54 protein-coding genes, 1 tRNA gene, 2 rRNA genes and 1 pseudogene are annotated in these 57,671 nt (G+C 47.6%); 16 read left to right on the top strand and 42 right to left on the bottom strand.

Annotated features, from left to right (window positions below; genetic code table 11):
* Positions 1–66 precede the first annotated feature (66 nt).
* The 14 genes from Q0323_RS10050 to gap form a co-directional block, all read right to left on the bottom strand.
* Entirely contained in the window at positions 67–1,110 is a 1,044-nt protein-coding gene (locus Q0323_RS10050; RefSeq protein WP_298054093.1) for a glycosyltransferase, read from the bottom strand.
* Positions 1,107–2,372 (bottom strand): glycosyltransferase, encoded by a 1,266-nt coding sequence (locus Q0323_RS10045; protein WP_298054091.1) that lies wholly within the window; start codon positions 2,370–2,372, stop codon positions 1,107–1,109. The genes Q0323_RS10050 and Q0323_RS10045 overlap by 4 nt, the downstream gene beginning before the upstream one ends.
* Positions 2,372–3,451, bottom strand: coding sequence for a glycosyltransferase family 4 protein (locus tag Q0323_RS10040; RefSeq protein WP_298054090.1), 1,080 nt, complete (start codon positions 3,449–3,451; stop codon positions 2,372–2,374). Before Q0323_RS10040 ends, Q0323_RS10045 begins: the two co-directional genes overlap by 1 nt.
* A 1-nt stretch (position 3,452) precedes the next feature.
* The gene (locus tag Q0323_RS10035; protein ID WP_298054089.1) at positions 3,453–4,514 is read right to left on the bottom strand and encodes a polysaccharide pyruvyl transferase family protein; all 1,062 of its coding nucleotides are present in this window, start codon (positions 4,512–4,514) and stop codon (positions 3,453–3,455) included.
* Positions 4,511–6,133, bottom strand: coding sequence for a Coenzyme F420 hydrogenase/dehydrogenase, beta subunit C-terminal domain (locus Q0323_RS10030; protein ID WP_298054088.1), 1,623 nt, complete (start codon positions 6,131–6,133; stop codon positions 4,511–4,513). The genes Q0323_RS10035 and Q0323_RS10030 overlap by 4 nt, the downstream gene beginning before the upstream one ends.
* Positions 6,130–7,668 carry an oligosaccharide flippase family protein gene (locus tag Q0323_RS10025; protein WP_298054086.1) on the bottom strand — a complete coding sequence of 513 codons (1,539 nt, stop codon included), beginning with the start codon at positions 7,666–7,668 and terminating at the stop codon, positions 6,130–6,132. The genes Q0323_RS10030 and Q0323_RS10025 overlap by 4 nt, the downstream gene beginning before the upstream one ends.
* 81 nt (positions 7,669–7,749) lie before the next feature.
* On the bottom strand, positions 7,750–8,739 hold the full coding sequence (gene galE / locus Q0323_RS10020) for a UDP-glucose 4-epimerase GalE (RefSeq protein ID WP_298054085.1): 990 nt from the start codon (positions 8,737–8,739) through the stop codon (positions 7,750–7,752).
* A gap of 52 nt (positions 8,740–8,791) precedes the next feature.
* A complete protein-coding gene (locus tag Q0323_RS10015) occupies positions 8,792–9,646 on the bottom strand; it encodes a DNA ligase (RefSeq protein WP_298054084.1) in 855 nt (284 codons plus the stop codon).
* Positions 9,636–10,985, bottom strand: coding sequence for a 3'-5' exonuclease (locus Q0323_RS10010; RefSeq protein WP_298054083.1), 1,350 nt, complete (start codon positions 10,983–10,985; stop codon positions 9,636–9,638). Before Q0323_RS10010 ends, Q0323_RS10015 begins: the two co-directional genes overlap by 11 nt.
* A gap of 254 nt (positions 10,986–11,239) precedes the next feature.
* Positions 11,240–11,584, bottom strand: coding sequence for a hypothetical protein (locus tag Q0323_RS10005; protein WP_298054081.1), 345 nt, complete (start codon positions 11,582–11,584; stop codon positions 11,240–11,242).
* Positions 11,585–11,607: 23 nt separating this feature from the next.
* Positions 11,608–12,435 carry an enoyl-ACP reductase FabI gene (gene fabI / locus Q0323_RS10000; RefSeq protein WP_298054079.1) on the bottom strand — a complete coding sequence of 276 codons (828 nt, stop codon included), beginning with the start codon at positions 12,433–12,435 and terminating at the stop codon, positions 11,608–11,610.
* Between the two features lie 291 nt (positions 12,436–12,726).
* Positions 12,727–13,419 (bottom strand): triose-phosphate isomerase, encoded by a 693-nt coding sequence (locus tag Q0323_RS09995; RefSeq protein ID WP_298054077.1) that lies wholly within the window; start codon positions 13,417–13,419, stop codon positions 12,727–12,729.
* Positions 13,416–14,627 carry a phosphoglycerate kinase gene (locus Q0323_RS09990; RefSeq protein WP_177386771.1) on the bottom strand — a complete coding sequence of 404 codons (1,212 nt, stop codon included), beginning with the start codon at positions 14,625–14,627 and terminating at the stop codon, positions 13,416–13,418. Before Q0323_RS09990 ends, Q0323_RS09995 begins: the two co-directional genes overlap by 4 nt.
* Position 14,628: 1 nt before the next feature.
* Positions 14,629–15,633, bottom strand: coding sequence for a type I glyceraldehyde-3-phosphate dehydrogenase (gap, locus tag Q0323_RS09985; protein ID WP_298054073.1), 1,005 nt, complete (start codon positions 15,631–15,633; stop codon positions 14,629–14,631).
* A gap of 137 nt (positions 15,634–15,770) precedes the next feature.
* On the opposite strand from gap, the gene Q0323_RS09980 reads away from it, so the two are divergent.
* Together Q0323_RS09980 and Q0323_RS09975 are read left to right on the top strand one after the other, a co-directional pair.
* Positions 15,771–16,148 carry a hypothetical protein gene (locus Q0323_RS09980; protein WP_297905289.1) on the top strand — a complete coding sequence of 126 codons (378 nt, stop codon included), beginning with the start codon at positions 15,771–15,773 and terminating at the stop codon, positions 16,146–16,148.
* A 372-nt stretch (positions 16,149–16,520) separates the two neighbouring features.
* Positions 16,521–16,970: a hypothetical protein gene (locus Q0323_RS09975; protein ID WP_298054071.1), complete on the top strand. Its 450-nt coding sequence runs from the start codon at positions 16,521–16,523 to the stop codon at positions 16,968–16,970.
* A gap of 103 nt (positions 16,971–17,073) precedes the next feature.
* Here the strand turns inward: Q0323_RS09975 and Q0323_RS09970 are convergent, their stop codons facing one another.
* The 6 genes from Q0323_RS09970 to Q0323_RS09945 all read right to left on the bottom strand — a co-directional run bounded on the left by Q0323_RS09970 (position 17,074) and on the right by Q0323_RS09945 (position 21,806).
* The gene (locus tag Q0323_RS09970; protein ID WP_298054067.1) at positions 17,074–17,355 is read right to left on the bottom strand and encodes a barstar family protein; all 282 of its coding nucleotides are present in this window, start codon (positions 17,353–17,355) and stop codon (positions 17,074–17,076) included.
* On the bottom strand, positions 17,352–18,095 hold the full coding sequence (locus Q0323_RS09965) for a ribonuclease domain-containing protein (RefSeq protein WP_298054065.1): 744 nt from the start codon (positions 18,093–18,095) through the stop codon (positions 17,352–17,354). Before Q0323_RS09965 ends, Q0323_RS09970 begins: the two co-directional genes overlap by 4 nt.
* Positions 18,096–18,097: 2 nt before the next feature.
* Positions 18,098–18,661, bottom strand: coding sequence for a DedA family protein (locus Q0323_RS09960; RefSeq protein ID WP_297942671.1), 564 nt, complete (start codon positions 18,659–18,661; stop codon positions 18,098–18,100).
* 449 nt (positions 18,662–19,110) lie between these two features.
* The gene (locus Q0323_RS09955; RefSeq protein ID WP_298054064.1) at positions 19,111–19,692 is read right to left on the bottom strand and encodes a lipid-binding SYLF domain-containing protein; all 582 of its coding nucleotides are present in this window, start codon (positions 19,690–19,692) and stop codon (positions 19,111–19,113) included.
* Positions 19,693–19,702: 10 nt separating this feature from the next.
* Entirely contained in the window at positions 19,703–21,256 is a 1,554-nt protein-coding gene (rny, locus tag Q0323_RS09950; protein ID WP_298054060.1) for a ribonuclease Y, read from the bottom strand.
* Positions 21,189–21,806, bottom strand: coding sequence for a 5-formyltetrahydrofolate cyclo-ligase (locus tag Q0323_RS09945; RefSeq protein ID WP_298054058.1), 618 nt, complete (start codon positions 21,804–21,806; stop codon positions 21,189–21,191). Before Q0323_RS09945 ends, rny begins: the two co-directional genes overlap by 68 nt.
* A gap of 80 nt (positions 21,807–21,886) precedes the next feature.
* Here Q0323_RS09945 and Q0323_RS09940 point away from each other — a divergent pair, with 80 nt between their 5' ends.
* Together Q0323_RS09940 and ftsY are read left to right on the top strand one after the other, a co-directional pair.
* Positions 21,887–22,468, top strand: coding sequence for a TlpA disulfide reductase family protein (locus Q0323_RS09940; RefSeq protein ID WP_298054056.1), 582 nt, complete (start codon positions 21,887–21,889; stop codon positions 22,466–22,468).
* Positions 22,468–23,331, top strand: a complete 864-nt coding sequence (gene ftsY, locus Q0323_RS09935; RefSeq protein ID WP_298054054.1) for a signal recognition particle-docking protein FtsY — start codon at positions 22,468–22,470, stop codon at positions 23,329–23,331. The genes Q0323_RS09940 and ftsY overlap by 1 nt, the downstream gene beginning before the upstream one ends.
* Before the next feature lie 229 nt (positions 23,332–23,560).
* Here the strand turns inward: ftsY and Q0323_RS09930 are convergent, their stop codons facing one another.
* The 3 genes from Q0323_RS09930 to brnQ all read right to left on the bottom strand — a co-directional run bounded on the left by Q0323_RS09930 (position 23,561) and on the right by brnQ (position 27,043).
* Positions 23,561–24,001, bottom strand: a complete 441-nt coding sequence (locus tag Q0323_RS09930; protein WP_298054051.1) for a hypothetical protein — start codon at positions 23,999–24,001, stop codon at positions 23,561–23,563.
* A gap of 34 nt (positions 24,002–24,035) precedes the next feature.
* On the bottom strand, positions 24,036–25,523 hold the full coding sequence (locus tag Q0323_RS09925) for a hypothetical protein (protein ID WP_298054050.1): 1,488 nt from the start codon (positions 25,521–25,523) through the stop codon (positions 24,036–24,038).
* Positions 25,524–25,711: 188 nt separating this feature from the next.
* Positions 25,712–27,043 (bottom strand): branched-chain amino acid transport system II carrier protein, encoded by a 1,332-nt coding sequence (gene brnQ / locus Q0323_RS09920; RefSeq protein ID WP_298054049.1) that lies wholly within the window; start codon positions 27,041–27,043, stop codon positions 25,712–25,714.
* A 208-nt stretch (positions 27,044–27,251) separates the two neighbouring features.
* Here brnQ and radA point away from each other — a divergent pair, with 208 nt between their 5' ends.
* Entirely contained in the window at positions 27,252–28,601 is a 1,350-nt protein-coding gene (gene radA / locus Q0323_RS09915) for a DNA repair protein RadA (protein WP_298054046.1), read from the top strand.
* A 267-nt stretch (positions 28,602–28,868) separates the two neighbouring features.
* Here the strand turns inward: radA and Q0323_RS09910 are convergent, their stop codons facing one another.
* Positions 28,869–28,994: a hypothetical protein gene (locus Q0323_RS09910; protein WP_298054045.1), complete on the bottom strand. Its 126-nt coding sequence runs from the start codon at positions 28,992–28,994 to the stop codon at positions 28,869–28,871.
* Positions 28,995–29,082: 88 nt separating this feature from the next.
* On the opposite strand from Q0323_RS09910, the gene Q0323_RS09905 reads away from it, so the two are divergent.
* Positions 29,083–29,247 carry a hypothetical protein gene (locus tag Q0323_RS09905; RefSeq protein WP_297942985.1) on the top strand — a complete coding sequence of 55 codons (165 nt, stop codon included), beginning with the start codon at positions 29,083–29,085 and terminating at the stop codon, positions 29,245–29,247.
* Positions 29,248–29,345: 98 nt separating this feature from the next.
* A complete protein-coding gene (locus Q0323_RS09900; protein ID WP_298054043.1) occupies positions 29,346–30,089 on the top strand; it encodes a hypothetical protein in 744 nt (247 codons plus the stop codon).
* A 234-nt stretch (positions 30,090–30,323) separates the two neighbouring features.
* Here Q0323_RS09900 and Q0323_RS09895 read toward each other — a convergent pair whose 3' ends face one another.
* From Q0323_RS09895 to Q0323_RS09855, 9 genes are all read right to left on the bottom strand, one after another.
* A complete protein-coding gene (locus tag Q0323_RS09895; protein ID WP_298054042.1) occupies positions 30,324–31,130 on the bottom strand; it encodes a transporter substrate-binding domain-containing protein in 807 nt (268 codons plus the stop codon).
* A gap of 17 nt (positions 31,131–31,147) precedes the next feature.
* Positions 31,148–31,954, bottom strand: a complete 807-nt coding sequence (locus Q0323_RS09890) for a transporter substrate-binding domain-containing protein (RefSeq protein WP_005873331.1) — start codon at positions 31,952–31,954, stop codon at positions 31,148–31,150.
* A 437-nt stretch (positions 31,955–32,391) separates the two neighbouring features.
* Entirely contained in the window at positions 32,392–33,198 is an 807-nt protein-coding gene (locus Q0323_RS09885; protein WP_298054040.1) for a transporter substrate-binding domain-containing protein, read from the bottom strand.
* 174 nt (positions 33,199–33,372) lie between these two features.
* Positions 33,373–34,068 (bottom strand): uracil-DNA glycosylase, encoded by a 696-nt coding sequence (ung, locus tag Q0323_RS09880; RefSeq protein ID WP_298054038.1) that lies wholly within the window; start codon positions 34,066–34,068, stop codon positions 33,373–33,375.
* Positions 34,069–34,595: 527 nt separating this feature from the next.
* Positions 34,596–35,207, bottom strand: a complete 612-nt coding sequence (locus Q0323_RS09875; RefSeq protein ID WP_298054035.1) for a hypothetical protein — start codon at positions 35,205–35,207, stop codon at positions 34,596–34,598.
* Positions 35,208–35,287: 80 nt separating this feature from the next.
* Positions 35,288–35,884, bottom strand: coding sequence for a DJ-1/PfpI family protein (locus tag Q0323_RS09870; RefSeq protein WP_298054033.1), 597 nt, complete (start codon positions 35,882–35,884; stop codon positions 35,288–35,290).
* Positions 35,885–36,106: 222 nt separating this feature from the next.
* Positions 36,107–36,853, bottom strand: a complete 747-nt coding sequence (locus tag Q0323_RS09865; RefSeq protein ID WP_298054030.1) for a hypothetical protein — start codon at positions 36,851–36,853, stop codon at positions 36,107–36,109.
* A 35-nt stretch (positions 36,854–36,888) separates the two neighbouring features.
* A complete protein-coding gene (thyX, locus tag Q0323_RS09860) occupies positions 36,889–37,524 on the bottom strand; it encodes an FAD-dependent thymidylate synthase (RefSeq protein WP_298054028.1) in 636 nt (211 codons plus the stop codon).
* 125 nt (positions 37,525–37,649) lie between these two features.
* Positions 37,650–38,276 (bottom strand): nitroreductase family protein, encoded by a 627-nt coding sequence (locus tag Q0323_RS09855; protein ID WP_298054025.1) that lies wholly within the window; start codon positions 38,274–38,276, stop codon positions 37,650–37,652.
* Between the two features lie 121 nt (positions 38,277–38,397).
* Here Q0323_RS09855 and Q0323_RS09850 point away from each other — a divergent pair, with 121 nt between their 5' ends.
* The 5 genes from Q0323_RS09850 to Q0323_RS09830 all read left to right on the top strand — a co-directional run bounded on the left by Q0323_RS09850 (position 38,398) and on the right by Q0323_RS09830 (position 42,882).
* Positions 38,398–39,747: a sodium-dependent transporter gene (locus Q0323_RS09850; protein ID WP_298054023.1), complete on the top strand. Its 1,350-nt coding sequence runs from the start codon at positions 38,398–38,400 to the stop codon at positions 39,745–39,747.
* A gap of 195 nt (positions 39,748–39,942) precedes the next feature.
* Complete coding sequence (locus tag Q0323_RS09845; protein ID WP_298054021.1) at positions 39,943–40,095, top strand: hypothetical protein; 153 nt, start codon at positions 39,943–39,945, stop codon at positions 40,093–40,095.
* A 473-nt stretch (positions 40,096–40,568) separates the two neighbouring features.
* Entirely contained in the window at positions 40,569–41,912 is a 1,344-nt protein-coding gene (locus Q0323_RS09840; protein WP_298054020.1) for a sodium-dependent transporter, read from the top strand.
* 138 nt (positions 41,913–42,050) lie between these two features.
* Entirely contained in the window at positions 42,051–42,173 is a 123-nt protein-coding gene (locus tag Q0323_RS09835; protein ID WP_298054018.1) for a hypothetical protein, read from the top strand.
* 1 nt (position 42,174) lies between these two features.
* Positions 42,175–42,882, top strand: a complete 708-nt coding sequence (locus Q0323_RS09830) for a hypothetical protein (RefSeq protein ID WP_298054017.1) — start codon at positions 42,175–42,177, stop codon at positions 42,880–42,882.
* A gap of 345 nt (positions 42,883–43,227) precedes the next feature.
* Here the strand turns inward: Q0323_RS09830 and rho are convergent, their stop codons facing one another.
* From rho to gpmI, 6 genes are all read right to left on the bottom strand, one after another.
* Positions 43,228–44,574, bottom strand: a complete 1,347-nt coding sequence (gene rho, locus Q0323_RS09825; protein ID WP_298054015.1) for a transcription termination factor Rho — start codon at positions 44,572–44,574, stop codon at positions 43,228–43,230.
* 60 nt (positions 44,575–44,634) lie between these two features.
* A complete protein-coding gene (gene accA, locus Q0323_RS09820; protein ID WP_298054014.1) occupies positions 44,635–45,573 on the bottom strand; it encodes an acetyl-CoA carboxylase carboxyl transferase subunit alpha in 939 nt (312 codons plus the stop codon).
* The gene (locus Q0323_RS09815; RefSeq protein ID WP_297942612.1) at positions 45,573–46,790 is read right to left on the bottom strand and encodes a beta-ketoacyl-ACP synthase II; all 1,218 of its coding nucleotides are present in this window, start codon (positions 46,788–46,790) and stop codon (positions 45,573–45,575) included. Before Q0323_RS09815 ends, accA begins: the two co-directional genes overlap by 1 nt.
* A gap of 18 nt (positions 46,791–46,808) precedes the next feature.
* Positions 46,809–47,045, bottom strand: coding sequence for an acyl carrier protein (acpP, locus tag Q0323_RS09810; RefSeq protein ID WP_005873350.1), 237 nt, complete (start codon positions 47,043–47,045; stop codon positions 46,809–46,811).
* 68 nt (positions 47,046–47,113) lie between these two features.
* Entirely contained in the window at positions 47,114–47,857 is a 744-nt protein-coding gene (gene fabG / locus Q0323_RS09805; protein WP_298054013.1) for a 3-oxoacyl-ACP reductase FabG, read from the bottom strand.
* Between the two features lie 101 nt (positions 47,858–47,958).
* The gene (gene gpmI, locus Q0323_RS09800; RefSeq protein ID WP_298054011.1) at positions 47,959–49,425 is read right to left on the bottom strand and encodes a 2,3-bisphosphoglycerate-independent phosphoglycerate mutase; all 1,467 of its coding nucleotides are present in this window, start codon (positions 49,423–49,425) and stop codon (positions 47,959–47,961) included.
* A 198-nt stretch (positions 49,426–49,623) separates the two neighbouring features.
* Here gpmI and mraY point away from each other — a divergent pair, with 198 nt between their 5' ends.
* From mraY to Q0323_RS09785, 3 genes are all read left to right on the top strand, one after another.
* Positions 49,624–50,688, top strand: coding sequence for a phospho-N-acetylmuramoyl-pentapeptide-transferase (gene mraY, locus Q0323_RS09795; protein ID WP_298054009.1), 1,065 nt, complete (start codon positions 49,624–49,626; stop codon positions 50,686–50,688).
* Between the two features lie 114 nt (positions 50,689–50,802).
* Positions 50,803–52,281: a UDP-N-acetylmuramoyl-L-alanine--D-glutamate ligase gene (murD, locus tag Q0323_RS09790; RefSeq protein WP_298054007.1), complete on the top strand. Its 1,479-nt coding sequence runs from the start codon at positions 50,803–50,805 to the stop codon at positions 52,279–52,281.
* 539 nt (positions 52,282–52,820) lie between these two features.
* Positions 52,821–52,896 (top strand) — tRNA-Phe (locus Q0323_RS09785).
* A gap of 594 nt (positions 52,897–53,490) precedes the next feature.
* Here Q0323_RS09785 and Q0323_RS09780 read toward each other — a convergent pair.
* A pseudogene (locus Q0323_RS09780) lies at positions 53,491–53,730 on the bottom strand (helix-hairpin-helix domain-containing protein); the annotation flags it as partial.
* A 788-nt stretch (positions 53,731–54,518) separates the two neighbouring features.
* Between Q0323_RS09780 and Q0323_RS09775 the strand changes: the two are divergent.
* Entirely contained in the window at positions 54,519–54,824 is a 306-nt protein-coding gene (locus Q0323_RS09775; RefSeq protein WP_298054004.1) for a hypothetical protein, read from the top strand.
* Between the two features lie 44 nt (positions 54,825–54,868).
* Here the strand turns inward: Q0323_RS09775 and rrf are convergent.
* Together rrf and Q0323_RS09765 are read right to left on the bottom strand one after the other, a co-directional pair.
* A 5S ribosomal RNA gene (rrf, locus tag Q0323_RS09770) occupies positions 54,869–54,985 on the bottom strand.
* A gap of 412 nt (positions 54,986–55,397) precedes the next feature.
* A 23S ribosomal RNA gene (locus Q0323_RS09765) occupies positions 55,398–57,671 on the bottom strand; the annotation flags it as partial.

Raw genomic sequence — 57,671 nt, 5'->3', positions numbered from 1 at the left:
GTTATCTTAGCACACCGAAGTTTAAATTTAATCCCTGCGCGCCACTAGAGCATCGATAAGCGCCCGCTATTTGCGCGCAAACTGATCGATCAAGCCCTGCCAGAGCTCGACTATGCGCTCTTGCGAAAACTCGTCTAAATTCTCATTTGCATTTTGCACGAGCTTATTTTGCAGCGCCTCATCGCGCATCAAATTTTCAAGCTTGCTCGCAAGTTCATTCGCATCGCCGCATTTAAATAAAATGCCGCTAAAGCCGTCCTTTATGAGCTCTTTTGCGCCCGCCGTGTCGCTGCTAAGCCGTGCGCAGCCGTAAAACGCGGACTCGATCAGCACGTTCGGAAGCCCCTCGCTAAGCGAGCTAAGCACAAAAATTTTGGCTTCTTTATACAGCTCGCTCACATCCTGCTTGTGCCCTAAAAATCGCACTTCAAGCCCGAGCCGCGCCACGAGCTCGCGCAAGCTTTCGCACAATGAGCCGTCCCCCGCGATTAAAATTTCCCACTTCGCAAGCAGGCTTTTATCGATCCTGCTTAGCGCGTCAAAGTAAATTTCATACCCCTTTACGGGCTCGAGCCTGCCGACGCTTAAGATCACGTTTCGCTTGGCGCCTTTGGTATCGCAAATATCGCCGAAAAAGGGGTTATGCACGACGAAGCAGTTTTTGACAAATCGCGAATAGTACTCAAAGTCCGAACACGTAAGCACCGTAAGCGCGTCCGCTTTTTTATAGCACAGATCGCGCACGCGGCTAAAAAGCCCGCTTCGCAGATAATCGTGCGCGTTGTGCTCGGTCGCGATGAGCGGGATGCCTAGCCCGAAGCTTGCGATCACGCACGCTACATTCGTCCAGTCCATAAAGCTGATGATGACGCTTGGGCGCTCGCGCTTGAAACACTCGCGCAAAATTCTGTATTTATCGAACCTGCCGCCGTTTTTATAAACATCCAGATGCAAAAATTTTATCTTTTCGCTAAATTTATACCTGCCCTCGTCGTTTTCCAAAATCGCGATCATAACGTCGTTTGCGCGCGCAAAATAATTCGCCAAAACCTGAAGCACGCGCTCGGCGCCGCCGTTTCTAAGAGCCGCGATGACGAATAAAATTTTCATTTTAGCTTCCGATAAATTTTATAAAATAGCCACAAAAGCGCGGGGCTAGCGTAAAACAAAACCATCATCAGCGTCTGCGTGCGGCTTGCATGCGCTGCGAAAAATCCAAAATCCAACCGCTCGCGCACCAAAGCGTGCAGTGAGCGGATCTGATCCGCAGCTTCTGCAGCGCTTAAAGGCGAGCGGGGATCTGCGATCTTTCTTTGCGACGCGGAATTTTGCTCGGAATTTCGCATATGATTTTGCTTGGCGGAATTTTTAAATGCGGAATTTTTACCGCATGCGCAAGATAAACTATCAGCATCGCGCAAATCCGCTTCGTTTGCCAAGCTGCATGTATTAGCCTCGGAAGGAGAAGTCGCATCCCCATCCGAACTTGCAGGATCAAAGCTCGATTTGATAATTAAAAACGCCGTATTCAGCGCGGATTCGCAGCGAGTGAAATTAGCCTCACGCGCCAAGCTCGGATAATTCGCAGCGATCGCCTCAGTATAGCGGCGCACCGCAGCGATGACCGCAAGATGCCTGCGCGCGAATGAGTTTACGGTAGAGCCCGCCCTTACGCGATAAAAATATAAAATTTCATCCGTGCACGCCGTAATAGAAGCGTTAAAAATATCAAAAAATATCGCCACATCCTCATAGATCTGCCCCGTAGGAAAGCGCAAAGCAGTGAAAATTTCGCGAGTAAACAGCGCGCGCCAAACCGCGGTGCTAAAATACGGATCCTGCGTGCAGCTGCGTTTAAAAAGCTCTTGCGGCGATATTTTGTATTCGCCTGCGTTGGCATTCGAATTTGCAGCTCCTCCTGGATCGCTAATCTCTTTAGAATTTTGATTTTCTTTAGAATTTAAAGCCGCCTTGAAATTATTTATTTCGCTCTCGTCGCTAAATGCTGTGTAGCCGCACATAGCTATTTTGGTGCAAAATTTCTGCGTCAGGCGAAAAAGCGTCTCAATCAAATCAAGGCTTATCAAGTCGTCGCTGTCTACGAAACTGATAAACTCCCCGCGAGCGACATCCAAAGCAGCGTTTCGCGCGCTAGCCTGTCCGCCGTTTGGTTTATGCAGCACGCACACACGGGGATCGCGCGCAGCGTATTCGTCGCAAATCGCCTCGCTACCATCATTTGAGCCATCATCTACGAGTAAAATTTCTAAATTCGTATAGGTCTGCGCCGTGATACGCTCCACGCAAGCGCGCAGGAATTCTTTGACATTATAAACGGGGATGATGACCGAGATTAAGGGATTTTCGCTCATTATTCCTCCCTGTGTATCGTAGCGGCTATGAAATCCAGCCAGCGTCGCCCGATCGTTTCAATTTTAAAGCTCTCCTCGCGCTTGGAGGCGTTTTGCACGAGCCGCTCGCGCAGCTTTTCGTCACTCATTAGAATTTCAAGCTTTTTTGCGATGCTCGCGCTATCGCCTACAGGGCACAAAAACCCATCCACGCCGTCGCTTATAAGTTCGCTAGGACCTGCGATGCAATCTGTAGAAATTCTAGCGGTGCCGAAAAATATACTCTCCATCAAAATATTACAAAAGCCCTCCATCTTGGAGGTTACGACTACGATTTTAGCGCGTTCATATAAGCTTTCGATATCGCGCACAAAGCCGATAAACTGCACGTTTAAGCGCAGCTTCGCAGCTAGGCTTTCAAGGCTCTTTCGCTCCTCTCCGTCGCCTGCGATCACCACCTTCCACTCTTTTAAAAGATTGAAATCTATAAGCGCAAGCGCCTTAAGAAGGACATCAAAGCCCTTATAGACATTGAGCCGGCCGGCTGCTAGGATGATATTTTCTTTAGGCGGGCGAGCATCTTTAGCATGGCTAATCTCAAACATCGGATTAGGCATAATCACGCGATTTTGCACATATGTGTAATGATCCAGATCGAATTTACTAAGCACACTAAGACCTGCAGCTCGCGGATAAAAGATCCGCTTTAGCGCGCGCCAAATCGGACTTTTTAAAAAGCGATGATTGGTGTGTTCGGAGACGATGATTTTCTGCCCGACTCCTAGATTTGCGATCAGCGTAAGGACATTGGTATTATCTAAAAACGAGATTACTACGTCAAATTTACGACTTTTTAGAAGCCTATGCAAGGCTAAAATTTTATCGTAGCGCTTTTTTATATTGCCAAATACTCCTAAATCGCCTACTCCTAAATCCAAGCTAATAAGCTCGATCTTAGGATCTAGCGCGTAAAACGGCTCATCTGCGTCAAATTTTATCACACAGACTTCATTCTCGCGGCAGAAAAAATTTGCCAGCACGCTTAGCACGCGCTCGGCACCGCCCTTGCCTAAAGCAGAAATTACCATAGCTATTTTCATTTTATGAGCCTAAACTTGTTTTTAAAAATTTCATCGAGTCCTCTCTTTTACGGCGCAACGCCTCATTTACGCCATCCCAATCGATAGTCGCGTCCAAGCGCGCGTCTTTGGGATCTTGCAAAGCCCTATTTTCAAGCCCGAATAAGCCCAAAAGCGAGCTAAAGCGCGACGCGCCGCGACTAGCGTTAACGAGCACAAAAAACGGCTTATTAAAGATTATAGAAAATACGCAGCCGTGAAATGAGTCGGTTAGCACAAACTCCGCGCCTGCAATAGCGCTTAGCCACGCTTTTATGCCGATGCGGTTGCCGCGGTCGTTCACCTCATCTATCTCTAGTCCGCTTTGCTTCTTTAGTAGCTCTATCGCCGCTTCTGAGCGAGGCGATGGATCTAGGATATAGGCAAAGCCCTTGCGCTTTGGCGCATGGCTTAAAAATTTATCGTAAATCTCTTTGTTAGCCAAAAGCGTAGGATCCAGTACCCAGTGCGCATCTACGCCAAAGCATTCGCGTGCAAGCTTTACACCATCACGCTCGCGCACCGAAATAGCTTTAAATTTAGCCAAATTTGCAGCGTGAGCTTTTAAATCTGCGGGATTTTTAAGCCCACAGAGCCTATCTCCGCCGAAGCTTGCAGCATAGGCGATCCGCGTGCAGTTAGGCGGCAAAAATCCAAGGCTAAAGCAATCTGCAAAATCCGCAAAATAGCTAGGGCGAAAAACCTGATCGCTTCCTAAAATCACCGCTTCAAAGCGTTCTTTCTCGCACAGCGCCTTTAAATCCGCAGGCGTGCAAACAGGCGCGGTTAAAGGGATATTTTCCGCTACAAACTCGCTAGTATCGCGCTCGTAAGAGGGATTAAATTTCGCGCCGCAAAGCTCCTTTTTAAGCGCGCATGCCACTAAAAATTTAATATACGCAATCGATAGTTTACTTCTTTGCAGGCGCAAGTTTATGAGCCACGGCTCATGCCCTAGCCTCACTAGCACGCGGCTTAGCGCGTAAGCTTGTAAAATTCCGCCGTAATTATTTACTAGCGGCAGGGTAAAAATCCCGATCTTCATGCAAACTTCCTATAAATTTTATATGCCGCGATCTTTGGTAGCGCCAAAAGCGCTAGCGCTTTATTCGCAGCGGCAATTTTTTTAAGCCTAGCAGCGATGAAATCATCGCAATCAAAATGCGTAGCGCTATATCGCTGGATCTGAAGCTTCTGGCGCAAGATGTAACGCTTAAGCGGATTTTTCGCGCCGTAGAAAATTTCGTTTTTGCACTTTACCTGGCTTTGTTGCGAGCGCTGTACCTCTGCTGCGGATATCCGCTCGCAAAAAATCGCCTCGCGTGCCTGCTTCGTAGGCTGCGAAAACAGCGCGTCGATCTGAGCTGCGCGCGTAATTACGAGCGATGTGCCGCGCCACTCGCTTATTTCGCTTTGCAGCCACGCATCCATCAGCACAACGTCGGCGCATTTGGCAAAAACGTCGGTGCAAGCATTGCATGCAAGCGGCGTAAAAGCGCGCGAACTCCAGTAGGCAAAGGCGCTACTGCTGCGATCGTCTATCGCCTCGCTGCCGTCTGTAGCGCGGAATTTAAAACCAAAGCTCATCGCGCTTTTGCCCGCGATTTTATATCTGTAATTAACTGCCGCGAGCTGCTTACGCTCTTTAAACGCAAGATCTGCCAGCTTATGCGTGAAACCAGCACCCTTGCCCTGTCCGCAAACCAGCCCGACAATAAAGCTTATGCGGGATTTAAGGCGCGGATTTTTACTCGCAGCAAGCTTTAAAGCCTTAGCAAAGCACGGCAGCGCGCTGATCGCGTATCTGCCCTCGCGGCGCGACATCTCCTTTAGCACTGCTTCAAGCGTGAGCGGATAGTAAGCGGACGAGCGCGCACGAGTAAGCTCATCGGCATTTTTTATCACGCTAAATTTAAATAATGGCACGGAATTTTTGCCCGCATAATTTCGCGCGTTTTTGGAATTCTCGCAAACAAAATCCTGCGCTGATACGGAATTTTCACAAGAAGCTTTAGAATTCTGTGCGAAATTTTCATTTGTAAAATTCTGCACGGAATTCTGCGTAAAATTTTCGCAAAAGGAATTTTGCGCACTCGTGAAATTTATAGAATCATCGTCCGCCAAATTCTGCGTTAAATTCGGAATTGCGGAATTCTGTTCGGAATTTTTGGTTGCGGAATTTTGCAAATTCTGTGGCTGCGCTAAATTATTGCAGGCAGAAAAATCACGCTTGGAATTTTGGGCTATAAAATCCCCCTCGTCCGCAGGCACAGCGCAAATCGCGTAATCAATGAGCCCGCGCGCAAAAAGCTCGCGAAAAATATAATCTCCCGCGCCGCCGCTTGCACTGCTTAGGCGCTGCGCTTCATCTTTTTTGTAGAATTTGTAAGTGGCTAAAAACCTACCAAAATCAGGGCTAAAGCTTTCCAGCTCTGAGTATGATTTAGAATTTAGCTCATTTTCAAGCGTATCTTTTTCGTAAAACGGGCAGACTTTTAGACAAATATCGCATTTGTCGCGACACCCTTCGCCCTCCTCGGGCGCGTAAAATCCATTGCCCCCAAGCCGCATTTTTAGCACGATAAAAGGGCAGCTGCTCGCGCAGACGCCGCAGCCGATACAGCGGTCTTTCGTAACCACTTCGCTAATTACATTGAAGCTCAAGCCCGCCTCCTTATCTTAGCCGTAATGCCGCCAAAAATCGCGCGCTCATAGTCGTTCATCGCCCAAAAATACGCGCTTAGCACAAACATAGCCGAATAAAGCCCGCCGCAAATTAGCAAAAAGCTCACTCCGTGCAAGCCTAATGCGTAATTTATCGCTAGGCTTGCTGCGATTGCGGGAGCAAATTTTACTACCATCGCGCCGATATTTCGCCAAAATTTAGCGATGTCAAGTCCGATTACACGAGCATAGTAGATATTCATCACGCAGATATTTAACAAGGTGATCGCAAAAGCCGTGCCGCACGCAGCGCCCACGCCTCCGTAAGCCTTAGCTAGCGGGATAGAAATAGCGATGTTTACGAGCGTGACGCAAAACGCGGCGATTGAGCGAAATTTGACTTTGTTTTTTGCCTGAAGCACAGCTAGGCCTAAATTTTGAATCAACGGCACGCTTACTGGAAGCACCAAAATAAGCGCGATTGCGTATGAAATTTCATAATTTGCGCCAGCCCATAGCACGATAAACTCTCGCCCAAAAATCACCAAAAGCGACGCAATAAAAAATATCACGTAAAATTGCAGCCTGCCTATTTTGATAAATTCCGCGCTAAGCTCGGAATCGGTGTAGTTCGCAGAGACCATTTTGGCGATTTTAGGAAGCATTACGCCGCTAATGGTGAGCGAAAGCGTGACGAAAGTGGCATTTATCGTGCTTGCTACGGCATACGTGGAGACCGCCGTAGCGCCTGCAACCGCGCCTAAGATAAAATTATCGACGTTCCAGTTTACTTGATCGACTACGATGCCTAAAAATATAAAAAACGAGTAGCCAAAAATTTGCTTAAGCGTGGAGGCGTCAAAATTTCGCACGCTTATCACGGGCGAGACTTTGCGCTTGCAGTAGATGAAATCTGCCGCGACGCAGATTAAATTTACCACCGTAGCGATGATTACGATCGCGATAGCCTTATATCCCAAAAGTAGCGCAGGCACCGCAGCTAGCGGCAGAGCGATCGTACGAAAGATCCCAACTAGCTTGATAAATACGAAATTCTCATGCGCCGTAAGGATCGACGAATAGATGCTAAAAGGAAAGCTAATCGCTAAATTTACAGTTAGTAGCATTAGCATAATGCGAATTTCGCCCATCTCACTAGCGCTTAGCTTAGCGCCAAAAATCGCGTGCAGATTGGCTAGCAGCGCAGCTCCTGCAAGCACGATCACCGCGCTCATTGCTAAATACACGCTAAAAATCGTGCCGTGCAGCTTATGCATGCGCTCCACTTCGCCGCTTGAGACGTATTTGGCGGTATAGACCGTCACGGCGTTGCCAAAGCCTAAATCCAAAATCGCTAAATAGCCAATAACGCTGCTAGCTAAAGAATACAGCCCAAACTCGCTCTGCCCCAGCGCCCGCAGAAAAAACGGCGTATAAACCAAAGTAAGTATCGTAGAAACAAAGATATTTACATACGATAGCACGACGCCGAGCTTACGCTGCGCGGCTTCGGGGGCGTTTAGAATTTTAAGCAAACAAGGCTTCCTTTTGCTCGCCGCTATTAAACACGGCAGAGTAAAATTTTAAAATTTCAAATCGCACTTTCACGCTAGAACCTAGAGCTTCTTTTCCCAATTAAGCGCGCTTAGGATGATCTCATCCAGGCTCTCGTGCTCGGGATGCCAAGAGGTTTTGGTGCGAATTTTATCGGCGTTTGAAATGAGGCAGGCAGGATCCCCCGCTCTGCGCGGAGCGATCTCCACTTTAAAATTTACACCGCTTACTTTTTTAGCTTCATTGACGACCTCTTTTACGCTAAAGCCCGTGCCGTAGCCTACGTTAAAAACCGCGCTCTCACCGCTTTGTAGATAATCAAGCACCGCCAGATGCGCGCTTGCAAGGTCCTCTACGTGGATGTAATCGCGTATGCAGGTGCCGTCCTTGGTGTCGTAATCATCGCCGAAAATGCTCATCTTATCGCGCTTGCCGACGATCGTTTGGGTTGCAACCTTAATTAGATGCGTCGCGTTCGGGTAGTTTTGCCCGATCGTGCCGTCGCTAGCCGCACCTGCAACGTTGAAGTAGCGCAAAATTCCATATTTAAAATTCGGATTTGCCGCAGCCGCGTCTTTTAGCACCCACTCGACCATCAGCTTGCTTCTGCCGTACGGATTGATCGGATTTTGCGGAGTTTCCTCGCTTACCTGCGGGATGTCGGGCTCGCCGTAGGTCGCCGCAGTGGAGCTAAAGATAAAGTCTTTCACGCCGTATTTGTTCGCAAGCGCGATCAAATTCATCGCGTTTGCGGTGTTGTTTAGATAGTATTTTAGCGGATTTTGCGTGCTTTCAAAAACCTCGATAAACGCCGCAAAGTGAATGATCGCATCAAACTTCTCGCGCTTAAAAAGCTTCTCGATCGCAGGGGTGTTTTCTAGGCTTTCCTGCACGAACTCAAACTCGCCTATTTTGCGAAGCGCCTCGATCGCTCGCATCGAGCCTTTGCAAAGATTATCCAGTATGACGACGTCGTGGCGGTTCGCTTCTAAAAGCGCCTTTGCGACGTGGCTGCCGATGTATCCCGCGCCGCCGGTGATTAAAATTTTCATCTCTTCTCCTTCGGATCAAATTTATCAAAATATGCGATTATAGCCCCTTAGATTAAATCGCCGGTCGCACGCGCAAAAATACGGGGAAGCGCGGCTTTTTCTCGCGGGTTAAATTTTGGTATTGATAGGTGATGATCGTGCCCACCTTAGGCGGATTTGCCCGCATCTCGTCGCTAAAGCCCGTACCTACTTTAAATTTCGCTCCGCTACGTAGATCCACGCAGCTAAGCGAACCCATCTTGCCCTCGTTTTTGCCGTAGCCCGGGTTGATTTTTACGACCTTGCAATCGCTATCGTGCGTCTTTTTGTATTTTAAAATTTTATCGCTGCGCCCGCTCTCATAAAGCGCGTTTGGATCGCGCAGCACGACGCCCTCGCCGCCAGAGGCGATGACGCGATCAAAATACGCCTGCACGTCGGCGTGCGTGCTTACCGGAGTTTGCTGCACGATCAGTAAATTTTGCGTGCCGCTTGAGGCGATAAAATTTCTTAAAATTTCCATCTTCGCGCTTAAATTTTTTTGCTCCTTCGGTAGATCGAAGGCGTAAAATTTCACCCTGCTCCAGCGCTCATCGGGCACGCTAGAAGATACTATCGATACGAGCTGCTCAAACTCCCCGCGCGCCGTGTATAGCTCGCCGTCCACGAAAAACGTCGGAAAGCCCGCGCTCCAGCCCTCGGGGGCGTTTATGATCTTGCCGCGTCTGGAGCGCAGATTTTTGCCGTCCCAGATCGCGCGCACGCCGTCTAGCTTCTCGCTGATCACCCAGCCCGTGATATTCATGCCGGGGACGTACTCTTTAAGCAGCATCGGTTTAAATTTAGCCTCGTCCGCGACCGCGCCGCAGGCCAAAAACAGCGCGCAAAAAACCGCGCCTTTTAAAATTTTAAAAATTTTACTTCGCATATGCCGCTAGCTCCTTTTCTATAAAGTCGCAAAAAACGGGCGTATAGCTCATTTGCGCGCACTCTTTTTGCAAAAATTCGCCCATCACCGCGATGTAATTTAGATAATCATCCTTGGTGATCTTGCCGCGCAAAAGCTCGTATTTCAAAAATAGCCAGTAGGTGTTGAGCACGTCGGATCTGCAGTACTCGTCGATCTTGGTCTGCTCGCCCGCGTAATACAGCTGCAGGACCTGATCGCCGTGTACGTCGTATTTGCCCGGCAAGCCCACGCTAGCGCAGATATGATCGAGCTTGAGCCCACGAACGGCGCCAAAATCGCTGATGTGATCGAGCAGATCCAGATGAAACCGCCCGTCGTAACGGCTGCGGTAGTTCTCCCATTTGCTCTTGTTGTTATCGCGATCGTTCGTCTCAAAATACGCCGCGGCGCTTAGATCATAGCACATCGCGCGCGCCATAATCATCGGCAGATCGAACCCGCGCCCGTTGAAGCTCACTAGCCGCGGATTAAAATCCTCGATGAAGGCTAGGAATTTTGCGATCTTATCGCGCTCGTTCTCGCCCTCAAGCGTCGAGACGCGCAAAAACCTGCCGAATCCGTCCGCCATCACGGCGCTAATGCTAACGACGCGATGGAAGCAGACGGGCAGGAATTCGCTGCCGGTTTTTTCTTTGAAAATCTCCATCGCCCTAAGCGAGAGCAATTTGTGGTTTAAAATTTTGCTTTTATCCGCGTTAAAGATCAATTGCTCGCCGTAAATTTTAAAATTTAGCGCGTTTAACGCGGGATCTTGCGCAGAATTTGAAGCGAGATTTTCGCTCTTTAAGCTTTGGGATGCGGAGCTTTGAGGCGTAGAGCTTTCCGCCGCGAAATTCTGAGGCACAGGGCTTCGGAGCGCGGAATTTTCTACCGCGACGCTCTGTGCCGCGGAGCTTTGAGGCGCGATATCGTCGTAGGTTAAATTTAACGACGCGGAATTTTTAGACGCCGTATTTTGCGATGCGAAATTTTGCTCTGTGGAATTCGATGCGGAATTTTCGCTCGCGAAGCTTTGAAGCGCAGCATCTTGTTGCATAAAATTTTGAGGCGCGGAATTTTGCTCGGAATTTTCTATTTTAAAATTCTGCTTCGCCGAATTTACAGCAAAATTTAAAGACGCGCTTTGCTTCTCGCCGCCGATCTTTTGCGAGACCTGCGCGTCAATAAGCTTTGCGAAGCTTTTTTTATCGAAAGGCTCGAAGCAGCTCGCGATCGCTTCCTCATCCAGCACCCGCACCAACGCCGCTACGTCTGGGATCGTCTCGCAATCAAATACGCAGATGTAATCCTTTTTCATCAAGCTCCTTCCTGGCGGTTTTACCGCTTTTTTCAAAAACGGCTCTGAAATAATCCTCTATCTTCATGCCGTTTTTAGGTACGCGCCTAATAGAGCTCCTCGCTCATCCGAGGTTCTCGTCGCCGCTTCCAACTTTTAAATTTTGCGCTGCCGCATTTTCGCAACAAAAAGGGGCGTATGCGGAGGTGCGGCAAATTTCGCTACCGCTCGCCGTGACGCAATTACCGTATACAAAGGCGCGCCAGCCGTTAAATTTATCCTTCGATCAAGCGCTTAATATCTGGCGAAAGCTCGCCTGACGCCTCGCAAATCCTGCTTCGCAGCACGCTAAAATCGCCGCAGTAATCGCCTAGAAGCTGCAAAATATCGTCTCTGATGGCTTGTGAGCGCTCGCTCAGAAGTAGCTCCTGCAAAAGGGCGAAAATTTCGCTCTCATGCGCCAGCGCGCAGCCGTAGTATGGATCAAGGTAATAATCTAGACACAACAGAAGCGAGGCTTTCTCTGCCTCGTCATCACCTCGCAAAACGGCGGCGATGCCCTCTATGCCGCCCTCTGCTATCCGTCTATGACTATCGTCGTAAAAAACTGCGCGCGTCAAATTTAGCCTTTTTACCTGTCGTTTTACTCGGTCTTGGCCGCATCCCACGCGAGGATCGTCTTACCTTCGGCATCGGTAGCCACGTCGCCCATGCCCATGATATTATAGCCGCAGTCTACGTAGTGAACTTCGCCTGTTACGCCGCTAGCAAGGTCGCTAAGCAGATACATCGCACTGTTGCCGACATCTTCAGTTGTGACGTTGCGTTTTAGCGGACTATTTACTTCGTTGTAGCGCAAAATCATCCTAAAATCGCCTATTCCGCTTGCAGCAAGCGTTTTGATAGGGCCTGCGCTGATCGCATTTACGCGAATATTTTTAGCGCCAAGGTCGTGCGCTAGGTAGCGAACTGAGCTTTCAAGTGCCGCTTTAGCAACGCCCATAACGTTGTAGTGTGGCACAAATTTTGGTCCGCCTAGATACGTAAGAGTTAGCACCGAACCGCCCTCTTTTAGCACCGGTAGGACCGCACGAGTAAGGCTTAGTAGCGAGTACACACTAGTTCCCATCGCTATATCAAATGCCTCTTTTGTCGTGTTTACAAACTCGCCTTCTAGCGCTTCTTTTGGTGCGTAAGCCACTGCATGCACGACAAAATCTATCTCACCAAGATCTGCTTTGATGCGATCCGCAAGGCCGTCCAGGTGAGCTTGGTTGTTTACGTCTAGCTCGTAGACAAATTTGCTCCCAAACTCCTCCGCGATCGGCTCTACGCGTTTTTTCAGCGCGTCGTTTAGGTAGGTAAACGCCATCTGCGCGCCCTGCGCGTGACAAGCTTCAGCGATACCGTAAGCTATTGATTTAGCATTAGCAACGCCGACGATGAGGCCCTTTTTTCCTTTTAAAATCATTATTTCTCCTTTCTATTTTTGCTTGGCTTTTGAGCGCTTTTTGACGATTTGGTTAAAATTTTGCTTGGCAGACCATCCGTATAACCTACACAAATTTTAACTGCAAAGCCACAAAAATCAACTCAAAATCCTTCGCAATTTGAAATTTATAAATTTACAAAATTCAACAAAACACCAAATTTGATAGTGGCAGTATCGTGAGATGGATTTTAATGTTGTGTAGAAATTTTAAGTCAAGGCTAGGCATGTAGCCTGTCGCAGACTTAAAATTTCAAACTCATTAAAAGGCGCTCACGAGACAACGCGTATAAGCTCTAAAAACTTCGACGCATCCCAGCTCGCCGTCCCCACTAACACCCCGCCGCAGCCTCTTATCGCGCAAATTTTTGCGATATTTTCAGCATTCACGCTGCCGCCGTAAAGTAGCGGCACGGGGCTTTTAGCACGCAAGAAATTTAGCATTCTTTCGATCTGCTCGCACTGCGCGCTTCTGCCCGTGCCGATCGCCCAGACGGGCTCGTAGGCTAGTACTAAGCTCGGATATTTCAGATCGATACCCTCAAGCTGTGCCGCTACGAAATCCTCGCTGCGGTTTTGCGCAAATGCCGCCTCGTCCTCGCCGACGCAAAAGACGATGCGCCAGCCCTGCGCTGCGGCAAAACTGAATTTCTCTCTTATCAGCTCTGCGCTCTCGCCCAAAATAGCGCGCCGCTCACTATGTCCAATAAGAACGGTTTTGATGTCAAATTCCGCCAGCATATCGCCGCCGATCTCGCCCGTAAAGCTGCCGTGCGCGGCAGGATAGAAATTTTGCGCGCCTTGAGTAAAATTTTTCACCCCCGTGCAAAATGCGCTAGCAGGAGGAAAAACTAGAATTTCATCCTCGCGCGAAATTCCGCCCGATAAGCCTTCATCTAAAGCTTTAGCGTACCGCTCAAAGCTAGCACGGGTATGGTTACATTTAAGATTCGCTGCTAATATCATCGCAGCTCCGTTTTAGCGGTAAGCACTCGCACGCCCGGCAGTTCCTTGCCCTCGATGAGTTCTAAGCTCGCGCCGCCTCCGGTAGAAATAAAAGTCATATCATCAGCGTTGCCAGCGCGTTCGACGACATCTGCGGTATCGCCGCCGCCCACTACGGTCGTGGCGTCGCTATCTGCGATCGCGTGCGATATATGCAGGCTACCACGAGCGAATTTATCGATCTCAAAAACTCCCATCGGTCCGTTCCACCAGATCGTTTGCGCATCGTCTAGGGCTTCTTTAAAAAGCGCTACGGTCGCAGGCCCGATATCTAGTCCCATCCAATCGCTTGGAATTTCTTGGACTGTAACCTTTTTTGTAACGGCATCTTGCGAGCATTGCGGAGCTGCGACGGCATCGACGGGGATATAAATTTTAACCCCAAGCTCGCGAGCATTGCGGAGAATATTTTTTGCTTCCTCGATTAGATCCTCTTCGAGCAAAGATTTACCGATATCATATCCGACGGCTTTTAAAAAGGTAAACGCCATGCCGCCTCCGATGATGAGCTTATCGACTTTAGGAAGTAAATTTTTAAGCGCCTGAAGCTTGCCACTTACTTTGCTGCCGCCCGTTACGGCTACGAAAGGACGCGCAGGATCTTTAATAAGGTCTTTGGCGAATTTTATCTCTTTTAGCAATAAAAATCCCGCCGCTTTGTGTGCCTCATCGTAGAATTTCGTAATCGCCTCTACCGAAGCATGCGCGCGGTGGCATACACCAAAAGCGTCGTTGATATAAAATTCCGCGTAGCTCGCAAGCCTCTTAGCTAGTGCTTCGTCGTTTTTACTCTCGCCCTTTTCGAAGCGCAGATTATCTAGTAGAAGCACTTCGCCCTTTTTAAGCGAATTTACCGCAGCTCCAGCTTCCTCGCCTGCGACATCGGAGACAAATTTTATCTCGCGCTCCAAAAGCCTAGATAGCCTCTTTACCACAGGCTTTAGGCTAAGTCTTTCTTCATATCCGTTTTTCGGGCGCCCTAAGTGGCTGGCTAAAATTACTGCGCAACCCTCGTCTAAGCAATATTTAATAGTAGGGATAGACGAACGGATGCGACGATCGTCCGTAATATTGCAAAACTCATCCATCGGCACGTTAAAATCGCACCTGATAAAAACGCGCGCGCCGTCTTTAAATTTCAAATCTTTAATCGAAAGAATTTCGCCCATCTTATTTCCTTCTTTTTGCCGCATATAGGGCTAAATCGATGAGGCGTTCACTATATCCCCACTCGTTGTCATACCAGCTCATTACTTTTATCAGATTGCCGTCAATTACCTGCGTGCAGTCGCTAGCTACGATGCTGGAGTATTCTGAAGTACAAAAATCGCTGCTGACGCGACTATCGTCGTCTACGAGCAAAATTCCTTTCATCTCTTTAGCGGCATAGCGACGGAAAATTTCATTTAGCTCCTCGGCGCTCGTCTGCTTGTGCGTTAGCACCGTTAGATCAACCATCGAAACGTTAGCCACCGGCACGCGCACAGATTGTCCGTGCATCTTACCGCTTAGCTGCGGAAGTACCTTACTAATCGCTTTTGCCGCACCCGTCGTAGTCGGAGCGATATTAAGAGCTGCGGCGCGTGAACGGCGAAAGTCCTTGGCTTTTACATCGACTAGACTCTGTCCATGTGTATAGGCATGAATCGTCGTCATCAGACCCTTTTCGATACCAAGCTCATCGTCTATAATTTTTGCAATCGGAGCTAGGCCGTTAGTGGTGCAGCTAGCGTTTGAGATGACGCGCTGTCCTGCATAAGCGCCCTCATTAACGCCGATTACGAAAGTAGGCGTATCATCCTTGGCAGGTGCGCTCATTACGACTACGCCGATACCGTTATCTATGAACGGCTTGCATTTTTCGCTCGTTAAAAACGCACCAGTACATTCAAGCACAGCTTCTGCACCATCGCCCGCAAAATCAAGCTCCGCAGGCTCTCTGGTGGAATAGACGCGGATCTTTTTTCCGTCTACGGCTATGCATTCGTCGCTTATAATTTCTACTTTTTTACGAAACTCGCCGTGAACGGTGTCGTATTGAAGCAGGTATCTCGTAAGCTCGCGCTTAGCGGTATCGTTGATCGCTACAAGCTCTACATCGTCCCTGCTTAGCGCAATTCTAGCCGCGCACCTACCGATCCTTCCAAAGCCGTTAATTGCGATTTTTACTGCCATAAGGTTCTCCTTATTTGGGATGTTTTCAGCTGGAATTTTACTAAATTTGGGTTAATCTTTGATTAAATAAAAAGTCGCGAAATCTAGGATTTACTTTTTGGCTATATAATTCGCGAACTTTTTTTAAAGGAGAAAAAATGAGACGAATTGTATTCTCGTCATTAGCGGCAATCGCGATTTTAAGCGGATGCAACCAACCTAAGGCCGATACGGCTCCGCAGCAAAAGCAAGAGTCTGTAGCGCACACGATCGTATTTCTACTCGGAGAGACCGGAGATAAGCGCATCAGCCTTAGCTCGAACGATATGTTCGCAACAGGCGTGTTAACCGATGAAAAGGGTAAGAAGCATAATCTTAAACGCGCGGCTTCCGCAAGCGGCATAATGCTTACAAACGACGAAGGCATTGAGCTTCTTTTCAAACGCGGAGAGGGAGTCTATACGCCGGGCAAAGGCAAGAAGGATATTCCGGTAACCTACACCGAGCACGAGCACAAAAGCGGCGAAATGATGTAGCCGCGGCGGGGTTAAATTTAAGCGCCCGCAAAAGCGAATTAAATTTAACCCCTCATTTCTAATTTCGACTTCTTTATCCATAGCAAAATTTAACCCTTGTTTCGATCTCTTTGATCTGTGATGAAATTTAACCTTTTATTTTCGCTTCTTTCATCTACGCAAATTGAACTTTTTTGTGAATTTGAGCTTGCGTGCGTTAAAAAATAAGTCCCTAAATCCCTAAATTTTACAAAATATCCATTTGATCTGCGCTTTAGCAGCGAATTTTTTGATCTTCAACCGAATTTCACTTCAAATTCGCTAAACTGCGCTGAAATTTTAGCAGGTCGGTGCAAATACGGCGCAAAATAGATCATTTAGCGAGATTGCCACATGGATAGCATTAAATTTTACCTAAACGATTACGAGAGCAATGGCGAGAGCCTTACCGAAGTCGTCGTTGCGATAAACGGCGAGCCTCTGCTTGAGCTGATTAAGAGGCGCGAGCAAAGCTTTGCCGCAAAGGACGGGCAGGCCAGTATAGCTGGAGACTACGCTTATTTGAGCTTGATTGATTTCAAAAAGCTCTTTTTGGATGCACTCTCGCCTAACGGACGGCTTGCGGCTAGCGGCGAGCGAAGCGTCGTCCTACTGGGCTGTCCGTGCGGGATCTGGAACTGCTGGTATCTCGCGCTTATGGTTAAATTTGAAACGGAGACAGTTAAGCTTTACGAGTTTAAAAACCCGCGCCGCAAAGATTGGCAGTATGGGCTTGAGTTTAAATTTGACCGCGTGAGCTTTGTGAGTGAAATTTCTAAAATCGCCTCTTTTAATAAGCTCTAAAATTCAGTAAATTTTAACGGCGCTCTCGAAACTGCGCCGAAACAAACTCGTCTTAGGCTCGGTAAAATTTGGCTTTGAAGCCATAATAAGCTGTCGCGAGAGCTTATAGTATTAAAATTTTCGCCTTGCCGCTTCGCAAAACCTCGAGCAAAATATCATAAAATTTACCCAGTCTTAGCTTTAAAATTCCGCCCCTTTTGATGACGACAAAAACCTGCCCGCCTCGCTCGCCCAGCGCGTCGTAGAGCGCGTCTAAATTTGCGACGTATTCTGGCTCGAAATTTAGCGCTGCGGCAAATAGCGCGAAAATTTGATCTTTGCGCCTAATCTTTGCGCCGTCGATGATGATCTTTGCGGCGCTGCGCGTTTTAAAATTTAAGCTCATTGCACGCGCTCGAAGCTTTCGTAATGATCGGCGGTGTAAAAGATCAGTCCGTCGTTTGAAAATATCAGCCGCTTTGCGCCGCGCGGGCCGCCGCGATACTCGATGTCGCATTCGCGCCAAATCCGCCCCCTTTTATCAGGCAGCCTGCGCTCAAAATTGCCGAAGCGATCGCCGCCGATGCTCTTGCCGCGCGCGTATCGCCACAGATCGCCGCCCTGCCAGCCAAGCTCGCCCGCCTGCTTTTTCGTGATAAAATTTTGCGGCAAAGCGCCCGTACGGCGGATATGAGCGCTCACGCACTCCCTGCTTATGCAGGGCTCGTCTGAGGGCTGATTTTTAGAATTTACGGCGGGATTTTGCGAGTTTGAAGCTTCGTAATCTGCGCTGTGCCGCCTGTGGACATCCGCCTCGTCTTTAGAATCTGTCGCGGCGCGCTCGTTTGCTTGCGGATGAGATTTTAAATCTCCTATATCTGCTCCGCGCCCTGCCCCGCCGTCTGCGCTTCTTGCACCGCTCTCATCTTTTGCGCTGGCGCCGCTTTCTGGATTTTCGTAGCTTGAAATTTTACGATCGGTGCCGCTTGCAGAATTTTGCACGCCGCTTTTACGCGACGCAGCATCCAGGGTTTTGGAGGTAAAAACCCGCTCATCTTTAGCCGCGGGGTCGCGCGAATTGGAGATCAAATTTAGCGCCAAAAGAAGTGCTGCAAAAATTGCGAGCGGGATCAGCTTTTTTGCCACCGCTAGCCTCTTTTGCGCGTGGCGAAGCGAAAATAGAGCACGATCGCCACTACTATCGCGCCTAGAGCCAGCGGAGCGATCCACGGCGCGTCCTTAATGTGCACATAGAGCTCGCGCACGAAATCGCCCGCGTAGTAGCTCAGTAGCCCTACCACAAGCGCCCAAATGAGCGAGCTTACGGCATTGATGACGCTAAATTTTAAAAACGAATATTTTGTGATGCCGATCGCGATCGGTACGAGGGTTTTGAGGCCGTAGATGAATTTTTTGATTAAAATTATGCGGTCGCCGTATTTGCGAAACAAAATTTGCGCCAGAGCGAGGTTGCGGCGCTGTTTGCGCAGATAGGGCATGATCTCTTTTTTATTGTAGCGGCTTACTAAAAACAGCCCCGAATCGCCTATAAAGTTCGATATGCAGGCGATTACGATGCATAAGACGATATTGAGCTCACCGGCCGAGCTTAGCACGCCCGCCGCCGCAAGCGCCAAAAATCCTCCGCCCAGCGAATACAAAAACAGTATCAAATACCCCCAAGTATGGAGGTTTGCAAACATCGATTCCATCGAATCCTTTCATTAGATCGTATAAAATTCTATAAATTTTGACTAAAGCAGCTTTAAAATTCGGCACGAAAGCTTCACTCTAACGCCCCACGACGCCACTTGATTTTGCTGCGACATTAAATTTAAAATTCCGCGCAGCTACCGCAAAATACAAAATTTCGCCGCAAAATATTAAGCGAAATTTTAAAATAAAATTTCTAGGCATCAAGTAAAATTACCGCAAAATTTAGCGATAAAATTTTGCAATTCTAAATTTAATGACAAAATTTCGACTTCTTTAGAATTCAAAGTAACTTGCGAATTACGCAGGATTTACGCGATATCCTCAAATGCCTCCTACCCCGCGAATTGCAATAAAATTACGCGAGCAAAATTCCAAGCCGCTAATAAAACGCCCATAAAGCAAAATTTTTCGCTAAGCTATGCGCCTTAGCATTTCTAGCTAAATTTTACTCATCTGCGCCGATTACTCGCATCAAAAGCGCATAGCCCTCGGTATTTGGATCAAAAGCGCGGTCATTTTTGGTCTCCAGCACCGAACCGCCCAGGCTCACTCCCGCAAACAGCCCACCTTTATTCGTAAAGACGTACATATCTTGATTTAGCACGTCTAACGAGCCAGAATCGGCGCTGTAGTTACCTGCAACTGCCGTCGCATCGCCCGAGAGCGTGATTTGGGAATTTCGCATTTTTTGGATAACGTCGTCATGCATTACGAAAATAACTAGATAATTATCCTCGTAGCCGATCTGAAGTCCTACGCTGGCGCTGCTGATCTCAGCGCCGCTTACGCTGCGCGCGCCGTCGTTATTATAGATAATGATCCCCTCACCATACATTCCGCCTATGATGAAGCCCAGCTTTTTGACGCTCGGAAAGATCACTATCGCGCGGGCTTGCTGCGCTAGATATTTGTACTGCGAGTTTGTGCGCATTACCGACGAATAGGCGCTTGCGCTGTTGATGATGAGCTCATCATCGGCAAATGCCGCGTTAAAAAGCAAAAATAAAGCGATTATAAATTTTTTCATTTCATACTCCTTATTTGGCTATCTCGACCGCGCGAAGCTCGCGTATGACGTTAACCTTGATCTCGCCTGGGAATTGAACCTTGTCTTGGATATCAGAGGCGATCTCTTTAGCGACCAAAACCGCTTCGTCGTCGTTCATAAGCTTGGCGTTTGCGATAACGCGGATTTCGCGACCTGCGTTGATCGCGTAGGCTTGCTTGACGCCCGTTTTGCTCATCGCGATCGCTTCGATATCGCTAACGCGCTTTAGATAGCTTTCTAGCACCTCTCGTCTAGCGCCTGGGCGCGCAGCACTTAGCGCGTCTGCGGCACAGACTGCGGCGCTTTCCACACTGGTAGCCTCCTCGTGGCCGTGGTGGGCGTAGATAGCGTTTATAACTACCGGATGCTCTTTGTAGCGGCGACAAACCTCAGCGCCCAGATCTACGTGCGAACCCTCGTACTCGTGAGTTAGCGCCTTGCCGATGTCGTGAAGCAGGCCTGCTCGCTTGGCTAGCTTTTGATCCCCGCCCGTTTCTGCAGCGATGATGCCCGCAAGATGCGCAACCTCAAGGCTATGCGCAAGGGCATTCTGTCCGTAGCTGGCGCGAAATTTAAGCTTGCCGATGAGTTTTAAAATTTCGGGGTGAATTTTACTAAGACCTAGATCCATTACGATATTTTCGCCCTCTTCGGCGATACTAGCTTCAAATTCGTCGCTTACTTTTTTGTAGATATCCTCGATGCGCGCAGGTTGAATTCTGCCATCCTCGATAAGAGTTTCGATAACGCGAACGGCGATGGCGCGGCGGTAGAGATTATGTGAGCTTACGATGATCGCATTCGGGGTATCGTCGATGATGACGTCCACGCCAAGAGTCATCTCAAGCGCCTTTATGTTACGCCCCTCCTTGCCGATGATACGGCCTTTAAGCTCGTCGTTTTTGATATTTACAACGTTGATAAGTCGCTCTGCCGCAAACTCGCCCGCGAAGCGCGACGTGGCCTGCGCCAAAATATAATTCGCTTTTTTTCGCGCCTCTTTTTTGGCTTCCTCTTCATATTTTCGCACGATGTGAGCGATGTCGGTGCGGCTTTGCTCCTCGACTTTCTTAAGCACCTGCGCGCGCGCCTCGTCCTGCGTAAAGCCCGCCACGCGCTCCAAAACTTTAAGCGCTTCAGCTAGCTTCTCTTCATAGCTTTTCTTTAAATTTGAGCCCTCTTCGTAGAGGAATTTCGCCTCTTTTTTGGCGCTTTCGAGCTCTTTTTTGCTGTCTTTTAAAATCTCTTGCTCGGTTAGAAGCGCGTGCTCCTTTTTGCCGAGCTCGTCAAATTTAACGTTAAATTCCTTCTGCAGTTTGCTTGCTTTATCTTCGTATTTTTTCTTCGCTTCAAACTCGGCTTCCTGCACCGAAATTTTAGAATTTCGCAAGATGCCCTCGGCTTCAAATTCTATCGCTTTGGCTTTAGCTTTGGCTTGTTCGACGAAGAAATCGTAATTGGCGTTATTAATCTTTCTAGCTACTAAGTATCCTATGCCAGCGCCCACCGCAATAGCGCACAAGGCGATTAAAATCTCTATCATACTTTCCTCTTTTTAGGTAATTTTGGCTCGGAGTTATGTAAAAATCGCCCTTTACGTCGTGATCAAGCGATAAAATTTCGCTGCAAAAGCAGTCTTTTATACTCACGAACGCAATTGCGGGCTTAAGCTTCAGACCTGAAAAAAACATATCGTAAAATCCTTTCCCATGTCCTATTCTAGCCATTGCGCCATCCACTCCGATAGCTGAAACCACGGCTAGATCGACCTTTTTAAAATACTCGTTTTGCGGAAGTGTCTGGCGCAATCCAAAGCGTGAAATTTTAAAAGGCTGGCGCAATCTTACCATTTTTAAGCTAATATCCACCATAAACGGAACGTAAAATTCGCAGCTTTTTGATAGCTTTTTTCTTAAAATCAAAACGTTCGGCTCGTAGCTCATCGGCAAAAATATCAAAATTTTACGCGCTTTTAAAAATTTTATCAGCCGCTCCAGCCGCCATAAAAGTGCGTAATGCTCGCATCTAGCCGCTCGCGCGGTGTGAGATTTTAGACGCGATTTGCAAATTGCTCTAAATTCATTCTTTTGCATAGCTTAAGCCTTTTATAAAATTTTAACGCTTATTTTAGCTAGTTTTTGTATAATCTTGCGATTAAATTTTAAGGTTTATTATGAAATTTCGTTTTTTTCTAGCACTTTTTACGGCTGTTTTATTTCTTGCGGGTTGCGGCGATGATGAGGATAAAAAATCAAGCGATACCCCGACCGAGGCCAACGCCACGCAGCCGCAGTCCGAAACCGAAGCCGTAATCCAGGTCGATTATACCGCTCCTTTTACACTTCAGCTAAGTAACGACAAAATTTTAAATATGCAAAAGACAAAGCAAGGCTTTCATATCGATAACAACTCCACCGTGACGCTATTTGCGTTTTTTACGCCGTGGTGCGACGCCTGCGCCGTGCAGGTAAGCGCACTAAATGCCGCCAAACAAGCCTACTCCGGCAAGCTTGATATCATCGGCGTGATGATCGGTGATGCAAATTTAGACGATGCAAAAAATTATGCAAGCGCACACGAAGTAAATTACGCGATCGCTTACGGCGAAGGGACGGACTTTTTTACAAAGGCGCTAGGCGGCATAAACGAAGTGCCGTATATGGCGATCTACGACGAAAAGGGCGAGTTTAGCGCGCAGTATTTCGGGCTGATACCGGAAGAAATTTTAATGACCGAATTGGAGAAAATTTTCTGATGTTCGAATTTTTTAAAAAAGGGCTTAGCAAGACCATAGGCGCGATGCGAGGTGCAAAGGGCGAGGATAAAATTTCAAAAGAAATTTTAGAAGAGATACTGCTTGAAGCCGACGTAGGCTACGAGCTTGTAGAGGAAATTTTAGAAAAGCTGCCCACAAAAAAGCTAGTCGCAAAAGATGATCTCAAGGGCGTTTTGAAGAACTATTTCGATTACGAGATCGCTAAAGCCGTGGATGAGAAGCCGTTCGTAGAGCTCATCATCGGCGTAAACGGCGCGGGCAAAACTACGACAACTGCAAAGCTTGCAAATTTATATAAAAATAGCGGCCAAAGCGTGATTTTAGGCGCATGCGATACCTTTCGCGCCGGCGCGGTCGAGCAGCTGCGCAAATGGGCGCAAATTCTAAATCTACCGATCGTAGCGACCGCGCAGGGGCACGATCCCGCTGCTGTGGCGTTTGACACCGTTAGCTCAGCTAGTGCCAAAAACATTGATCGCGTCCTAATCGACACCGCAGGGCGTCTGCAAAACCAGAAAAATTTAGCCGCGGAGTTAGAGAAGATCGTGCGAATATGTGATCGCGCAAAAAGCGGCGCGCCGCACCGCAAGATCATCGTGCTTGACGCCACTCAGGGCAATCACAGCGTCGCGCAAGCCAGGGCGTTCAATGAGATCGTGAAGCTCGACGGCATCATCATTACGAAGCTCGACGGCACGCCCAAAGGCGGCGCACTTTTCGCCATAGCGCGCGAGCTGCGGCTGCCGATACTTTTCGTCGGTGTGGGCGAGCGGATGGAGGATTTGGCGGAATTTAACTCGAATGAGTTCGTAGAAACGCTTGTAGAGGGAATTTACGCTTAGGCTCTGCGTAAATTTAGATATTCTCGCCGAACAAGTTTAAATTTTACGCGCTGAAATACTCGGTAAATTTTGCCGCTTTATTATCTTAGAATAAATTTTACTTAGAATTTTACGATTTTCGTTTAGGATTTTGCAAAATTTTAGCTCACGCACCGCATAAAAACGCGCTCGCCCGCGTCCGCTCGCACCAAAATACATATAAAATCCCGCCGCCCGCAAAGCAGCGCGCTTATAAGAATTCCTCAATGATCTCAAGCCGCTTAAATTTCACGGCTATCCTCTGTCCGCTCGCAAAGATAAAATAATACTCGCAAACGCCTCCTCGCTTTAGCGAAAATTGATGAACTATCAGATCGTTATTTTTAAAGCTCTTGTCGTCCGTTTTAAAGCGGACGGCTAGGACGTTTTTGAAAATAAATTTAAAATTTCTATCTCGGTAGGGCGATAAAAATTTCATCGTCAGTCTATCTTCGTTTTTTAAAATGCCAAATTTAAATTTAGTCAAAATGGCGTCGTGAAGGGTTTCTTTCGCATTAAACAGATACCTTTTCGGATCCAAGACGAACTGCCTGATAGGCTTTGCTATTTCGTTTTCATTCTTGCGAAGCGACTTAAAATAATCGTCAAAATACCAAATACCGCCCCTTCTTTTTATTTTCGCCGTGATCATCCGTCCGTCCATTTGCGTTTTTCTTAAATTTTACTCACGTGCACTGCATAAAAAACGCGCTCACCCGCGTCCGCTCGCACCAAAATACATATAAAATCCCGCCGCTGCCGAAATATACCTCGCCGCCTTGCTCGCAGCTTGGAAGCTCGCTGTCAAGCTGCATCAAAAACTCCATCTTTTCGCCGCATATAGGGCACGTCGGCACCGAGGCGCCCTGTATCCACGAGGGCTCGCCGCCGATGCGCGCAAGATTTTGTCTGCTGTTTGACATCCCCCAGTCCTGAGCCGCCCAGCGCGCCGGCGTGGGCGTAAGTGTTACTTCGCACTCCTTTATCGGTTCGTCAAAGGCGTATTCCACCTGCGTCCTTTCGCCGATACGTCGCGGCATACCCTGCGCGTCGTGCTCGTAAAAGACTATCTCTCCTTCGTTTATCTCTCTAACATGCGCGGCGAGGCTTAGGCGCGGCAGCGATCGCACGGGCAAGTCACGGGGCAGCGGATCAAGCGTGATGAGATGAAATAGCGGATTTTGCGCATCGCCGTCCGCCTCATCCAAAACCCCGCCGAGCCTATATCCCGCCTTGCCGCCCTCAAACCGCCAGGTCGGATGATGCTTCGCCAGATGCGCCGCATAGGGAGCGCCGAAATAGCCGCGCGGAAAGATTATGTGATACACGCGCTGGCTGCAGTATCTTTTGAGCCTGAATTTATCGCCGCCAAAGCAAATTTCATCGTTCGGCGCTTTTTGTGATTTATCGGCGCAAGCTTCGTCTGCGTCAAATTTAGTTCGCTCAAAAGTAAATCCCACGGCCTCCAGCCAGTAGCCTATATATTCGAGCAAATCGCACGGGCGATCGAAAAAATTCTCCGCAAGCGCGAACTCGCAGGCAAATTTTACGTTTCGCGGATCGCGGGTTTGCAACAGGCAGCTAAAAATTTTTTGTTTATCGTCTTTGCTCGTCTGCGGATCCGCAAGCTTCTCGCGCCAGATTTGCGAGCTCTCGTAACTAAGCCCGCGCCACGGATACTCCGCGTAATACGCGCTCTCGTTCGGCTGCAATTTAAAAAGCTCGCCCAGATACGGGTGCAAAAACGGCGCGAACTCGAGACTTGCCATGATGATGACCTCTTCGGCGTTTTTCCAGCGCGCGCTCTTTTCGTCTCTGCCGCGTTGCCGCGCATTTCTGCTTGCGCTTTCGTCTGCCCGCGCCGAGCGTGCATTCTCTCCCGTCTGCGCCGCGCTTTCGTCCTGTTGGGTTTTGCGCCACCCTGCTGCTTCTTCGCGCAAAATTTCAACCGCCGTGGCGATCAGAGCTTTAAAATCCTCCTTGCCTACATAGCCCAGAGCGTCCTTTAGCAGCGTGCGGCCGTCCATCCGCCCGCGCAGCAGGCTGTCCGCTAGCGTAAAATACGCCGTCTCGTCGCCTTGTAGCCGCCAAAACCGCTCGTATAAATCAGGCATACTAAAGCCGTCGCGTTCGAAATCTCGCGCCAGATTTAGCGCCTCGTCTCGTTTATCCATCTTATTTCCTTTTGCGATTTTATTTTGATAATTTTAGCGTAAATTTAGGTTAAAATTTTGAAGGCGACTTATTTTATATGTCAAAATTCCAGTAAAAAATATGTGAGATTAAATTCGGCGACGAATTAAAATTTAAAAGTGTGCCGAGCCCCGTAGAGCCCGGCTAAATTTTAAAATAGCTCTTAAATTTAAAAGCTATCGTCTCTTTTTTCAAAGATCAGATGCAGCACGTAGGTCACGGCGAAGGTCAAGGTGCTAGGCACGATCCAGCCGAGCATCGAGTCGTAAAACGGCATCATCTTCACAAACGACGTCACAAGCGGCACCGAAATCCCCAAAATATCAAGTCCGTTTATGACGCCCTCGACGACGCAAACATAGACGCAGGCGCGGTAAATCAACTTGCTCGAATCGATCCACGGATTAATCAGCGAGAGGATTATCAGCATGATCGAGATCGGATAGATGGCGACGAGCACGGGGATGGAGCCTTTGATGATGGTCGTAAGGCCGAAATTTGCGACTCCAAAGCCGATCACGCACCAAGCGATCGCCCAGGTTTTATATTTGATCTTGCCCTTCGTAAGCTCTTCGAAGTATTCGCTAGCCGAGCTTATAAGACCCAGCGTCGTGGTGATGCAGGCTAGAAAAAACGCACTGCCTAGGATCACGACGCCAATTCTTCCAAAATAATGATCGCTTACTCGCGACAGAAGCTCCGCTCCGTTGATATTCGGCGCATCTTTGAAAAGCTCCGCGGAAGTCGCGCCCAGATAGCCCAGCATAAAATATATCGTCATCAGTATGACGCCCGACATCATTCCCGCTTTTATCGTGGAGGTTACAAGGTGCTTTTCGTCGCTCACGCCGGTTGCTTTAATGGCGTTAATTACGATGATTCCAAATGCCAGCGATGCAAGCGCATCCATCGTCTGATAGCCCTCTACAAAGCCCTTTGCTGCGGCGTGATCGACATACTCTCCGCTAGGAGCGACGAAACCTCCGATCGGAAATAAAAATCCCGCGCCGAAAAGTAGCAAAATAAGCGCCAAAAGTATCGGCGTGAGGTATTTTCCGAGCAGATCGACGAGCTTTGAAGGGTTCATACAGATGTAATAGTTCAGCGCAAAATATGCGGCAGAATAAACAAATAGCCAAATTTGAAGACGCTCTTCCGCAATAAAAGGCTTAATAGCGATGTCAAAAGGCATATTCGCCGCGCGCGGTATCGCAAAAAGCGGCCCGATCGTAAGATATAAAAGCGCGGTAAAAACGATCGCAAACACGGGATCTATGCGGCGCACCAGGCTCTGAAGCCCCTTGGCGCGCGCAATGCCTGCGACGCCGAGCACCGGCAGAAGCACCGCCGTAGCGCAAAAAAACATTATCGCGATATAAAAATTCTGTCCGGAATCCTTGCCTAAGCCCGGCGGAAAAATAAAATTTCCCGCACCGAAAAACATCGCAAATAGCGTAAGCGATATCGTTAAAAACTGGCTTCTACTAAGCTTGCCCTTCATCTTAAACCTTCTTTAAATAAAGTGAAATTTGTATTATAGTTATAAATGTTTAAAACATATTTAAATTTAGCCTAAATTTAGCCGCAAATCCTTTGTTCCGTGATTTTTGATCTCGCAAGCGGCGCGGGGCGGCTAAAATTTTAAAAATTTTAAGTATAATTTCGCAAAGCTTGAGGCTAAATTTAAGCGAAAATGAGCGAGGATAAAGATGGCGAAGATTAAAACCACGATTTTTGAGTGCCAGCACTGCGGCAATCAGCAAAGCAGATGGCTAGGCAGATGCCCCGACTGCGGCGCATTCGATAGCTTCGTCGAGCTCAAGCCCGCTCAAATAAAAGCGCTAAAAGAGATCGAGGGCGAGCTTGCCCGCGCCTCGTCCGCAAGCGCCAAAGCGATCAGCGAGATACAGATCGAGCAAATTTCGCGCATCGACACCAAAGATAGCGAGCTAAATTTAGTCCTCGGAGGCGGCGTCGTGGAGGGCTCGCTCGTGCTAATCGGCGGCAGCCCCGGCATCGGAAAATCTACGCTGCTGCTTAAGATCGCGGCAAATTTAGCAAGCGGCGGCCGCGCGGTGCTTTACGTAAGCGGCGAGGAGAGCGCTAGCCAGATCAAAATGCGCGCGCAGCGGCTGGGCGCGATAAGCGAGCAGCTGTTTTTGCTCACCGAGATAAATCTGGGCGCCGTGCTTGAAGAGGTGGAGCGCAGGGATTATAAGTTTATCGTCATCGACAGCATCCAGACGCTTTTTAGTGACAAGGCTCCCTCTGCGCCGGGCTCTATCACGCAGGTACGCGAGATCACGTTCGAGCTGATGCGACTTGCCAAGGCGCGCGGGATTTCGATCTTCATCATCGGCCACATCACCAAGGACGGCTCGATCGCGGGCCCGCGCATACTAGAGCATATGGTGGACGTGGTGCTGTATTTCGAGGGCGATGCGAGCAAACAGCTTAGAATTTTGCGCGGTTTTAAAAACCGCTTCGGAGCTACGAGCGAGGTGGGGATTTTCGAGATGGGGCCGCACGGGCTCGTAAGCGCCAAGGACGTCGCGAGTAAATTTTTCACGCGCGGTAAGGCGGTAAGTGGCTCGGCGATCACGATCACGATGGAGGGCACGCGCGCGCTCGTCGTGGAGATCCAAGCGCTCGTGTGCGAGAGCGGCTACCCCAAGCGCAGCGCTACGGGCTTTGATAAAAACCGCCTCGATATGCTTCTGGCGCTGCTTGATCGCAAGCTTGAGATCGGGCTTGGAGGATACGACGTCTTCGTAAACGTAAGCGGCGGCGTAAAGATCACCGAAACGGCGTGCGATCTAGCCGTCGTCGCGGCGATCGTAAGCAGCTTCAAAAACCGCCCGATCAGCAAAGAAAGCGTCTTCATCGGCGAGGTGAGCCTAAACGGCGAGATCAGAGAGATATTCAACCTCGATGCGCGCTTGAAAGAAGCCGCGATGCAGAAATTTAAAAACGCGATCGTCCCGATGAAGCCGCAAAACGCGCAGGGGCTTAAAATTTTTCACGCCACCGAGATCACGCAAATTTTAGATTGGATGTGAGACGGCGCACGGTGAGTTCCAGCTTGGCGGTCGGCGCGGGCGGGCGAAAATGAGTTTTGAGCGGCAAAGGGCGCGTTGCTTTTGCATGGGCGCGGCGAAGAGCGCAAGTGCGCCGCTTTTTGCATGGCTCACAAGCAAGCGCAAACAAGCCTGATCGCTAAAGCACGATTTTTGGAATTTCACGTATCGTAGCGGCTCAAAAATTCGTTTGAGCTTTAAAACGGCTCGGCGGCGGTGCGGTTAAAATTTAATCATTCACGCCGCATTCTAGTGAGCAAGATAGGCGCTTTGCGGCGTAAATTTTAAAATTTTGCCGCAATGCGGCGCAAAGCCAAGCCCGATAGGTCCTTGCGTCGCGTAAAATTCTATCGCGGCGCGTAGGACGTATCGCATAGGGCTAAGAGCCGGTAAAATTTTAACGGTGCCAAGCTCTCATGCGCGGGTGCAGATACCACAAGCAAAGTATCGCGCGCCGAGCCGAATGGGCGCCGCCGTAGCACGTCGCAACCCGAAAAGGCTTGCTAGCAAGACGCTATGCAAGCCAAAGCGCGCAGGTCCGCCTCACGTAGCCAAAAGACAAAGCCTACAAGGCGGCAAGATAGCAACGCAGCGAGAGCGCGATGAAATTTTAACGCAGACCGCATAAGCCGTCGGCAAAGCCTAATTCTACGGACAGGCTCCGCGGATAAAATTTCGCAAATCTAGCACGGATAAAATTTCATAAATTTAAACGGAAAGGTGCATATGAGCCCAAACGTAATCGTCAAATTCGTCATTTTGTTTTTCATCAGAGCGCAAAGCTTAAACGTTAAATTTAGCAGGCTCGATGCCGTCGTATCGCGCGCTTACGCTAAATACGGGATACTGTTTAAGCTCAGCGTGCCGCTACTTGCAGCAGCGTCGGTATTTGCGCTGTTTAACCTATACGATTTTGCCAAAGCCAACTACGCGCTGACGATCTTTTTGCTCGCTTTGGGCTCACCCCTGCTTGCGTATAGCTTTTTTAAAGCGATAAAATCGGCGATGACGTTTGCGCTATTTGTGATCCCCTTTGCGGCGGTGTTTGCGATCATCGCGGTGACGGGCGCACAAAAGCTTGATAACTCGCTAAATTTTAACATCGTCTTTCCGCTGTTTTTCACCATCGTGTGGTTTGCGATGTCGGTGATCGCCGATGAGGACGTGGCGCAGATCATGAATAAGATCGTATCGAAGCTCTCGACGCTTTTTGTGACGATTTTCATCCTTTACAACTACGAGGCACTGCATGGGATTTTAACCGCAAGTTCGGGAGGGTATCGAGCGAGCGAGGATGAGCTAAGCGCGCTTGATCTGGTATTTATGACGATTAGATTTTTCACGCTGCCTTCGATTTTTACATTGATGATTTTTGAGATTAAGGATTATCTTTTTACGAGATACGACGCGTTCGTGCAGGCTCAGCAGGAGCGCATGCAGGATTTAAAAAATTCCAAGGGCTCGAAGTAAAATTTTAAAGTTTAATTCAATCTAATTTTGCGCGCCTTAAATGCTCGCAAATACTAAAGATTGCGACCGCCGTGTGAATACTGGGCTTCGGCGCGGCGGCGGGACTAATAAAATTTGAAATGAGATTTTTAGGACAAAATTTTGAGATGGAATTTTAATGACGCACCGGTTATGCGCGGGTTAGAATTTAAAGCCGAAAGCTTCAAATCCACGCCCTGCGTTAAATTTAAAATTTTAAAAGAAGCTGTATATGTCATCCAAAAGGAAGTATTTTTTATCGACGGTGCCTTTATAGAAAGGCTCGAAGGTATCATTATACGCCTTTTTGAAAAAGCCCTCTTTACTAAGCGAGATGAGTGCTTGATTGACGGCTTCTGCAAGATCTGCGTTACCCTTTTGCATCGCGATACCCAAAAATACGTTCTCGCCGAGGCTTTTGATATTAACCTCGACGCTAGGATCTGCGACCGGATAGACCATCACAAATAGATTATCGTCGCATGCGCCGTCGATCTCGCCGCTTTTTAGCCGCTTGTAACAATCGGAGGAATTTTTGCAATACACTAGATTGTAGCCGCCGTCCTTTTGCATAAACGCTTCGCCCGTCGAGCCGCGGATGACGCCTACTTTCTTACCTCGCAGATCGCTCATTTTTTGGATATTGTCGCTTTTTTTGGTTAAAACTCCAGAATTTACCGAAAGATAGGGCATCGAAAACTCATAATTTTTCTTTCTCTCCTCAGTAACGCTCGCAGCCGCGATAAGCATATCCGCCTGATTATTTTGAATGGACGGAAAGCGCGCTTGCGCCGATACCGGTATGAGCTCGATCCTGCCGCCGGTATCGCCTAAAATTTTACCTCCGATTGCATTAGCAAGCTCTACGTCAAAGCCCTCAAAGCCGTTATCCGTAACTCTACTAAATGGAGGTTCATTTTCATAAACGGCGATACGAATGACTTTACTCTGCTTTATTTGACTTAAAGAATTCGCAAGCGCAAAGATGCAAGATAAAAGAATTAAAAACAGTGCTTTTTTCATTTCAAATTCCTTTTTTATTAAAAAAAGCTGTAAAGATCGTCGAGTAAGAAGTATTTTTTATCGACGGTGCCTTTATAGAATGATTCGAAAGTATCCTCGTAAGCCTTTTTGAAAAAGCCCTCTTTGCTAAGTGCGATCAAGCCTTTATTGATCGCTTCTAGCAGCTCCGCGTTACCCTTTTGCACCGCGACGCCCAAGAATACATTATCGCCTAAATTTTTTATATTGACCTCGACCGCAGGATCTACGATCGGATAGACCATTACAAAAAGGTTGTTGTTGCAATACCCGTCGATCTCGCCGCTTTTTAATCTCCTATAGCAATCAACCGAATCATTGCAGTAGGAAACATTATAACCGCCGTCCTTTTTGATATACGCTTCGCCGGTAGTCTTGCGGATGATACCGATCTTTTTGCCCATCAGATCGCCTATTTTGTGAATATTTGAGTCTTTTTTCGTTAAAATTCCCAAATTTACCGTAAAATACGGCATCGAAAAATCTACGCTGCCTTTACGCTCTTCAGTGATACTTGCAGCCGCGATTATCATATCCGCCTGATTGTTTTGCAGCATCGGAAAGCGCACTTCGTTCGTTACCGGTATGAGCTCGATACGACCGCCGCTATTGCCGAAAATTTTACCAGCTAGCGCATTGGCAAGTTCGACCTCAAATCCCTCAAAGCCTTTCTCGCTCGACTTACTAAAAGGCGGCTCGTTTTCATAGACGCCCACTCTGATAACCTTGCTTTGCTTTATTTCGCTTAATGAATTCGCAAAAACAAAGATCGCCGACAATAGAATAAGAAAAAATGACTTTTTCATAATTTCCTCCTTGAATTTTAAATTTTTCGTAATTGTAATGTAAATTTTCTTAAAATTTCATTTTACCTGAACCGAAATTCTTCCCTAAATTGCGAGCTTAGCGATAAAATTTCGCAACTAAAATTTCTAAGCATAATGATAGAGGCTTTTTAAATTTTGCTGCCTTGCGCCAAACCCTGCCTGCTCTCATTAAATTTTAGCGCTTCGCTTAAAATTCTGTGCGTCTATTAGCGCCATAAAAATAGCGCGCCACTGCGAAATTCTATGGAATTTTATAAATTCTGCAACGGCGCGTTAGTAAAATCTTACAATCTAAACCAAGCTCGCAAAGTCGGGCAAAATAGCAAGACTATGCGAGCCTTTTAAATTTTACCTAGCGAGAGCACACAGCTATGCTTACGAAAACAAACACAGGCGAGCTGTACCGCTATGCCCACCTAAAATAAGCTATAGAGGTCATCTAGCAAGAAATATTTTTTCTCCGCAGTGCCTTTGTAATACGGCTCGATCGCCTCATCATAGGTCTTTTTCATAAAGCCGTTCTTACTTAGCTTGACTAGCTCGCCGTTTAAGAACTCAAGCAGATCCTTATTGCCCTTAGAAACCGCAATACCCAAGAAATCCGAAACGCCCAAATTCTTAATATTTACTTCAGTGTCGCTATCTACAACCGCGTAGGCAAGAACTAATAAATTATCGTGTGCAAAGCCAGCACCCTTGCCCTCTTTTAGAATTTTATAGCATTCGTGTGCGGTAGCGCAATTTATGATTTCAAAACCTTCTTTTTTAAAATATGCCTCGCTAGTCGTACCGCTTTCTGCAATGATCGGCTTACCGTGTAAATCAGACATAGTTTTGATCTTATCACCCTTACGGGTTAGCACGCCGATATTTACTGCGAAATACGGCGTCGTAAAATCGACCACCTGCTTACGCTCATTTGTGATCGTAAAGGTTGCAAGCACCATATCTACTTTATTTTCTTCCAACACTTTTAAACGCTCACTAGCCTTTACGGGCACGAATTCCACCTTGCCCGCTTTACCACCGAATATATCTTTTGATAGCGCCTCAGCTAGAGTAACTTCAAATCCTTGGAATTTGCCGTCTTCAAATTTACTAAAAGGCGGTTGCGCCTCAAATACGCCTACGCGCACACTGCCCGATTGCCTGATCTCTGATAGGGTATTTGCCACTACACTACTTGTAAATAGCAAGAAAATTCCCAAAATTATCTTTTTCATATCGTTCCTCTAATTTGCAATGATTATAGCCTAGCCACGCATCTACGTCGCTTCGGCAAGCCCTCTTAAGCCGGTCGTATATTATTCGCTCACTTCTCCTTTCGACATTTTTTAAAATTTCTTTACCTTTGAAATTTTGCGGCGCATTTTACGCAAATTTCATTTAAAATACATTTAATCTGCGCCGTGATTTAGATCCCAATCGATCTCTCGCAGGCCGTGCGCGCGCAGATATTCGTTGCATCTGCTAAAATGCCTGCAGCCGAAAAACGCTCCCCCCGCAAGCGGGCTAGGATGCGCGGTAGTTAAGATAAGATGCCTCTGCGTATCGATCAGGGCAGATTTGGCTTTGGCGAAATTTCCCCACAGCATAAAGACCAAATTTTGCCGCCTAGCGCTTAAAATTTTAATCACGGCGTCGGTGAAAATTTGCCAGCCGAAGCCGCTGTGCGAGTTCGCGCGGTTTGCGCCCACGCTAAGGCTCGCATTAAGCAGCAGCACGCCCTGCTTTGCCCAGTAGCTCAGATCGCCGCTAGCAGGCTCGCTGATACCCAGATCGCTTTTAATCTCTTTGTAGATATTTACGAGGCTGGGCGGAATTCGCACGCCGTGCGGCACCGAAAAGCTAAGCCCCATCGCCTGATGCGCGCCATGGTAGGGATCCTGCCCCAAAATCACCGCGCGCACCCGCTCAAACGGGGTGAGATTAAAGGCGTTAAAGATCAAATTTCCCGGCGGATAGACGATCTCGTGCGCCTTTGCGGCGAGCAGGTTTTCTTTGATTTTCGCAAAATACTCGCTTAAAAATTCCTCCCTAAGCGCTTCTTTCCAGCCGCTTTCGATCCTCACGTCGTCTAAGTTTATCTGCATGCTAGCCCTTTAAGCTTTAATGAATTAATGCCATAATTTTACAATAAATTTTAAAAATAGTATCGCTCGCTCGCGCCGCTGCAATCAAAGGCGGATCGCCCGCACTCTCGCGCCGCAACCGCTCTCGCCGATTTATAGGCGCCGCTACACGATCACGATCAAAAGCGCCATAAATAGCATCATGGCGATCGTCTTTTTATTATCGTCAAGCAGGCTCTCGCGGCAAAAAGCAAACAAAATCGCGTAGGCAAAAAGCGCGATTGCGAACTCCCATGGGTTATTATCTCTGAATTTTAACCTATAAGCGACCCGAAAGCTATATGCGAAAGCAGCGATAAAATTTGAGTCGGTTTCATGCTGTCTTTGTGATCTCCTATTTTATGAAAAACCCACTATATCGTTATTTTATCTACTTTGATAAATGTCCGCAAGACCAAAGTCTAAATTTTTAAATTTTATCCCAAAGCTTTTAAATTTATTTTTCAACGACAATATCAATCGGCTGTAAGTAAATTTAGCGCACGCTATTAATACCCCATTTTATTTATTTGAATTATATTAAGTTCCGGATAAAAAATAACCTCGTGATCATAATCGCTCGGTTGTCCCGATTCGTGCTCTTTTTTGTGCCATATTCGCCTTTTATCGTTCACTATTGCCGTTATATTTAAATTTTTGATCGAACCATATATCAAATACTCCCGACTGCCGGCATAATGATAGGACGGCATCGCCCACGATAGTTTAAATTCATGCAAATTTGTAGTTTCAGCTATACAGTCAGACTCGGAAACAAACTCGTAGCCCTCTTGCAACATTTTTTGTTGCGTCAAAGTAAAGGGCTTATCCGCCTTTATAAAATGCGCGTAACAGATACAAGTCTGTATTTTTTCACTACACGATAAAGGAGGACTTTTTTTGCGATAAATGAGCAAAGTTTCTCCCTTCGTATTTGTTAAGGCTTCAAATTTAGCCAAATTTTTATTTTCTATATATGAAAAATCCGTATTAAGGGGTGAAAATAGAAAGGCTATAAATAAAACAAATAATATCAATGCCGCAAACGGTAATATCAATGCTGCGAGTATGACGATCTTGATGGCTTTCCACAATGTTTTTAATATCTTTACTGCTTGCATTAAGATTTACCTTCCCCTCTATTTTAAAATTTACTGCGGTATTTATAAACCGCACCACCGATCTTAGCGGCTTTAAAATTTCATCGCACAGGCTTGCTTCTAAGGCCGTAATACGGATAATCCATCGCCGCAGCGGCAGCCTCTCGCGCAGAGGCGCCTGCGAATTTTTCGATCACGCAAAGTCCAAGCTCGATAGAGCTGCTCACGCCGCCAGCAGTGATGATCTCGCCTCCTTCTGGCAGGCTTTCGCGCACGAGCCGCTCGTGCACCACGTCCGCGCAGTAAGGCGCCAGCAGATCGTAGCAAAACGGATGCGTAGTCGCGCGTCTACCTCGCAAAAACCCCGCCGCGCCCAGAAGTAGCGAACCGGTGCAAACGCTAAACTTATACTTCGCATCGCGCGCGGTCGCGAGCCACGAGATGAAGCCCGCATCGTCCCTCAGGCGACGCGTCGCCATACCGCCGGGCACAAAAACCGCATCAAAGCCGCCTAGATCCGTCGTGATCTCGCCCACATCGATCGTAAGACCGCCGCTATCCGAAACCTGCCGCTCACGCGAGCAAAACCTCATCTCAAGCTGCGAGCGGGCGGCTTTGAGCCTTAGCATACAATCGTAAAATCCCACAAAATCGAGATGCGTCTGTCCGCTAAACATCACAAGCGCTAGGTTTTTCATAATCCGTCCTTTAAATTTATCGCTCGCCTATGAGCTTTCGGTTCGCCGCCGCTGCAATTCTCGGCGCCGCAAGTCGTAAAATGCGCGGCGGCTAAATTTTGATACCGCAGGCTGCCAAAAAACCCGCTCAAGCAAATTTTAAATTTTACCCGCATTAGAACTCGCAGAATTTTTACTGCCCGCGAATAAAATTTCAAAAGCGGTTAAAATTTTGCGCGCTTTTTATTCTGCATTACTCAGACCCGTAAAAGCTCGTAAGCCCGCATAGTGCAGCCTTTTTGAAATATTTTCGAATTCCAAATTCCAAATCCCCTCGTCGTATTTCCATTCAAACGGCGCTTTATAGTTTTCGTAAATTTTACGAGCCTGATTATTGACCTCTTTGGTGAGCTCCGCGATATTCAAAGCCTTGCCGGCCTCGCTCATCATCAAATGCCAGTTATCCAAATCAGCGGGGTCGTCGGTATGGATGGATTTCTCTCGCGGCAGATAATACACAAAATCGGCAGTATCAAAGGGAAATAAAGTATGGCACAGCGCAATGCCGTAAATATCTTGAGCAAATACTGTCGGAAGCTGCTCGTCCGAATAGCCAAAAGTTGAAACGTATAAAAAACTGCGTAAAATGCTCGCTAAATTTCTACAGACCGGCGCAAAGGCGTATCTGCATACCTGCTGCGTTAAGGCGCCGTTTCGAATAAAACTTATGGCGCTATCAGCCTCTCTTCTTCTTGCTTGCACGTATTTTATCTTTTTAAACCGCCAAGCTTGCAAAAGCTGCAAAGAATTGTCAATTGAGCGCAGATGCTTGTCTCTTTTTTCATCCGCCGCGCCGCTTAGCTCCGCGATCCTCGCAGCGGCCTGCCTCCAAAACGGGATCAGGGTTTTTACCCACCCCAAGTAGCTAAGATAAAGCGCGTTCGGCTCCTCTTTTTCAAAAGCCGCTCTCATCTGCGTAAGTTTTATCATCGCAAGCCCCTTATATCAAAATTTTATCCCGCGCGCTACTCTTCGCCTTGCGTCTTCTCGCCCGCCATGCAGCTTTGGAATATAAATTTATGCTCCTGCGGCAGCGCTTCGTAAATTTTACCGGCAAGCTCGCGGATCTCCCAAAGTGCCGCCTTACTAGAGCGCAGAGCGAGGAAGTTTTGCAGGCTGCGTGCGTTTATGCTCCAGCTAAGCTCGCTCTTGTAGCACTCGGGCAAGCAGTATTTTGCGATATCAAGGCTGATTGGGCTTTGTAAGATTACGCGCAGATTTTCAAGAGCTGCGATGCTTGCGTTATCGACCGCTTCGTTGCCGGTAAGCACGATGTATCGCGCGGCGTTTTCGAAGTCTCCTTGCGCGAAGCTATTCTCGCCGCGCAATTCTTTAAGAGTGTAGCGAGTGGATTTTACGCTAAGGCTTGCTAGACGGTGGCGCGCCAGCTCCTGAAGCAGCGCGCGCGAAATACCGCTGATGTAGAAGTTATAGTAAAGGTGCTCCAGCGTGCTTGAGTGCTTGAGCTGGTTGCCGACGCGGTCTATTAGCGCTAGGTCTTTGACGCCGCCGCAATCGCCGCGCTCAAAGCTCTGCCAGCAGGTGCGGATCGCGTTTGAGCAGACCCAAAGCGGAGTGAAATTTAGAAGTTTGACTTGCATGTTTATCCTTTGAAATTTTAAGCGCATTTTAACGCTATCGCACTTTTAAACCGATAAAATTTCGCAAAACGACGCTTTTAATAAACGAAGCTCGCGCCTAGCTTTGCAAGCAGAAGAGACCCATTTTATCTTTTTTCGCTGCTGCCACGAGAGATTAAAATTTCATCTAGCTCGTAGCGCGTGTGCGGATATTTGCTAGGCTCACCACGCCCCAAAGCCACGATGATCGCAGGACGAAATTTCGCCTCTAAAGCGCAGAATTTTTCCAAAGCCGCGGCGTCAAAGCCGGTCATTATACACGAGCGCACATCAAAGCCCTCGGCGATATTAGCGATATTTGCCGCTAAGATATAAAGCTGCTTGGTCGCGTAGTTCATCAGCGCTTCGTCGTCTAAGTCCGCAAATTTCGCGCGGAAATAATTCATCGCAGCTTCATATTTTTGCGAAGTGTTTGCACGACGGCGGACGGTGCGCTCTAAATACGCTTCGCCCACGCGCAGATCGTTACGCGCGATTAAAATCACGGCGTGCGAGCACTCGGCTACTTGCGGCTGACTGTTACAGGCTACGGAAAGCTCTTTTAGCTCGCAAGGATCCGAGATTATCATCATCCTCCAAGGCTCTAATCCGCATGAGCTGGGACTTAAGCGCGCAAGTTCAAGTATCTCGCGCACGAGCTCGCTATTTAGTTTATAGCTGCAAAATTTACGGCAGCTGTGGCGAGAGAGCATCACTTCTTTTATCGATTTCATTTTATCTCCTTTAAAATTCGCGGCATTATAGCGGGTTTGCCTAAATTCCACCCGGCTAGCTTGGCGAGTTAAGCTATATTTTGCTAATATTGTCCTTTCAAATTCCGCTACAAGGCATAATATGAATGATAAATTTAGCAAAATCGGCTTCATCCTCGCAGTCGCAGGCAGCGCCGTGGGGCTCGGTAATGCGTGGAAATTCCCCACTTTAGTAGGCACCAATGGCGGCAGCGCATTTATATTGCTATATCTTTTACTGACGCTTTTGGTTAGCTTCGTGATCTTTTTAGCCGAGATCGTCATCGGCAGGCTAAGCGAAAGTGATCCGGTGCGCGCATTTGAAAAGCTCGCGCCCTCATACAAAGGCGCATGGAAATACGCGGGATTTTTTATGATTAGTGCACTTTTGATCTATGCTTTTTACAGCGTCGTAATGGGCTGGATCCTAAAATACGTGGTCTCAAGCGCTTTTTATCTGCCAAAAAGTATAGATGAAAGTGGCGCAGCGTTTAAAGCGCTTTTAGGTAGTGATTTTTTAAGCGTAGCGGTGTGCTTTACCATAGCGTCGGCGTTTTGCTTTTTCATTGTATCTAAAGGTGTCAAAAGCGGCATCGAGCGGCTTAATGTCTGGATGATGCCCGCGCTATTTATTTTGCTGGTTTTAATGCTAATTTACGCCGCGAGTTTCGATGGATTCGGACGTAGCGCGAAATTCCTACTGGTGCCAGATTTTTCCAAGCTTAATAAAGATAGCGTTCTTTCGGCGCTAGGACTTGCATTTTTTACGCTTTCGCTGGGCGTTACTACGATTATGACCTATGCTGCAAGCCTGCCTGCGCGCACCAATATCCTAACCTCAAGCATAAATATTGTCTGCATTAATGTCCTAATCGGCGTGATGATGGGGCTCATCGTCTTTACTTTCATCTTTGAATTCGGCGGCGATCCCAAAGCGCAAGGTCCGGGGCTAGTGTTTGTCTCACTGGTGGTGCTTTTTTCAAAGCTCGGTGCGATCGGGAATATCCTAGCCTTTTTATTTTTCACCTCGCTATTATTTGCGGCGATTACTTCTGCAATTTCGATGCTGGAGCCTGCGATTTATTATCTCGTAAACTCCCGCAAGCTAAGCCGCAAGCGCGCTTCGCTTTTAGTTTTTGCCGTGACGTATGTTTTAGGGATATGCTGCATTTTGGGTTATTACGGGGGCACGAGCGAGTATTTTAGCCTAGGTGGCAAGAGCTTTTTTGACGTGCTTGATTACCTAACCTCGAATATCTTAATGCCTCTTAGCGGCATAATCGTGGCGATTTTCGTAGGATTCGTGATCAAAAAACGAGCCGTCGAAATTCTACTGCGCCCATATATGGGACGAATGGGCTTTAAGCTGTGGTATTTCGTGCTACTGCGCTTCGTGGCGCCAGTCGCGATCGTAGTGATAGCGCTCAATCAGCTAAAAATTTTAAATTTTTAAATTTTGTAAAGCAGGTGGATAACATGGAAGTTAAAATTTGGCACTAAAGCAGTCCAAAAGTAACGGGCAAAATTTCATAGCGAACTTGCCGCGATCCGTTAGTATTGCGGCGATAGTTTAAAATTTTATGTTTAGATAGAGGAAGGTCAAAGTATGTAGCTGCAATCAGCCTTCGGTGCGACCGCGATAACCTGCATGGCGATCGGTGCGCGTGGCAAAGACGCCGTAGCGCAGCCGCGTCTGATTGCGCTGCGGAATTTTAAAATTCTAAACCTAGACGGTCGGTGCGTAGCCGCCGCGATAGTTTATGACGTGGTCTATGCAATCTGCCGCAGAAGCGGCGCGTAAAATTTTGTGGTGACCCGCGCGAAATTGCGCTTGGAATTTTAAAATTTAGCGCTAAAGCGGCGCGCGAACCCGCGATCCGTCGGAATAGCGCAAGGATCGCACATTGCGGCTTGAAATTTTAAAATTTTACGCTCTGACGGCTCGGGGCGATAGGCAAAATTCCATAGCGAGCCTCACGGCGATCCGCGAGCGGCCATGGCGGCCGTCAAAAATCGCGCTTGGAATTTTACGTCTAGATAGGAGTATGCGGCGAACGCAATCAGCCTTCGACGACCGCGCTAACCCGCGCGGTAACCTGCGCAAAACCGCGGCAAAGACGCCTTAGCGCAGCCGCGTCTGATCACGCCGCGGAATTTTAAAATTTAGCGCCAAAGCGGCCCAAAGTAGCGAGCCAAATTTCATAGCGAGATGCGGCAGTAGTTTGGAATTTTAAAATTCCACGGCTTTAAAATTTAAAAATCATCGGAGAGAAAATGAACGATAAATTTAGCAAAATCGGCTTCATACTTGCCGTCGCAGGCGGCGCGGTGGGGCTTGGCAACGCATGGAAATTCCCCACCCTCGTGGGTCAAAACGGCGGTAGCGCCTTCGTGCTTTTATACCTCGCGCTCACGCTGGGCGTAGGCTTTAGCATATTCCTAGCTGAGATGGCGCTAGGCAGGCTGAGCGGGCGGGATCTACCGAGCGCGTACGAGACGCTGGCACCGCGCGGCGGACGCAAATGGCGCGCAGCAGGCATTTTCATCGCGGGCGGCATGCTGGTGCTGTCCTTTTACCTCGTGATCCTCGGCTGGGTGATCCGCTACATATTTTTGGGCTTTTCTCCGCTACCCGCAACCGCCGAGGAAGCCGGCGCCGTCTTTGACGATCTCATCTCGCATTCGCTAGCCACGAGTCTGGGCTTTTACGCGCTTGCGCTCGTGCTGACGCTATCCGTCGTCGCGCGCGGTATCAAAAGCGGTATCGAGCGGCTAAACGTCGTGATGATGCCGCTGCTTTTCGTGCTGCTGCTTGCGATGCTTGCGTATGCGTGCACGATGCAGGGCTTCGGCGCGGCGGCGAAATTTCTTTTCTACCCCGACTTCGGCAAAATCACCGTTAACTCCGTCCTCTCCGCGCTCGGGCTCGCGCTCTTTACCCTATGCGTGGGCGTCGGCTGTATCGCGGCATACGCGGCATCGCTTAGCGAGGGGGTGCGGCTGGTGCGAAGCTCGGTAAACATCGTATTTATCAACATCGCGATCGGACTGATGATGGGGCTCATCGTCTTTACCTTCATCTTCGAATTTCGCGCCGATCCCGCGCAGGGTGCGGGGCTTGTGTTCGTTTCGCTCACTACGATGTTTGCAAAAATGGGGCTAGCGGGGCAGGTGCTTGAAGTCGCGTTTTTCGTCTCGCTCTTTTTCGCGGGGATCACGAGCGCGGTTTCGATGATCGAGCCTTTCGTCTTCTATCTCATCGGCAGGTTTAAAATTTCGCGCCTGCGCGCAGTCTGCGTCTCGGGGTGCGTCATAGCGGTACTAGGCGCATGCTCGCTACTATCGATGCACGCGGATTATGCGAGCAGGTTTAGGCTTTTCGGCGCGAGCTTTTTTGACTGCCTGGATTTCGTAAGCTCAAACGTCATGCTGCCGCTGGGCGCGCTAACCTCGGCGATCTTTGTTGGCTTCGTGATGGATGCGCAGCGCCTGCGCAGGCTTTTTGGCGCCGATATGGGCGAGCTTGGATTTAAAATTTGGTACTTTTCGCTGCGCTTCGTAGCGCCCGTCGCGATCGTGATCATAATGGCAAATCTACTGTTTTTCGGCGGAAAGTAGAGGGCGATTTTATTAAATTTAAAGGCGGAAGAGTTTAAATTTAGACTCATTCGGGTGAGTTTAAATTTAAAGAGCCGCTTAATATTGTAGCCCGTTAGGCTCGTATTTTTAACTAGCGTTTTGCTAAAGGAGCAAATTTTGAAAGCGCTTAAATTTCTAGCCAAAGCCCTGATCGCCGCGCTCGGCGTTTGTGTGATCGTCGGCGCGCTTAATTACAGCGGGTTTAGCTTCAGCGATCTAAAATGGCTTAGTAAAGGATGAGATGGTACAAAATTTCGTACAGGACGAATTGGAAAATTATTATTATGAAGGGAAGTCTAAATACAATAAACTTTACACCATAGATACCAACTTAACATTTCACGAAGCTATTTCTAAAATCAACAAAATCTTTGAAAATCATTTAAATGACAAGGACTTTAATTTAATACATGATTTAAATTCTTCACTCCCTTTTAGAGATATTACAGACGAAATGGTATCGGATGAAAAAATCCCATGGACTTTTTCAGATTTTATCTACCACCATACTGTCAATAATGTCGATGCGGGAGATAATTACACGTATAGACCATTTGAAGGCAATAGAAAAATAGACTATGAAAAAGAAAAAAGTAAAGTGATTATTCTAGATCAGCATTATTCATCAAATATTTATTTATCAGATACTTTCACCATAAAAGAATGCCGTAAAGAAACATCGTTTATTGATAGAATACTGGGCGAAAGCCAATTTTGTATGAAATTTATAGCGATAAAACGTATCCCCAATGAGTATGAGCCGAGCAAGCGGTATCGTGACGATCCAAATTTTATATTCAATAGCACAAAACGGGATTTTGATGTGTTTTTAAAAAATATAGATTCTGAAGAAAGCTGCCTCGGTATTATTGATTGTTATGAGGCTAGATTAGACAACCACGGAAGCAGATATATAGGATTTATGAAGCTTTTTGAGCTTATGAAATGATATGATGTTGGCAGTATTATATTAATTTGAAGTAACGATATCAAGCGCCCTAGCTCCGTGCGTAGCAAAACATAAAATTCCTCGTAAAATTTTACGCTTGACATCTTACGAATAGATTTTACCGAAGTAAAATTTTATCGGACGGCGCCGCACCTCGTGCTTCGAGCGCAAAACGTTTAGCAAATATCGCGATAAATTTAAACTTATAATAGTGGAGTTTGAAAAAAAGACGCGCCGCTTGGAAAAATCGCATACAAAGCTACGTGGCGGTATTTGCGGCAAGCGGCGCGAGCTCCGCCGCTAAATTTAGAGCGAAATTTTAAATAAGGCTAAATTTAATAAAATTTAGCCGTTCATTATCGATAGCAGCTCGGTGTTGTCTTTGGTTTTTAGCATCTTGGCGTATAAAAATTTCAGCGCCTCGACGTCGTCCATCGTCGAGATCGCCGAGCGCAGCGCCCAGATCTTTTGCAGATTTTCGCTACCTTGCAAAAGCTCCTCTTTGCGCGTGCCGGACTTGGTGATATTGATCGCGGGGTAAATTCTACGATCCGAGATATTACGATCGAGGATGATCTCGCTGTTGCCCGTGCCTTTGAACTCCTCGAAGATCACGTCGTCCATTCGCGAGCCAGTCTCGATAAGCGCGGTAGCGACGATGGTAAGCGAGCCGCCGTTTTCGATATTTCGCGCCGCACCGAAGAAGCGCTTCGGCTTATGCAGGGCGTTTGCGTCTACGCCGCCGCTTAGGACTTTGCCGCTGCTAGGCGTGACGGTGTTGTAGGCGCGCGCAAGGCGGGTGATACTATCAAGCAGGATGACGACGTCCTTGCCGTTTTCAACGGCGCGTTTTGCCTTTTCGATGACGAGCTCGGCGACGCGAACGTGGTTGAATGCGGGCTGATCGAAGGTCGAGCTAAATACCTCGCCGCGCACGCTGCGCTCCATATCGGTCACCTCTTCGGGGCGCTCGTCGACTAGCAGTACCAAAAGCTCTACCTCGGGGTGGTTGCGCGTAATGCCGTTGGCGAGCTCCTTCATAAGCTCTGTTTTACCGCTACGCGGAGGCGCCGTGATGAGCCCGCGCTGTCCCTTGCCGATCGGCGTGAAAAGATCGAGCACGCGACCGGTAAGGCGCATAGGATCGTATTCGAGCTTGAGCTTTTCGGTCGGAAAAAGCGGCGTGAGATTGTCAAATAGCGGACGCTCTCTAGCCTCTTGGATAGATTTATAATTGATCGCCTCGATCTTTAAAAGCGCGTAGTATTTCTCCTGATCCTTTGGCTCGCGTACCTGACCCGTGACGATGTCGCCGACGCGAAGGGCGAATTTGCGGATCTGGCTGAGGCTCACGTAGGCGTCGTTGGCACTGTCGCTTAAATTTGAATCTATACCGCGCAAAAAGCCGTAACCCTCGGTGGTAACCTCTAAAATCCCCGTAAAAAGTATGAAGCCGCCCTGCTTCGTCTGCATGCGTAAAATTTCAAAAACGAGCGCTTGGCGGCGAAATTCGCGCGGGTTCTCGACGCCTAGCTCGTCTGCTATGGCGATGAGGTTTTCAAGATCCATCGAGCGAAGCTCCTCGATCTGGTAGCCCTCGACGGGAACGTGCGTTTTAGCGTAAGTTTTTCTGCCGTTTTGATTAGAATTTGAAACGGCGGTCTGAGCGGAATTTTGATTTGTATTTTCCATTTGTCCTCTTAGAGTGTGAAGTTATTAAATTTAGTTTTAAAAGTCGTGAAATTTAAAAATTTAGTTCTCTTTATAAGCACCGAACCTTAAAATTTTTTGTTGTCTTCTGCTGATGAGCTCGTCTATGCTAAGATCGTCTAGCTTGTGCAGCTCGGTTAAGACGTAGTTTCCAAGCGCTTTTATCGCGCCGTCTTTATCTCTGTGAGCGCCCGTTTTAGGCTCTTTGATCACATCATCGACCAAGCCCAGCTCTTTTAGCTCCTCGGCGGTGATCTTTAGCGCCTTCGTAGCGGCCTCGCTCTTGCTCGGATCGTTCCACAAAATCGCGGCACAGCCCTCGGGAGAGATGACCGAAAAGATTGAGTTTTGAAGCATCGCCAGCCGATCAGCCACGCCGATCGCTAAAGCTCCGCCGCTGCCGCCTTCCCCTATAACGACGGCAATCGTAGGGGTTTTAATATCGCTAAACTCATATAGATTTCGCGCGATTGCTTCGCTCTGACCACGCTCCTCGGCACCAAGTCCCGGATATGCGCCCGGAGTGTCGATCAAAAACAAAATAGGAAGGTTAAATTTTTCGGCAAGTTTCGCTACGCGCAGCGCCTTGCGATAGCCCTCCGGATGCGGCATACCGAAATTTCGCTTCAGCTTGTTTTTGGTGCCGCGACCCTTCTGCTCGGCGATCACGGCGATTTTGCGATTACCCATAATGCCCAGATAGCACACGATCGAAGGATCGTCTCTAAAGGCGCGGTCGCCGTGAAGCTCCCTGGCGTCCTGCAAAAGCGCGCGAATATAATCGATCGCGTAAGGGCGATCCGGATGGCGCGCAAGCTGAAGCCTTTGGTATTCGTTTAAATTCTTATAAACTTTAGAAATTTCTTTTTCGAGGTTCTTATTTAAAATTTCGACCGCGTCTTCATCGCCGCGAATTTTTGCAGCGGTGATGTCCTCGTCGATCTGCTTTATAGACTTTTCAAAGTCCAAATAACTCGCCATTAATCTACTCTTTTGAAAATAAGCGATGCGTTCGTGCCGCCGAATCCGAAGTTATTGCTCATAACGCAATCGAGTTTGGCTTTTCTAGCGACGTTTGGCACATAGTCCAAATCGCAATCTGGATCTTTTGAAATTTGATTTATCGTAGGCGGTATGATGCCGTTTTGCATCGCTAAAAGACTGATCGCAGCCTCTACCGCTCCGGCAGCGCCCAGGCAGTGTCCTAGCTGGCCCTTAGTGGAGCTGACCGCAGGCACCTTCCCCTCGCCGAAAAGCTCTTTTAACGCCGCGGTTTCGTTTTTATCGTTTATCGCGGTGGACGTTCCGTGGGCGTTGATATAATCAATCTTCGGGCGTCCCGCCATCTCGTAGGCCTTTTTCATAGCGCGTATCGGGCCGTCTAGGCTAGGCGAAGTGATATGATAGGCATCGCCGCTAGCGCCGAACCCTACAAGCTCGCCGTAAATTTTAGCGCCGCGCGCTTTTGCGTCTTCTAGCTCTTCTAAAACCAAAGCCGCCGCGCCTTCACCCATCACAAAGCCGTTTCGTTCCGCATCAAACGGACGCGAAGCATGCGCGGGATCGTCGTTTCTAGCGCAAAGCGCCTTCATCGCGGCAAATCCGCCGATACCCACGGGACAAACCGCAGCCTCGGCTCCCACTGCAAGCATCTTTTTCGCTTCGCCGATCATAATAACTCTCGCAGCGTCCATAATCGCATGCGCAGAAGCCGCACAAGCCGTAACGCTGGATAAATTTGGACCTTTTAATTTATAATATATTGAAACAAAGCCGCCGAGCATATTTACTAACGCAGAGGGGATAAAAAACGGAGAAATTCTCCTAGGGCCGCGCTGCAAGCAGGTATTGGCATTTATCTCGATATTCGGCAAACCGCCGATACCGCTAGCGGAGCTAACGCCGAATTCGTCGCTATCGAAACCGCTAAATTTAGCGTCCTCTATGGCTTCGCCCGCGGCTTTAAGCCCGAGTTGGATAAATCTATCCATCTTTTTTATCTCTTTTCCATCCTCGATTATGCTCGAAGGATCGAAACCTTTTACTTCAGCTGCAATTTGAACCGGAAATTCGCTAGCGTCAAAGAGCGAAATTTTATCAACCCCGGTTTTTCCGTTACAGATATTTTCAAAACTGCTCTGTTTGTCAAGCCCGAGAGAGGTTATCATCCCGATGCCCGTTACTACGACTCGTTTCAAAACCGCTTCCTTAAAATTTTATTTCTTAGGCAAATTTTCTATATAATCTACTACGTCTTTAATGCTTACTAATTTTTCAGACTCACTATCAGGGATCTCGATACCGAATTTCTCCTCTAAAGCCATTACTAGCTCAACTACGTCAAGAGAGTCCGCACCCAAATCCTCGATAATTTTCGAATCAAGTTTAACCTGATCCGGGCTAACGCTTAGTTGTTCTACAACTACGTCTCTTACATCTTCAAATACTGCCATTTTAGCACTCCTTTAAAAAAATACCGCGTAATTCTATAATATTTAACCTTAAATTCCGCTATTTAACGCTACATATAGAGCCCGCCGTTGATTTTAAGCGACTCTCCGGTGATGTAGCTCGCTCCGTCGCTAAGCAAAAACGCAACTCCTTCGGCGACGTCGCTCGTGCTTCCCATGCGCTTAAGCGGGATGCTCGCTTCGTAGCTTGCTTTTACGTCGTCGCTTAGCGCGTCAGTCATATCCGTAGCGATGAAACCGGGCGTTACGCAATTAAAGCGGATGCCGCGCGCTGCGCCCTCTTTTGCAAAGCTCTTGCTCATTGCGATCATTCCGCCCTTGCTCGCGCTGTAATTGACCTGCCCCGCGTTGCCCATTTCGCCGACGATCGAGGCGATGTTTACGACCGCGCCGAAGCGCTTTTTGCTCATTAGCTTTAAAGCTTCACGGCAGCCAATGAAGGCGCTGCTTAAATTTGCTTCGATCACGCCCATGAAGTCTTCCAACTTCATCCTAAGCGCGAGCTTGTCGTTCGTGACGCCCGCGTTATTTACGAGATAGCTTAGCTCGCCGTCACTTTGCGCGATCAGGGCAATCGCCTCGCTAAATTCCGCCTCGTTCGTCGCGTCAAATTTTATCACGGCGCCCTCTCCGCCGTTTGCGCGGATCTCCTCTAGCAGCGCGTCGGCTATCTCGGGCTTTGAGCGATAATTGATCCACACCTTAAGCCCATAGCCAGCCAAAGTCCTTGCAATCTGCGCGCCGATACCGCGGCTCGCGCCCGTGATTAAAACGTTTTTTCCGCTAAATTTCATACTTGTCCTTTTATTAAAATTTTAATCTCTAGCGTAAATTTATCCAAATTTACCTAAATTTTAGCAGTTTAAATCTACTCGCGACCCACGCCGTTGAAATTTCAAAATAGCGCCTCGTCCATCTCCGCGGGCTTCGGCAACCCCACTAGCTTTAGCACGGTCGCTGCGACGTTGCTAAGCCCAAGTCCGCTTTTTAGCTCGCGCACGTCGCGTCCTAGCACGAAGCAAAATACGTCAAAGGTCGTGTGGTTGGTTAAAATTTCGCCGTCCGCATCTCGCATCGCTTCGCAGTTGCCGTGATCGCTGATCTGGACATAGGCGTAATCGTGCGCCCTCGCCGCGCTTAAAATTTTACCGATACACTCATCCACCGCCTCGACCGCCTTCACCGCGGCGTCGTAATTGCCCGTGTGGCCGACCATATCGCCATTTGCGAAATTTACGACGATGAAATCAATCCCCGCTTCGATACCGCAGATCACCGCATTGCACACCGCAGGCGCGCTCATCTGCGGCTGCTCGTCGTAGGTTTTTACTTTCGGGCTTGGTATCAGCACGCGAGTTTCGTTCGGCAGCGGCTCCTCGACGCCGCCGTTAAAGAAAAATGTCACGTGGGCGTATTTTTCGGTCTCGGCGGTGTGAAGTTGCGTAAGACCGGCTTCCGCGATCACTTCGCAAAGCGTGTTTTTAAGCACGGGCTTCTCAAAAAGCAGAGGAAATTTAAAGCTCGCGTCGTATTCGCTCATCGTGATTAAATTTTGCACGACGAGCTTTCGCTCAAATTCGCCGAAATTCTCATCGCCTAAAGCCGCGCAAAGCTCTCTAGCGCGATCGTTTCTAAAATTTATAAAAATCACTCCGTCATCCGCGCCGATACCGCTAAAGCCGTTAAAGCTCGCGGGCTCGATAAACTCGTCGCTCACGCCGTGCTCGTAGCTTTGCAGCACATACTCGCTAGGCGAAATTTCAAGCGGCGCCGTTTCGCCCATAAGCACGTCGTAAGCACGCTTCACGCGGTCAAAGCGCTTGTCGCGATCCATTGCGTAAAAGCGCCCGCACACGCTAGCAACTTTAAATTTAGCCTCCAAATGCTTTAAAAATTCCGCTCCGCTGCTCGGCGAAACATCGCGTCCGTCGGTGATAGCGTGCGCCCATGTCTCGCAACCCGTATTCTGCGCTATCTCACAGATCGCGTCGAAATGGCGTAGATGCGAATGCACGCCGCCGTCGCTGTAAAGCCCTATGACGTGCAGCCTGCGGCACTTTGAAAGCAGGCTTTGCAGTGCTTCGTTTTTCTCAAGCGAGCCCTCATCGATCGCGCGATCAATTTTGACTAGGTTTTGATACAGAATTCTACCGCTTCCGATCGTCATGTGCCCCACTTCGCTGTTTCCCATCTGTCCCTGCGGCAAGCCCACAGCAAGCCCCGAGGTGTGCAGCAGCGTATTGGGCACATTTTTAAAAAGATAATCGTAGGCGGGCTTTTTAGCATTTGAGAACGCGTTAAATTTATCGCTCGCATTAAAGCCGATGCCGTCGGTGATGAGTAAAATCGTCTTTTGCCCCATTTTGGCTCCTAAATTTCGTCTAAATTTCGCCGCGCAGGCCTTTTGAGGCAGGTCTGCGGCGCTGTTTTTACGAGCGGCATTATACTTTCTTTTAGCAAATGCGACAAAATTTCGTCCGCCCTAAAAGCTAAATTTTACCTCTTTTATACTAAAATGCGCGTTTTCATATAAAATTTCATAAAATTTAAAAGGCAAACTTTGTTTTATTATCTCTACCATCTCACGAATATAAATTTTTTCCAATACATCACCGCGCGCGCAGGACTTGCGTTTTTTATCGCTTTTTGTTTTTCGGTCTGGGCTATGCCGCGGTTTATCCGCTGGGCGCAAGCTAGACACGCCGCGCAGCCCATCTACGAGCTCGCGCCGCAAAACCATCAGAAAAAGAGCAAAACCCCGACGATGGGCGGGCTCGTTTTCGTTACCGCCGCGGTGCTTGCTAGCCTGCTGTGCGCCAAGCTAAACAACGTCTTCGTGCTCTGCGGACTGCTTTGTTTGGTGGGCTTTGGATACATAGGCTTTAAGGACGATATCTCTAAAATTTTAGGCCGCCAAAACCACGCAGGTCTTAGCGCACGGGCTAAATTTGCACTGCAAAATTTCTTGGCTTTTCTGATCGGAGCTACGCTTTATGCTTTTAGCGACCTGGGCGGGGAATTTTTCGTGCCGTTTTTCAAATACCCTCTGCTAAATTTATGGATCTTCGCGCCGCTGTTTTGGACGATCGTGATAAGCGCGAGCTCAAACGCGGTAAATTTAACCGACGGGCTAGACGGGCTGGCAACCATTCCGTCGGTGTTTTCGCTATGCAGCTTGGGCGTATTTGCCTATCTGTGCGGGCACGCGATCTACTCGCAATATCTCTTGCTACCGCGCGTCGCGGGCGCGGGCGAGGTCTGCATCATCGTCTCGGCGCTCATCGGCGCGCTGCTTGGGTTTTTGTGGTTCAACTGCTATCCCGCCGAAGTCTTTATGGGCGACAGCGGCAGCCTCAGCGTGGGCGCGTTTTTAGGATACTGCGCGGTTATCACGAAAAATGAAATTTTACTCATAATGATCGGCTTCGTCTTCGTCATCGAGACGCTCAGCGTGATCTTGCAAGTGGGCAGCTTTAAAATTTTCAAACGCAGAATTTTCCTGATGGCGCCGATACACCACCATTTTGAGCTTAAAGGCTGGGTCGAGAACAAAATCATCATCCGCTTTTGGATCATCGCGCTGATCGCAAATATCATAGCGCTGACGTCGCTGAAACTGAGATAAAATGCGAGCACAGATCAAGCCCGACTTCGAAACGGCGCGCGGAATATACGGCGAAATTGCCGAGCTTAGCGCGGATGAGATAACTCAAATTTTATGGGGCGAAAGGGGAGGAAAATGAAAAAATCGCTATTTGGCTACGGACTTACGACCAAAGCGATCGCCGAGCACTGCCGCGACGAAGGCGGCTGGGAGATCTACGACGATAAATTTGAAATTTCTTCGGGCACGCCTAAGCTGGACGAGTTCGGCAACGTGCTTTTAAACCCGAGCGAGTTCGATCCCGCCGCAAGCGAGCTTGAAATCCCAAGTCCTGGCTTTCCGCCACATCACGAGCTGGTGCGAAAGGCACGAAATTTAATCAGCGAATACGATTATTTTGGCGACTACGAAGGCCTTAAAATTTGGATCAGCGGCACGAACGGCAAGACCACGACGACAAAGATGATGCAGCACCTACTCGAGCGATACGGCTCGCAAATGGGCGGTAACGTGGGCGTTCCGCTTGCAAAACTTGATAAAAGTGCCAAAATTTGGGTGCTGGAGACGAGCTCGTTTACGCTGCACTACACCAAGCATGCGCGCCCCGACATCTACGTGCTGCTTGCGATCACGCCCGATCATCTCAGCTGGCACGGGGATTTCGCGGAGTATGAGCGCGCCAAACTCTCGCCGCTGCTAGTGATGCGCGAAGGCTCCGTGGCGCTGATCCCGCGCGCCTACGAAAGCTCCGCCGCCGCGCAAAATAGCCTGGCTCGCGTGATCTGCTATGAGGGCGAAGCGGATCTGGCGCAAAAATTCGGCATCGATCTGGGCGAGATAAAATTCCGCACCCCTTTTTTGATCGACGCGCTTTTGGCGCTGTGCGTGGAGAAAATTTTATTCGACAGATACGACGCCATGCGACTGAATGACTTTGTGATCGAGGGCAACAAGCTCGAAGAATTTACCGACGCGCGCGGAAGGGTCTGGGTCAATGACACGAAGGCCACCAACATCGATGCATGCGCGCAGGCGCTGAAGCGATACGCGGGACGCAAAATACATCTGATCCTCGGCGGCGACGATAAAGGCGTGGATCTGCACCCGCTTTTTGCGGAGTTTAAAAAATACGATCTGCAAATTTACGCGATCGGCTCAAATACCGATAAAATCATGTTTTTATGTGACGAATACGGACTTCCTTGCGTGCGCTGCGAAATTTTACAAACGGCGGTGAGCGAAATTTCGAAGCGGTACCGAGGCGCGGATTTTGAAAAAAGCGGCGCAAGCGAATTGAAAGTACAAAATTTAAGCGCGAATGGCAGATGCAACGGCGGCAAGGCGAAAGAAAACGCAAAGATCGGCGAAAATACGCCATATGAAGGCGGCGGCTCATCTGCTGCAAGCGACAACGCCTCTTTGACGAAACGCCGCGCAAACGACGGTGAAACTCGGAATTCGCAGAATTCTAAAAATTTCGAAAATTTTAAAAATTCCATGTATTCTGCAAGCGAAATAGCGCTGCTAAGCCCTGCATGTGCCAGTTTGGATCAATTTAAAAGCTACGCGCAACGCGGCGAGCTATTTAAAAAACAAGTCGCACAACTCGGATAAACAAATCTATCGGGGCTAGTCGGATCGGGCTAGGCTTTTAAAATACAATTTGCAATCGCATTTTAAAATTTCAACGCTTCTGCTACACGGATATCTAAATAAATTCAATTCCGAAGCAAACATCCCTATGTCACACTATTAGCCCGAGCGCGATGTTTATAAAGATACTTCGCCAAGTCCAAATTAAAGCCAATTTTCGATGCTAAATTTAATCAATCGAAGCTATCGCCTGTTATGCGCGCAAATTTAAAACGATACCGCGATTCTTTGACGCAAATTTATCTACTTTGCACAGCCTAAAACCAAGCGTACAATTTGCAGAATCGGCAATTTTATACCACTTTGCTTTTTAGATCGATAGCCCTTTTTGATTATTGTAAATTGCTGCATAAGCAATATTTTTCGCTACTGAAATTTATAAAATTTTAACTGAGCAAATTTGACCGTTTCCGAGCATAACATGCAAAAATCTAGCAAGAATCGAGAATTTTAACCGAGATTTAAGTATTGCATGGCTAAAATTACTTTTCTTTTTCAGTGGTTGGATAGCTCAGTCGGTAGAGCAGCAGACTGAAAATCTGCGTGTCGGCAGTTCGATTCTGCCTCTAACCACCACTATTTTATATTTTATCACTCCCTTTGCCTTCTTTTTGTTGACATGACGGTGCTTGTTATAAAGGCCCTATAATTAAAAACCTAATAAATCAAACACGAAATAAGATGAAAGCAAAGCCGATAAAAAGTACAAAAGTTAAAATTTCAAAGCACACGGAATTTATAGAATTTATAATAGGGAGATAGAATAAAGAAGGAACTATAAAATTCGTAAATTTGCAATAGAAATGATTAGAAAAGAATACAACTATATAAAACTATAAAGTTCATAAAATCTTATAAAAGGAGAAGCCCACCTTACACTCCTTCTTTGTCTTTATATATTCCTTCTTATTGTTCTTTCTTAGATTTTTTAACCTTCCTACTCGAAGCTTTAGATGATCCCTCTTCTTTAGCTTCGTCTTTCAACTTAGCCGTAGAGCTTTTTACTTTACCGTCATCGTTCATAACTTTATCCATGCTATCATCCATTTTATCTTGCATCTTTTCCGCCTTGGTATTTGCCTTAGCTTTAGCAGATTTTACGGTATCTTTAGCTTTTTTATTTGCTTTAGCTTTTACGGATTTTAGATCGCTTATATCGGTCTGTCCGCTTACGGCAAGATCATCTTTAATAAGCTCAAATCTCTTATCGCCTATGCCTTTGATGTTTTTGATATCCTCGATATCTTTAAATTTATTATCCTTGCGGTAATCTATGATAGCCTGAGCTTTTGCCTCTCCGATGCCCGGAAGCGCCATAAGCTCCTCTTTACTTGCGGTGTTTAAATTTACTGCTGCTAGCATAAATGCAGGAAGCGATAGAAATAGTGCGGATTTAAATAGGTTTTTCATTAAAAGTCCTTTGAGGTTGAAATATTTGTATTGCCAAATAAAACGTCTCTATTAGCATTTAGCGCTTTTATATACCTATCCTATGTCATACTTTAGAATAGATATATCACCTATAGCCATTACGCTACCTTGCAATACGGTAAGGATTATATTTGTAGCGGGCTTAAAGGGAGATAAAATTTAAGTGGATATATTGAAATTTTATCTGCTTTGATCGTTTTATTAAATAAATACGTTAAATTTGAGCTTGGTCTTAAAAATCAGATAGGCGCGGATAAAGCTAGATATATTAAATTCAACAGCGCTTTTTTTGCTTCTCTTTGGAGACCGAAAAGGATAAAGCTAGATATATTAAATTTAATACCGCAAGCATTGAAACGGGATTTGGATTTAAATCATGTAAAAGGCTAAGCGGCGGTACTTATGAAATTTAGCCCGATTTGCCGCACACGGAGACTTTTTACGTGCGAGGCTATACGCATATGGCGACGGGATACTGGTGCTGTGAAAGGCACGGATACTTTACGTGCAAAGCTAGACGAGCAATCTTCATAAAATTTAGCCGTATCAATAAGCTTGCTTTTGTAGGACATGCTTTTCTGGGCTTGATTTTAATAGGGTTTTATCTGCTTATAGAACGTTTCATTATATTAATTAACAGCACTTGCCAAGCTTTTTTGGCATATAGTTTAAATCATACGAAAGCCTTATAAGTGCCGGCGGCTTTATAATTTAGATATAAAAGCGCGGTAATGTATTGAAAAAACGAACGAATGGATAAATCATAAATGAGGCTCGTAGAGGTTAGAAATAAAGATCGCGCCATAGAAGTTAAAAAGCAAACGCAACAGGACAGTATGGAAAAGCAATACGAACAAGCAAGTATTATAGAAAAATTTCAATCCGTATCATTTTTCACTCAATATAAGTCAAATTTAATGCAGAGTTTTGAGATTTTGTATTGTGACGGAGGGTTAGATTTAAAATTGTTATTTGCAGAAGATTCTAAAATTCTAAGAAGGCTATGGAATTTTAAATTTATCAAGCAATATTTATTGGCTAAAAGAAGCAGTAGATCAAAGACACCGGAATAGAATTTAAATTGAAAATTGTATGGAAAGCTATGTAATTTTAACAAAGCCTGCAGCGACCTACTTTCCCCGTCCGAGTAACGGATAGTATCATCAGCCAGGACGAGCTTAGCTTCTTGGTTCGAGATGGAGCAAGGCGTTTCCTCGTCTGTATAGCCACAGGCAGTGTTAAATAAGGGATTGCTTTTGTTATTTGATAGTAATATCTTGCGAATACGTTACAAGCTTTAGCCTCGTAGCATAGGAGCTTTACTCGTTCCTGCCTGCTTGCCTCATATCAAAAATACTTCGTAATCTAATTTGGATTAATCGTAGATTACGAATATCTTTTATAATCTCTTATTTAACACCGCGTTCATCGTTAAAGTCAGATCTTGTTTTATAAAAACAAAAGTTGATAAGGTATAGTAAAAATTTACTATTTCGAATTGAGAACTAATTTTTTGCTAGGCAAGGCAAACGAGCAAAGACGAGGGAGCATACGTATGGTATGTGACCGAAGTTTGCAGCGAAGTTTAACGAAGCATAGTGAAAAATTAAGAATCAATTTTATCCTTAACAAGGAAGTAATGCTTAAAAGATAAGCAAACGAGCTATTAGTACCGGTCAGCTAAAGGACTTTCATCCATTACACATCCGGCCTATCAAACTAGTAGTCTACTAGAGCTCTTAAAAGAAGATTCATCTTGGAGTCGGCTTCGAGCTTAGATGCTTTCAGCTCTTATCGCATCCCGACTTAGCTACCCGGCGGTGCTCTTGGCAGAACAACCGGTACACCAGTGGTCGGTTCAACCCGGTCCTCTCGTACTAGGGTCAACTCTCCTCAATCTTCTTACGCCCACGGCAGATAGGGACCGAACTGTCTCACGACGTTCTGAACCCAGCTCGCGTACCGCTTTAATGGGCGAACAGCCCAACCCTTGGGACCTTCTCCAGCCCCAGGATGCGATGAGCCGACATCGAGGTGCCAAACCTCCCCGTCGATGTGAGCTCTTGGGGGAGATCAGCCTGTTATCCCCGGGGTACCTTTTATCCTTTGAGCGATGGCCCTTCCACACAGAACCACCGGATCACTAAGACCGACTTTCGTCTCTGCTCGACGTGTATGTCTCGCAGTTAAGCTGGCTTTTGCCTTTATACTCTGCAAGCGATTTCCAACCGCTTTGAGCCAACCTTTGTAAGCCTCCGTTACATTTTGGGAGGCGACCGCCCCAGTCAAACTACCCACCAGACATTGTCCTACCTAAGGATAACTTAGGCTAGTTAGCTACCCGAATAAAGAAGAGTGGTATCTCAACAATGGCTCATCGTAAACCGAGATCTACGAATCAAAGCCTCCCACCTATCCTGCGCATCTTTATCCAAGTAGCAGTGTCAAGCTATAGTAAAGGTCCACGGGGTCTTTCCGTCTTGCCGCGGGTAGGAGGAATTTTCACCTCCACTACAATTTCACTGGATCCCTCTTTGAGACAGCTCCCATCTCGTTACGCCATTCATGCAGGTCGGTATTTAACCGACAAGGAATTTCGCTACCTTAGGACCGTTATAGTTACGGCCGCCGTTTACTCGGGCTTCGATCAGATGCTTTGCGTAAGCTAACATCATCAATTAACCTTCGAGCACCGGGCAGGCGTCACACCCTATACATCCTCTTACGAGTTAGCAGAGTGCTGTGTTTATGGTAAACAGTCGGGAGGGACTCTTTGTTGTAACCTTCTTCGCTTACGAAGTAAATTCTTAACGAAGCTAGGCACACCTTATACCGAAGATACGGTGCTATTTTGCAGAGTTCCTTAAAGAGAGTTCTTCCACGCGCCTTAGAATACTCATCCCACCCACCTGTGTCGGTTTACGGTACGGGCGATATCAGCTAAACTTAGAAACTTTTCTCGGCTCGATAGTATCATGGATTCTTCATCTACTCCGAAGAGCGTCAGAAGCCTTTCAGATCTCGGATAAAGAGTTACGGATTTGCCTATAACTCAACCTACTTCCTTAGACTAGCACTTCCATCCGCTAGCTCCACTAACTTTAAGCGTCCTTCCGTCGCACACTGATATCGGTATCGGAATATTAACCGATTTTCCATCGCATACCCCTTTCGGACTTTGCTTAGGACCCGACTAACCCTACGATGACGAGCATCGCGTAGGAAACCTTGGGTTTACGGCGAATACGATTCTCACGTATTTTATCGCTACTCATGCCTGCATGCTCACTTCCAACCGCTCCACCGCTCCTTACCGGTACGGCTTCGACGCTGATTGGAACGCTCTCCTACCACAGTGTCTATGAGTATTTATACTACCCGGCTTGTCTTTTTGCTTTTGTTGCTAAATTTTGAAATTCTAAGAAATTTTGAAATTTCTAGAATTTAGATCAAGACGTTGCATTTAAATTTGAATGCAAGAAGCGAAGTATCTTTGAGCAGATTTAAATGTTGCTGATATTTTTTCGACTAAGGCTAACCGTGTAGGTTGCCGCAGGAGAAAAAATGAAGCTCATTTAAAGATGCCAAAGAGACAAGCTTAGTATAAATAATCATAGACACTATCTAAAGCTTCGGTACTCATTTTAGCCCCGTTATATTTTCCGCGCAAAATCACTAGACCAGTGAGCTATTACGCTATCTTTAAAGGATGGCTGCTTCTAAGCCAACCTCCTGGTTGTTTCAGTAACTTCACATCGTTTTCCACTTAAATGAGATTTGGGGACCTTAGCTGTTAGTCCGGGTTGTTTCCCTCTTGACGACGGATTTTATCACTCGCCGCCTGACTGCCGTGGTTACGCTATAAGTATTCGGAGTTTGATAGGGTTTGGTACATTGGTGTATGCCCTAGCCCATTCAGT

Source organism: uncultured Campylobacter sp., from assembly GCF_938030145.1.
Classification (GTDB): Bacteria; Campylobacterota; Campylobacteria; order Campylobacterales; family Campylobacteraceae; genus Campylobacter_B.
The sequence above is the reverse complement of the archived record's forward strand: the minus strand, read 5'-3'. Positions and strand labels throughout refer to the sequence as shown.

Coding starts and splice junctions, on each gene's coding strand:
- Q0323_RS10050 (WP_298054093.1), bottom strand. CDS start 1,110: ATGAAAATTTTATTCGTCATCGCGGCTCTTAGAAACGGCGGCGCCGAG.
- Q0323_RS10045 (WP_298054091.1), bottom strand. CDS start 2,372: ATGAGCGAAAATCCCTTAATCTCGGTCATCATCCCCGTTTATAATGTC.
- Q0323_RS10040 (WP_298054090.1), bottom strand. CDS start 3,451: ATGAAAATAGCTATGGTAATTTCTGCTTTAGGCAAGGGCGGTGCCGAG.
- Q0323_RS10035 (WP_298054089.1), bottom strand. CDS start 4,514: ATGAAGATCGGGATTTTTACCCTGCCGCTAGTAAATAATTACGGCGGA.
- galE (WP_298054085.1), bottom strand. CDS start 8,739: ATGAAAATTTTAATCACCGGCGGCGCGGGATACATCGGCAGCCACGTC.
- Q0323_RS10015 (WP_298054084.1), bottom strand. CDS start 9,646: ATGCGAAGTAAAATTTTTAAAATTTTAAAAGGCGCGGTTTTTTGCGCG.
- Q0323_RS10010 (WP_298054083.1), bottom strand. CDS start 10,985: ATGAAAAAGGATTACATCTGCGTATTTGATTGCGAGACGATCCCAGAC.
- fabI (WP_298054079.1), bottom strand. CDS start 12,435: ATGATTTTAAAAGGAAAAAAGGGCCTCATCGTCGGCGTTGCTAATGCT.
- Q0323_RS09995 (WP_298054077.1), bottom strand. CDS start 13,419: ATGATATTAGCAGCGAATCTTAAATGTAACCATACCCGTGCTAGCTTT.
- Q0323_RS09990 (WP_177386771.1), bottom strand. CDS start 14,627: ATGGGCGAAATTCTTTCGATTAAAGATTTGAAATTTAAAGACGGCGCG.
- gap (WP_298054073.1), bottom strand. CDS start 15,633: ATGGCAGTAAAAATCGCAATTAACGGCTTTGGAAGGATCGGTAGGTGC.
- Q0323_RS09980 (WP_297905289.1), top strand. CDS start 15,771: ATGAGACGAATTGTATTCTCGTCATTAGCGGCAATCGCGATTTTAAGC.
- Q0323_RS09975 (WP_298054071.1), top strand. CDS start 16,521: ATGGATAGCATTAAATTTTACCTAAACGATTACGAGAGCAATGGCGAG.
- Q0323_RS09970 (WP_298054067.1), bottom strand. CDS start 17,355: ATGAGCTTAAATTTTAAAACGCGCAGCGCCGCAAAGATCATCATCGAC.
- Q0323_RS09960 (WP_297942671.1), bottom strand. CDS start 18,661: ATGGAATCGATGTTTGCAAACCTCCATACTTGGGGGTATTTGATACTG.
- Q0323_RS09955 (WP_298054064.1), bottom strand. CDS start 19,692: ATGAAAAAATTTATAATCGCTTTATTTTTGCTTTTTAACGCGGCATTT.
- rny (WP_298054060.1), bottom strand. CDS start 21,256: ATGATAGAGATTTTAATCGCCTTGTGCGCTATTGCGGTGGGCGCTGGC.
- Q0323_RS09945 (WP_298054058.1), bottom strand. CDS start 21,806: ATGCAAAAGAATGAATTTAGAGCAATTTGCAAATCGCGTCTAAAATCT.
- Q0323_RS09940 (WP_298054056.1), top strand. CDS start 21,887: ATGAAATTTCGTTTTTTTCTAGCACTTTTTACGGCTGTTTTATTTCTT.
- ftsY (WP_298054054.1), top strand. CDS start 22,468: ATGTTCGAATTTTTTAAAAAAGGGCTTAGCAAGACCATAGGCGCGATG.
- Q0323_RS09930 (WP_298054051.1), bottom strand. CDS start 24,001: ATGATCACGGCGAAAATAAAAAGAAGGGGCGGTATTTGGTATTTTGAC.
- Q0323_RS09925 (WP_298054050.1), bottom strand. CDS start 25,523: ATGGATAAACGAGACGAGGCGCTAAATCTGGCGCGAGATTTCGAACGC.
- brnQ (WP_298054049.1), bottom strand. CDS start 27,043: ATGAAGGGCAAGCTTAGTAGAAGCCAGTTTTTAACGATATCGCTTACG.
- radA (WP_298054046.1), top strand. CDS start 27,252: ATGGCGAAGATTAAAACCACGATTTTTGAGTGCCAGCACTGCGGCAAT.
- Q0323_RS09910 (WP_298054045.1), bottom strand. CDS start 28,994: ATGCGATACGTCCTACGCGCCGCGATAGAATTTTACGCGACGCAAGGA.
- Q0323_RS09905 (WP_297942985.1), top strand. CDS start 29,083: ATGGGCGCCGCCGTAGCACGTCGCAACCCGAAAAGGCTTGCTAGCAAG.
- Q0323_RS09900 (WP_298054043.1), top strand. CDS start 29,346: ATGAGCCCAAACGTAATCGTCAAATTCGTCATTTTGTTTTTCATCAGA.
- Q0323_RS09895 (WP_298054042.1), bottom strand. CDS start 31,130: ATGAAAAAAGCACTGTTTTTAATTCTTTTATCTTGCATCTTTGCGCTT.
- Q0323_RS09890 (WP_005873331.1), bottom strand. CDS start 31,954: ATGAAAAAGTCATTTTTTCTTATTCTATTGTCGGCGATCTTTGTTTTT.
- Q0323_RS09885 (WP_298054040.1), bottom strand. CDS start 33,198: ATGAAAAAGATAATTTTGGGAATTTTCTTGCTATTTACAAGTAGTGTA.
- ung (WP_298054038.1), bottom strand. CDS start 34,068: ATGCAGATAAACTTAGACGACGTGAGGATCGAAAGCGGCTGGAAAGAA.
- Q0323_RS09875 (WP_298054035.1), bottom strand. CDS start 35,207: ATGCAAGCAGTAAAGATATTAAAAACATTGTGGAAAGCCATCAAGATC.
- Q0323_RS09870 (WP_298054033.1), bottom strand. CDS start 35,884: ATGAAAAACCTAGCGCTTGTGATGTTTAGCGGACAGACGCATCTCGAT.
- Q0323_RS09865 (WP_298054030.1), bottom strand. CDS start 36,853: ATGATAAAACTTACGCAGATGAGAGCGGCTTTTGAAAAAGAGGAGCCG.
- thyX (WP_298054028.1), bottom strand. CDS start 37,524: ATGCAAGTCAAACTTCTAAATTTCACTCCGCTTTGGGTCTGCTCAAAC.
- Q0323_RS09855 (WP_298054025.1), bottom strand. CDS start 38,276: ATGAAATCGATAAAAGAAGTGATGCTCTCTCGCCACAGCTGCCGTAAA.
- Q0323_RS09850 (WP_298054023.1), top strand. CDS start 38,398: ATGAATGATAAATTTAGCAAAATCGGCTTCATCCTCGCAGTCGCAGGC.
- Q0323_RS09845 (WP_298054021.1), top strand. CDS start 39,943: ATGGCGATCGGTGCGCGTGGCAAAGACGCCGTAGCGCAGCCGCGTCTG.
- Q0323_RS09840 (WP_298054020.1), top strand. CDS start 40,569: ATGAACGATAAATTTAGCAAAATCGGCTTCATACTTGCCGTCGCAGGC.
- Q0323_RS09830 (WP_298054017.1), top strand. CDS start 42,175: ATGGTACAAAATTTCGTACAGGACGAATTGGAAAATTATTATTATGAA.
- rho (WP_298054015.1), bottom strand. CDS start 44,574: ATGGAAAATACAAATCAAAATTCCGCTCAGACCGCCGTTTCAAATTCT.
- accA (WP_298054014.1), bottom strand. CDS start 45,573: ATGGCGAGTTATTTGGACTTTGAAAAGTCTATAAAGCAGATCGACGAG.
- acpP (WP_005873350.1), bottom strand. CDS start 47,045: ATGGCAGTATTTGAAGATGTAAGAGACGTAGTTGTAGAACAACTAAGC.
- fabG (WP_298054013.1), bottom strand. CDS start 47,857: ATGAAATTTAGCGGAAAAAACGTTTTAATCACGGGCGCGAGCCGCGGT.
- gpmI (WP_298054011.1), bottom strand. CDS start 49,425: ATGGGGCAAAAGACGATTTTACTCATCACCGACGGCATCGGCTTTAAT.
- murD (WP_298054007.1), top strand. CDS start 50,803: ATGAAAAAATCGCTATTTGGCTACGGACTTACGACCAAAGCGATCGCC.
- Q0323_RS09775 (WP_298054004.1), top strand. CDS start 54,519: ATGAGGCTCGTAGAGGTTAGAAATAAAGATCGCGCCATAGAAGTTAAA.